The organism is Sphingomonas sp. LaA6.9, from assembly GCF_022601895.1.
GTDB lineage: Bacteria > Pseudomonadota > Alphaproteobacteria > Sphingomonadales > Sphingomonadaceae > Sphingobium_A.
The window spans coordinates 115,344-173,014 of record NZ_JAKVIO010000001.1 but is presented as its reverse complement, the minus strand read 5'-3'; the positions used below and the strand labels follow the sequence as shown (position 1 = coordinate 173,014).

General features: G+C 64.7%; 43 protein-coding genes and 1 tRNA gene (1 of these 44 only partly in view). 24 read left to right on the top strand and 20 right to left on the bottom strand.

Annotation, left to right across the window (positions count from 1 at the left end; all coding sequences use genetic code 11):
* Nucleotides 1–24: 24 nt before the first annotated feature.
* Together MKI88_RS00740 and MKI88_RS00735 are read right to left on the bottom strand one after the other, a co-directional pair.
* Nucleotides 25–1,113, bottom strand: coding sequence for an FAD-binding oxidoreductase (locus MKI88_RS00740; protein WP_241628422.1), 1,089 nt, complete (start codon nt 1,111–1,113; stop codon nt 25–27).
* Nucleotides 1,110–2,063: an alpha/beta fold hydrolase gene (locus MKI88_RS00735; RefSeq protein ID WP_241628421.1), complete on the bottom strand. Its 954-nt coding sequence runs from the start codon at nt 2,061–2,063 to the stop codon at nt 1,110–1,112. The genes MKI88_RS00740 and MKI88_RS00735 overlap by 4 nt, the downstream gene beginning before the upstream one ends.
* A 98-nt stretch (nt 2,064–2,161) precedes the next feature.
* Between MKI88_RS00735 and MKI88_RS00730 the strand changes: the two genes are divergently transcribed.
* The 7 genes from MKI88_RS00730 to MKI88_RS00700 all read left to right on the top strand — a co-directional run bounded on the left by MKI88_RS00730 (nt 2,162) and on the right by MKI88_RS00700 (nt 9,189).
* The gene (locus MKI88_RS00730) at nt 2,162–2,584 is read left to right on the top strand and encodes a prepilin peptidase (RefSeq protein WP_241628419.1); all 423 of its coding nucleotides are present in this window, start codon (nt 2,162–2,164) and stop codon (nt 2,582–2,584) included.
* A 50-nt stretch (nt 2,585–2,634) separates the two neighbouring features.
* Nucleotides 2,635–3,627 carry a Flp pilus assembly protein CpaB gene (cpaB, locus tag MKI88_RS00725; protein WP_241628417.1) on the top strand — a complete coding sequence of 331 codons (993 nt, stop codon included), beginning with the start codon at nt 2,635–2,637 and terminating at the stop codon, nt 3,625–3,627.
* Between the two features lies 1 nt (nt 3,628).
* Entirely contained in the window at nt 3,629–5,185 is a 1,557-nt protein-coding gene (locus MKI88_RS00720; protein WP_241628415.1) for a type II and III secretion system protein family protein, read from the top strand.
* A 14-nt stretch (nt 5,186–5,199) separates the two neighbouring features.
* Nucleotides 5,200–5,853, top strand: coding sequence for a CpaD family pilus assembly protein (locus MKI88_RS00715; protein WP_241628413.1), 654 nt, complete (start codon nt 5,200–5,202; stop codon nt 5,851–5,853).
* A 1-nt stretch (nt 5,854) separates the two neighbouring features.
* Nucleotides 5,855–7,132, top strand: coding sequence for a pilus assembly protein CpaE (locus MKI88_RS00710; protein ID WP_241628411.1), 1,278 nt, complete (start codon nt 5,855–5,857; stop codon nt 7,130–7,132).
* 73 nt (nt 7,133–7,205) lie between these two features.
* A complete protein-coding gene (locus MKI88_RS00705; RefSeq protein ID WP_407073281.1) occupies nt 7,206–8,174 on the top strand; it encodes a type II secretion system F family protein in 969 nt (322 codons plus the stop codon).
* Between the two features lie 13 nt (nt 8,175–8,187).
* The gene (locus MKI88_RS00700; protein WP_241628407.1) at nt 8,188–9,189 is read left to right on the top strand and encodes a type II secretion system F family protein; all 1,002 of its coding nucleotides are present in this window, start codon (nt 8,188–8,190) and stop codon (nt 9,187–9,189) included.
* 57 nt (nt 9,190–9,246) lie between these two features.
* Here MKI88_RS00700 and ppdK read toward each other — a convergent pair whose 3' ends face one another.
* The 4 genes from ppdK to MKI88_RS00680 form a co-directional block, all read right to left on the bottom strand.
* Complete coding sequence (gene ppdK, locus MKI88_RS00695) at nt 9,247–11,910, bottom strand: pyruvate, phosphate dikinase (RefSeq protein ID WP_241628405.1); 2,664 nt, start codon at nt 11,908–11,910, stop codon at nt 9,247–9,249.
* Nucleotides 11,911–11,995: 85 nt separating this feature from the next.
* Nucleotides 11,996–14,311: a glycine--tRNA ligase subunit beta gene (glyS, locus tag MKI88_RS00690; protein WP_241628403.1), complete on the bottom strand. Its 2,316-nt coding sequence runs from the start codon at nt 14,309–14,311 to the stop codon at nt 11,996–11,998.
* Nucleotides 14,308–14,472, bottom strand: coding sequence for a hypothetical protein (locus tag MKI88_RS00685; RefSeq protein ID WP_241628401.1), 165 nt, complete (start codon nt 14,470–14,472; stop codon nt 14,308–14,310). The genes glyS and MKI88_RS00685 overlap by 4 nt, the downstream gene beginning before the upstream one ends.
* The gene (locus MKI88_RS00680) at nt 14,460–15,314 is read right to left on the bottom strand and encodes a glycine--tRNA ligase subunit alpha (RefSeq protein ID WP_241628651.1); all 855 of its coding nucleotides are present in this window, start codon (nt 15,312–15,314) and stop codon (nt 14,460–14,462) included. The genes MKI88_RS00685 and MKI88_RS00680 overlap by 13 nt, the downstream gene beginning before the upstream one ends.
* A 183-nt stretch (nt 15,315–15,497) precedes the next feature.
* Here MKI88_RS00680 and MKI88_RS00675 point away from each other — a divergent pair, with 183 nt between their 5' ends.
* The 4 genes from MKI88_RS00675 to pth all read left to right on the top strand — a co-directional run bounded on the left by MKI88_RS00675 (nt 15,498) and on the right by pth (nt 18,679).
* On the top strand, nt 15,498–16,379 hold the full coding sequence (locus MKI88_RS00675) for a TraB/GumN family protein (protein WP_241628399.1): 882 nt from the start codon (nt 15,498–15,500) through the stop codon (nt 16,377–16,379).
* A 44-nt stretch (nt 16,380–16,423) separates the two neighbouring features.
* Nucleotides 16,424–17,302 carry a TraB/GumN family protein gene (locus MKI88_RS00670; protein WP_241628397.1) on the top strand — a complete coding sequence of 293 codons (879 nt, stop codon included), beginning with the start codon at nt 16,424–16,426 and terminating at the stop codon, nt 17,300–17,302.
* A 111-nt stretch (nt 17,303–17,413) separates the two neighbouring features.
* Entirely contained in the window at nt 17,414–18,055 is a 642-nt protein-coding gene (locus MKI88_RS00665; protein WP_241628395.1) for a 50S ribosomal protein L25/general stress protein Ctc, read from the top strand.
* A 54-nt stretch (nt 18,056–18,109) separates the two neighbouring features.
* A complete protein-coding gene (gene pth, locus MKI88_RS00660) occupies nt 18,110–18,679 on the top strand; it encodes an aminoacyl-tRNA hydrolase (protein WP_241628393.1) in 570 nt (189 codons plus the stop codon).
* Between the two features lie 381 nt (nt 18,680–19,060).
* On the opposite strand, the gene MKI88_RS00655 is transcribed toward pth, so the two are convergent.
* Entirely contained in the window at nt 19,061–20,191 is a 1,131-nt protein-coding gene (locus MKI88_RS00655) for a serine hydrolase (protein ID WP_241628391.1), read from the bottom strand.
* Between the two features lie 85 nt (nt 20,192–20,276).
* Between MKI88_RS00655 and ychF the strand changes: the two genes are divergently transcribed.
* The 3 genes from ychF (at nt 20,277) to MKI88_RS00640 (ending at nt 23,341) form a co-directional block, all read left to right on the top strand.
* Nucleotides 20,277–21,377 carry a redox-regulated ATPase YchF gene (gene ychF, locus MKI88_RS00650; protein ID WP_241628381.1) on the top strand — a complete coding sequence of 367 codons (1,101 nt, stop codon included), beginning with the start codon at nt 20,277–20,279 and terminating at the stop codon, nt 21,375–21,377.
* Between the two features lie 174 nt (nt 21,378–21,551).
* Complete coding sequence (locus MKI88_RS00645; RefSeq protein WP_241628379.1) at nt 21,552–22,829, top strand: ectonucleotide pyrophosphatase/phosphodiesterase; 1,278 nt, start codon at nt 21,552–21,554, stop codon at nt 22,827–22,829.
* A gap of 53 nt (nt 22,830–22,882) precedes the next feature.
* On the top strand, nt 22,883–23,341 hold the full coding sequence (locus MKI88_RS00640) for a MaoC family dehydratase (RefSeq protein WP_241628377.1): 459 nt from the start codon (nt 22,883–22,885) through the stop codon (nt 23,339–23,341).
* 56 nt (nt 23,342–23,397) lie between these two features.
* Here MKI88_RS00640 and MKI88_RS00635 read toward each other — a convergent pair whose 3' ends face one another.
* From MKI88_RS00635 to MKI88_RS00610, 6 genes are all read right to left on the bottom strand, one after another.
* The gene (locus tag MKI88_RS00635; RefSeq protein WP_241628376.1) at nt 23,398–24,858 is read right to left on the bottom strand and encodes an MATE family efflux transporter; all 1,461 of its coding nucleotides are present in this window, start codon (nt 24,856–24,858) and stop codon (nt 23,398–23,400) included.
* Nucleotides 24,859–25,038: 180 nt separating this feature from the next.
* Entirely contained in the window at nt 25,039–27,675 is a 2,637-nt protein-coding gene (locus MKI88_RS00630; protein ID WP_241628374.1) for a valine--tRNA ligase, read from the bottom strand.
* A 160-nt stretch (nt 27,676–27,835) separates the two neighbouring features.
* Nucleotides 27,836–29,887, bottom strand: a complete 2,052-nt coding sequence (locus tag MKI88_RS00625; RefSeq protein ID WP_241628364.1) for a S9 family peptidase — start codon at nt 29,885–29,887, stop codon at nt 27,836–27,838.
* 68 nt (nt 29,888–29,955) lie between these two features.
* Nucleotides 29,956–30,414, bottom strand: coding sequence for a DUF2497 domain-containing protein (locus tag MKI88_RS00620; protein WP_241628362.1), 459 nt, complete (start codon nt 30,412–30,414; stop codon nt 29,956–29,958).
* 14 nt (nt 30,415–30,428) lie between these two features.
* Nucleotides 30,429–31,865 (bottom strand): TolC family outer membrane protein, encoded by a 1,437-nt coding sequence (locus tag MKI88_RS00615; RefSeq protein ID WP_241628649.1) that lies wholly within the window; start codon nt 31,863–31,865, stop codon nt 30,429–30,431.
* A 39-nt stretch (nt 31,866–31,904) separates the two neighbouring features.
* The gene (locus MKI88_RS00610) at nt 31,905–32,558 is read right to left on the bottom strand and encodes a protein-L-isoaspartate O-methyltransferase (protein ID WP_241628360.1); all 654 of its coding nucleotides are present in this window, start codon (nt 32,556–32,558) and stop codon (nt 31,905–31,907) included.
* Between the two features lie 162 nt (nt 32,559–32,720).
* Between MKI88_RS00610 and MKI88_RS00605 the strand changes: the two genes are divergently transcribed.
* Nucleotides 32,721–32,794: transfer RNA gene (locus MKI88_RS00605), tRNA-Cys, on the top strand.
* Nucleotides 32,795–32,990: 196 nt separating this feature from the next.
* Nucleotides 32,991–34,418: an MFS transporter gene (locus MKI88_RS00600; RefSeq protein ID WP_281063690.1), complete on the top strand. Its 1,428-nt coding sequence runs from the start codon at nt 32,991–32,993 to the stop codon at nt 34,416–34,418.
* Here MKI88_RS00600 and MKI88_RS00595 read toward each other — a convergent pair.
* Genes MKI88_RS00595 through MKI88_RS00585 form a run of 3 tightly spaced genes read right to left on the bottom strand, consistent with a single transcriptional unit; the run spans nt 34,385 to nt 39,067 of the window.
* Nucleotides 34,385–35,371 carry a nuclease gene (locus tag MKI88_RS00595; protein WP_241628356.1) on the bottom strand — a complete coding sequence of 329 codons (987 nt, stop codon included), beginning with the start codon at nt 35,369–35,371 and terminating at the stop codon, nt 34,385–34,387. The two genes, MKI88_RS00600 and MKI88_RS00595, sit on opposite strands and share 34 nt — an antisense overlap.
* Before the next feature lie 13 nt (nt 35,372–35,384).
* The gene (locus MKI88_RS00590; RefSeq protein ID WP_241628647.1) at nt 35,385–36,563 is read right to left on the bottom strand and encodes a YdcF family protein; all 1,179 of its coding nucleotides are present in this window, start codon (nt 36,561–36,563) and stop codon (nt 35,385–35,387) included.
* Nucleotides 36,563–39,067 carry a TonB-dependent receptor gene (locus tag MKI88_RS00585; protein WP_241628354.1) on the bottom strand — a complete coding sequence of 835 codons (2,505 nt, stop codon included), beginning with the start codon at nt 39,065–39,067 and terminating at the stop codon, nt 36,563–36,565. Before MKI88_RS00585 ends, MKI88_RS00590 begins: the two co-directional genes overlap by 1 nt.
* Nucleotides 39,068–39,221: 154 nt before the next feature.
* Between MKI88_RS00585 and MKI88_RS00580 the strand changes: the two genes are divergently transcribed.
* Complete coding sequence (locus MKI88_RS00580) at nt 39,222–40,334, top strand: ROK family transcriptional regulator (RefSeq protein WP_241628352.1); 1,113 nt, start codon at nt 39,222–39,224, stop codon at nt 40,332–40,334.
* Nucleotides 40,335–40,447: 113 nt separating this feature from the next.
* Here MKI88_RS00580 and MKI88_RS00575 read toward each other — a convergent pair whose 3' ends face one another.
* Nucleotides 40,448–41,203, bottom strand: a complete 756-nt coding sequence (locus MKI88_RS00575) for an SDR family oxidoreductase (RefSeq protein WP_241628350.1) — start codon at nt 41,201–41,203, stop codon at nt 40,448–40,450.
* 137 nt (nt 41,204–41,340) lie between these two features.
* Between MKI88_RS00575 and MKI88_RS00570 the strand changes: the two genes are divergently transcribed.
* Nucleotides 41,341–42,231 carry an AraC family transcriptional regulator gene (locus tag MKI88_RS00570; protein ID WP_241628348.1) on the top strand — a complete coding sequence of 297 codons (891 nt, stop codon included), beginning with the start codon at nt 41,341–41,343 and terminating at the stop codon, nt 42,229–42,231.
* Nucleotides 42,232–42,362: 131 nt separating this feature from the next.
* Here MKI88_RS00570 and MKI88_RS00565 read toward each other — a convergent pair whose 3' ends face one another.
* The 3 genes from MKI88_RS00565 to MKI88_RS00555 all read right to left on the bottom strand — a co-directional run bounded on the left by MKI88_RS00565 (nt 42,363) and on the right by MKI88_RS00555 (nt 47,536).
* Nucleotides 42,363–44,015 (bottom strand): DUF6065 family protein, encoded by a 1,653-nt coding sequence (locus tag MKI88_RS00565; RefSeq protein ID WP_241628347.1) that lies wholly within the window; start codon nt 44,013–44,015, stop codon nt 42,363–42,365.
* 84 nt (nt 44,016–44,099) lie between these two features.
* Nucleotides 44,100–46,049, bottom strand: coding sequence for an autotransporter outer membrane beta-barrel domain-containing protein (locus MKI88_RS00560; protein WP_241628645.1), 1,950 nt, complete (start codon nt 46,047–46,049; stop codon nt 44,100–44,102).
* Nucleotides 46,050–46,069: 20 nt separating this feature from the next.
* The gene (locus MKI88_RS00555) at nt 46,070–47,536 is read right to left on the bottom strand and encodes a hypothetical protein (protein WP_241628337.1); all 1,467 of its coding nucleotides are present in this window, start codon (nt 47,534–47,536) and stop codon (nt 46,070–46,072) included.
* A 205-nt stretch (nt 47,537–47,741) separates the two neighbouring features.
* Between MKI88_RS00555 and MKI88_RS00550 the strand changes: the two genes are divergently transcribed.
* From MKI88_RS00550 to MKI88_RS00525, 6 genes are all read left to right on the top strand, one after another.
* Entirely contained in the window at nt 47,742–48,284 is a 543-nt protein-coding gene (locus MKI88_RS00550; RefSeq protein WP_241628335.1) for a PepSY domain-containing protein, read from the top strand.
* A 248-nt stretch (nt 48,285–48,532) separates the two neighbouring features.
* Nucleotides 48,533–51,640, top strand: coding sequence for a CHAT domain-containing tetratricopeptide repeat protein (locus tag MKI88_RS00545; RefSeq protein ID WP_241628333.1), 3,108 nt, complete (start codon nt 48,533–48,535; stop codon nt 51,638–51,640).
* A 10-nt stretch (nt 51,641–51,650) separates the two neighbouring features.
* Nucleotides 51,651–53,684: an adenylate/guanylate cyclase domain-containing protein gene (locus MKI88_RS00540; protein ID WP_241628331.1), complete on the top strand. Its 2,034-nt coding sequence runs from the start codon at nt 51,651–51,653 to the stop codon at nt 53,682–53,684.
* Entirely contained in the window at nt 53,671–54,408 is a 738-nt protein-coding gene (locus tag MKI88_RS00535; RefSeq protein ID WP_241628329.1) for a hypothetical protein, read from the top strand. Before MKI88_RS00540 ends, MKI88_RS00535 begins: the two co-directional genes overlap by 14 nt.
* A gap of 328 nt (nt 54,409–54,736) precedes the next feature.
* Entirely contained in the window at nt 54,737–56,461 is a 1,725-nt protein-coding gene (locus tag MKI88_RS00530; RefSeq protein WP_241628327.1) for a ShlB/FhaC/HecB family hemolysin secretion/activation protein, read from the top strand.
* Nucleotides 56,461–57,671 carry the beginning of a hypothetical protein gene (locus MKI88_RS00525; protein WP_241628325.1) on the top strand. 6,364 nt of this gene lie beyond the right edge of the window, so the window shows 1,211 of its 7,575 coding nt (coding positions 1–1,211); its start codon is at nt 56,461–56,463; its stop codon lies off the right edge, out of view. The genes MKI88_RS00530 and MKI88_RS00525 overlap by 1 nt, the downstream gene beginning before the upstream one ends.

Genomic DNA, 57,671 nt, shown 5'->3' with positions numbered 1-57,671 from the left:
CCAGCGCACAATCGTAAAGCAATGTCATCGCAAGAAACGGTCGGGCGCGTAGACCGATGCGTCGATGTGCCGGACGCTCGCTTCGGGCGTAATGCCAAGCAACAGCGCTGCTGCCAGCCGCGCCGCGGCGGGCGCGGTCTGGATGCCGAAGCCCCCCTGCCCCGCGCACCAGAAGAAACCCGGTTCGTGCGGATCGAAGCCATAGACAGGTTGCCGGTCGGGCGCAAAGCTCCGCAGCCCTGCCCATTTGTGCTCGACCGCGGCGACGCGCCAGTCGACGACGCCTTCGAAACGATCGATCGCGACCGCGACGTCGATTTCCTCGGGGGCAGTATCGCAAGGCTCGGTCGGGATCTCGTCGTGCGGGGTGAGCCAGAGCCGGCCGCCCGGCTCGGGCTTGAAATAGAATGTACCGCCAATGTCCGCGACATGCGGCAATCCCTCGGGCGCGAGCGGTTCGGTCCGTATCTGCGCCATGGTCCGACGAAAGGCGGTGATTCCAATCGGCGGCACGCCTGCCATTTCGGCAACATGGTCGGCCCAGGCACCCGCGGCGTCGATGATGATCCCTGCGCGAACCGGACCAGCGGCCGTATCGAGCAGCCAGCCCGCACCTTCACGCTTCGCGCCACGCAAGCCGGCGCGACACAGAAGCTCGACGCCGGAACTGCGCGCAACCGAAAGACACGCGGCATGCAGCCCCGCGACATCGATATAGGAGCAACTCGGCTCGTGCACGCCAAGCATCCACTCCGCCCGAAGGCCGGGTATCAGCGATGCCGGATCAACCTCGATCAGCGCGATGCCCGTGCCCTCGAACTCCGCCAGCAAGGCGTCGATCCTCGGCCGGTCGGCCGCGCGGCCGATGTGCAATGATCCCATCGGCGACAGAAAGCCGCCTTCGTTGAGCGCTGGCCCCGATGCCGAGGTCAGCGGCTGGACGCCGGCACCGCCATAGGTCTCGCTCCAGAACGCCGCCGAACGCCCGGTCGCGTGAAAGCCCGGCCGGTCCTCGGCCTCGAGCATGATGACGCGCGCCTGCGACCCGATCTCGGCCGCAAGGCTGGCGCCGGCAATGCCGGCACCGATAATGGCAATGTCGCAGTGCTTCACCGGGCCGCAGCCCTTTCCTCCAGAAACCGGTCGATCTCGCCAAGCGCGCGCTCGCGCACAGGATCGGCCTCGCGCAGGATTTCATGTGCCGATTCCGCCCCGAAACGGATCAGCCGCGCATCGGGCAATCGCGACGCGGCCTCGATCGTCGCCGGCGGGCTGACCAGCTGGTCATCCTCGGCGCAGAGCAGCAGGATAGGCACGTTCACGCTTTCCAGGCGCCCCGGCGCGAAGCTGTCGAGCGTCGAGCGATAGGCGGCGGCGAGCCATTGCCAGCTTGGCGGCCCCAATATCAGTTCGGGCCTCTGCTCCTTCCACCAGAGCTCGTCGTCATAGCGTTCGATACTGTGCGTCAGGAATTTTTGCCGCGACGCGCCCGGAAGCGCGGGACGTTCGTTCGCCTTCCAGGCGGGACGTTCGGGCCTTCCAATCCGCGTCATCAGGCGTGCGATCCACGCCGCCATGCGCTGCGAAAACGGCGTGCTGCGCAATCCGAGCATCGGCGCGACGAGGACGACCGCATCGGGCGCAATACGGCGCTCGATCAGCGCGCGCAGGACGATATGCCCGCCCATCGAATGCGCGACGACGACGTGCGGCTCCGGCGTTCTTGCCTTGAGCGCAGCGAAACGCTCGGCAAGCTCGTCCACCCACGTCGCGAAATCCTCGACATGCCCGACATGCGGATCCGCAGCGAGACGCCCCGAACCGCCCTGACCGCGCCAGTCGAAACTCGCGATATGCCAGCCCCTGCGATGCCAGTGATCGAACGCCTCGAGATATTTCTCGAAAATGTCGCCGCGACCTCCCTGGAACAACATCGTTCCGCGGGGCACGCCGACCTCCACGGGCCACTCGAATGTTCTGAGCGGCCAGCCGTCGCCGGCGTCCTCCCGCCGGTTGACCGCGCCCGCCGGGATCGCGCGACGGTTAAAGATAATGGTTTCCATACGACTTGGTTACGGTTTCGTAAGGCATAGCGTCTAGCCTCCTTCCTATGACAGGGGGACTATTCTCGCACATTCTGGTGGTTGCGCTGGGCGGCCTGATGCTGCTCGCGGCATTCACCGATGTCAGGCGCCGCCAGATCGACAACTGGCTCAATGGTGCCATAGCCTTGCTCGCCCCCCTGTTCTGGTGGGCGAACGGCTATGCGCTCTGGCCCGACATGGCAATCCAGTTCGGAATCGCCCTCGCGGTCTTTGGCGTCTTTGCCGGCCTGTTTGCGATCGGAGCGATGGGCGGCGGCGACGTGAAAATGCTCGGCGCGCTCGCGCTGTGGCTGCCGCTCGACGAACTTTTCACCATGTTGTTCGTCATGGCGATCGGCGGCGGCGTACTTACCGCAACCATGCTGATTTACCACAAGCTACGCAAATTGCAGACAAATATCGAGGTTCCCTACGGCGTTGCGATTGCAGCGGGAGGGTTTTGGGTAATGACCCAACCTTATCTTAACCATTTTGCTTGATCAAATATGGCGGGCCGATGGGGGGCCCGGCTCAGGAGGCGATTGTCGTCATGGATGTCAAAAAGATCGCATTGCTGGTTGGCGCGCTCGTGATCGCAGCGGTCACCGCCATCATGGCCAAGAACATGTTCAGCGGCGCATCCGCGCCGCAGGCCGTAGCAGCCGCTGCGCCCGAACCAACCGGACCGAAGGTGCTCGTCGCGACGCGCGCGCTGCCCGTCGGTACGATCATCGGGCCTGACAGCTTCCGCTATCAGCCCTGGCCCAAGGATCTCGTTCAGAGCGCCTATTACATCGAGGGTGAAACCGAGATGGGGAACCTGGCCGGAACGGTGGTGCGCTACGCCATAACCGCTGGCCAGCCGATCACGCAGGGCGCGCTCGTCAAGCCCGGCGATCGCGGCTTCCTCGCTGCGGCGCTCGGCCCGGGCATGCGCGCAGTGACGGTTTCGGTGTCTGCCCAGAGCGGCGTCGCCGGCTTCGTCTTCCCGGGTGACCGAATCGACCTGGTGCTCACGCAGAGCGTCAGCGGCGATGGTCCCGAGCTCAAGGCGTCGGAGACGATCATCAGCAACCTGCGCGTGCTTGCGACCGATCAGCGGACCGTGCCGACCAACGAGGAAGGCAAGACCGAGGTCACGACGTTCTCGACGGTGACGCTCGAGACGACGCCGCGCATCGCCGAGAAGATTGCGGTCGCGCAGACGATCGGCCAGCTCTCGCTCTCGCTCCGCTCGATTGCCGACAATGAGGCCGATCTCGAGCGTGCGATTGCCGCGGGCGAGGTCAAGGTGCCCGAGGGCGGCGATCCCAAGGCGGACAAGCAGATGCTGCTCGCTGTCGCATCACGCCCGAATGACGGTGCCACCACCTTCGTCACCGGCGCCGATGTGTCGCGCTTCCAGCGCCGCACGGTGCCCTCGCAAAAGAGCGAGAATTCAGGTGGTTCTTCAGCGGTCTCGGGGAGCGTGACGTTCTCCGGCCCAGTGGTTCGCGTTGCCCGTGGCAACAATGTCACCGAAGTTTCGGTGGGGGGTAAGTGACATGGCTTTCATGACCAAGACCAAGAAGCGTTCGCTGGAATGCGCGCTCGCAGCGGCCCTGACCATGGGCATGGCGATCGCTACCGCGGCTCCGCTGGGTGCCGCTCCGGGTGGGGCCTCGCAGCCCTCCGCCACGGTCAATCTTTCGACGGGCCGGGGCACGCTGGTGAACCTCGCATCGCCGATGTCGGATCTGTTCGTGGCGGACTCGAACATTGCTGACGTCCAGGTGCGCTCGCCCACCCAGCTCTACATCTTCGCCAAGGGCCCGGGCGAGACCACCCTTTATGCCACGTCGCGCGGCGGCAAGGTCGTCTATGCCGCGAATGTCCGCGTCGGCACGAATTTCGGCACCGTCGACTCGATGCTCCAGCTCGCCATGCCCGATGCGGAGATCAGGGCGACGCCGATGAACGGCCTCGTGCTGCTTACCGGCACCGTCGCCAATCCCGATGACGTTGCCGAAGCCGAAAGGCTGGCGCAGGCTTTTGTCGGCGCCAACACGCAGGTCGTCACGCGCCTGCGCACCGCGACGCCGCTTCAGGTCAACCTGCAAGTGCGTATTGCCGAGGTGAGCCGCGATTTCATGAAGTCGGTGGGGGTCAATCTGCTCGCGACCGACGGCAATTTCTTCTTCACGCAGGGTCGCGCCGATGCGATCACCGTCGATCCCAACACCGGCAATGTGACGGTCAAGGGAACGGGCATCGGAAGCACCATGGGCATTATCGACCGTTTCCTGGGAATGGATATCCAGGCCGCGCTCGACCTCGCCGAAACCGATGGCCTCGTCAGTACGCTGGCCAACCCCAATCTGACCGCGCTTTCGGGCGAAACCGCAAGCTTCCTTGCCGGTGGCGAAATCCCGATCCCGATCAGCGAGGGCCTGGGATCGATTTCGATCGAGTACAAGCAATATGGCGTCAGCCTTGCTTTCACGCCAATCGTGCTTGCCGATGGGCGTATCTCGATGCGCGTGCGCCCCGAAGTATCGCAATTGTCGGATGCGGGCTCGGTCAGGCTGGAAGGCTTCACGATACCGGGCATCACCACGCGTCGTGCCGAAACGACGGTCGAACTGGGTTCGGGTCAGAGCTTCATGATCGGCGGATTGCTGAGCAGCAACCACAACAACTCGGTCGACAAGACGCCCTTTCTGGGCGATCTGCCGGTCCTCGGCGCGTTGTTCCGCTCCAAGCGGTTCAAGCGCTCGGAATCTGAACTCATGATCGTCGTCACGCCCTATCTGGTGAAGCCCGTTTCGGCGAACCAGATCGCGTTGCCGACCGACGGCTATCGCGGCACCAACGATGCCGAGACCTTCCTGCTGGGGCAGACATTTGAAGGCACCTCGGGTGCAAAACGTCCGGCGCCCAAATCGGCAGCACCCCGGACGGTCGAGCCGGGCATGACGCCACACGATCCGAGCGCCGCGCTTCCCGCACCGGGCAATCGTGGCCCGGCACCACTGGCGCCCGCGCCGGAACGCGTCGCCGTCGCCCCAGCACAGGGCAAATCCGATGGCGCCGCCGCGGCGCCGGGCTTCAGCTTCGACTGATCGGGAGCATACCGATGAACAGCAAGACCATGAAAAACCTGTCGGGCACCGCGGCAACAGCATTGCTGCTGATGCTCGGAGGCTGCACTGGTGGAACCGTAAATCCCGGAATGGAATCGGTGCACCAGCCGGTCGTCCAGCGCAGCGACTATACGCTCGATCTTCAGGCGGCAGGCGGTGGCATTGCAGCCGACGAAGCTCGGCGGCTCGCCACGTGGTTCGAGTCGCTCGAACTCGGCTATGGCGACCGCGTTTCGATCGACGATCCATCGGGCTATGGCAATGAAGGTGCGCGAAGCGCCGTCGCTGCGGCCGCCGCACGCTACGGCCTGCTTCTCGAGCAAGGCGCCCCTGTCACCACCGGCCAGATTGCCCCGGGCGCTGTCCGGGTAGTGGTCAGCAGGACGACGGCCTCGGTGCCGGAATGCCCGGACTGGAGCCGTCCGTCGCAGCCCGAATACGAAGCGTCGACCATGTCGAACTATGGCTGCGCGTCGGCCAAGAACCTCGCAGCCATGATCGCCAATCCCGAGGATCTCATCCACGGACGCAACGGCCAGGGCGGCTCCGATAGTCATACCGCGACCAAGGCCGTCAAGGCTTTCCGCGATCGCATTCTCACCGGTGTTAGCGACGTGAAGCAGGAATCGTCGAAGGGGGCACAGTAACATGAACGCACCATGGACTCCCGGTCGCGGCGCGACGCTGCGTGAACCGTTCAACGCCTATGTCTGTGACGATGCAGCGGTCGAGGTCATCCGTGCGGTGGCCGTCGAACTCGGCTGGTCGCCCGAAAAGGTCAACAAGGGCGGCCTTCGCAACGCCGTGCAGTCGCTGTCTGTCTCGGCCAGCCCGAGCATATTGTTCGTCGACCTGTCGGAATCGGGCGATCCGCTCAACGACATCAACGCGCTCGCCGAGGTCTGCGAGCCGGGCACCGTCGTGATTGCAGCGGGCCAGGTCAACGACGTCCGGCTGTATCGCGACCTCGTCGCGAGCGGCATTCAGGACTATCTGCTGAAGCCTTTCAGCCCGGATCAGCTTCGCGACGCCTTTGCGCAGGCACAGGCGGTATTCAATGCTCCGAAGCATCTCGATCCGTCGGCCGAACGTCCGCACCTGATGACCGCGGTCATCGGCGCGCGCGGCGGCGTCGGCGCCTCGACCATCGCGACCTCGCTGGCCTGGCTGTTCGGGGAGAAGGCCGGGCGATCGACCGCGATGCTCGATCTGGACGTCCATTTCGGCACCGGCGCGCTCGCGCTCGATCTGGAACCTGGCCGTGGGCTTACCGACGCCATCGAAAATCCGAGCCGTATCGACGGGCTCTTCATCGAGCGCGCGATGGTGAAGGCCAACGAGAAGCTTTCGATCCTGTCGGCTGAGGCTCCGCTCAATCAGGCGATGCTGACCGATGGTTCGGCCTTCTTCCAGCTTCAGGAAGAAATGCGTTCAGCGTTCGAATGCACGGTGATCGATTTGCCGCGCGCGATGCTCGTGCAGCACCCGCACCTGCTCCATGAGGCGCACGCGGCCGTGGTGGTGACCGAACTGACGCTGGCCGCTGCACGCGACGTGATCCGCATCCTTTCATGGCTCAAGAGCAATGCGCCGCAGGCACGTGTGATGGTGATCGCCAACCGCGTTCCGGCGGGCGGCGCACCCGAAGTGAGCCGCAAGGATTTCGAGACCTCGATCGAGCGCAAGGTCGATCTGGTGGTCCCGCTCGACCAGAAGGTGGCGGCGCAGGCCGCCAAGCTCGGTAAGCCGATTGCCGAGGCGGGCAAAGGTTCGAAGCTGAGCACCAGCCTGCTCGATCTTTCGAACCGTCTGCTGAGCTGTGTCGAGGATGGTGGCGATGACGCCGAAGCCGCGAAGGGCAAGTCGCTGCTTGGCAAGCTGGGTGACCTCAAGGGTCTGATGCCCAAGAAGGTGGCGAAGGCCTGAACATGGTGGGTGACGCGCGCCCGATCCGGTCGCGCGCACTCCCTGATTTGGTTTGGCAGGGGGAATGACTGCGATGATGCCCATTCTAACCGTCGCGGCCGGGCTGCTTGGCGTTCTGGTGCTGCTGTTCGCTGCCTTTTCCGGCCCCTCGCTGGCCAAGGCCCAGTCGCGCCGCCTGTCCTCGATCAAGGACCGACATGCCGCCACGGCCAATGCGACGATCGAGGCGCAGATGCGCCGGGTCATTTCCAACCGGCAATCGCGCGTCGACGGCCTGGCTGCGCAGCTGATACCCAATCCGGCGCTGCTCAAGCAGCGCATCTCGCGGACCGGCAAGAGCTGGACGCTGGCGCAGTACGGGGCGACTTCTGCAGGCCTCGCTATCGCCGTGGCCGCAATTGGCCTCATCATGGGCGCGCCGATCTTTCTCTCGCTCCTGGTCGGCATCGCGGTCGGCCTCGCCATACCGCATGTCGTCGTCGGCTCGCTGATCAAACGGCGCGTGGCCCAATTCACGGTGCGTTTTCCCGACGCGATCGAATTGCTCGTTCGCGGCCTGCGCGCAGGTCTGCCCATCTCTGAAACACTGAACGTGGTGGCGAATGAACTCCCCGGCGCGGTGGGTGAGGAATTCAGTATGGTGAGCGACAAGATCAAGATCGGTCGCACCATGGATCAGGCGCTGCAGGAAGCCGCTGACCGGCTGGGCACGCCCGAATTCCAGTTCTTCTGCATCACGCTCGCCATCCAGCGCGAAACCGGCGGCAACCTCGCGGAAACGCTCTCCAACCTTGCCGACGTGCTGCGCAAGCGAGCGCAGATGAAGCTGAAGATCAAGGCGATGTCGTCCGAATCCAAGGCGTCGGCCTATATCGTCGGCTCGCTCCCCTTCATCGTGTTCACGCTGATCTACTTCGTGAACGCTGAATATATGTCCGGATTCTTCGTCGACCAGCGCCTTATGATCGCTGGCGGTGGCGGCCTTGTCTGGATGAGTATCGGCGCATTCATGATGGCCAAGATGGTCAGCTTCGAGATCTGAGGGCGACAGGGACATGACCGAAACAGCCGCACCGACCATCATGGGGATCGACGTCATCTGGGCGGCGACGCTGCTGGCCGCGATCGCGACCTTCGCGACGCTGACCGCGATCTACGCCGCGACGACCGTGCGCGATCCCATGGCCAAGCGCGTCAAGGCGCTCAACGAGCGCCGCGAACAGCTCAAGGCGGGTATCGTCGCGTCAACATCGAAGCGCCGCGCCAAGCTGGTCCACCAGAGCGAGACCACCGACCGCATCCGCTCCTTCCTCAAATCGTTGAAGGTGCTTCAGGACGGGCAGGTCAAGGCGGCGCAAATCAAGCTGGCGCAGGCAGGCATCCGTTCGAAGGACGTCGCCGTCGTCGTCATCTTCAGCCGCCTGATCCTGCCGATCGTCTTCGGCGGCACGATGGTTGTCGGTATCTATCTCCTCGGATGGTTCGCCGACTGGGGACCGCTCAAGCAGCTCGGGCTCGCTGCGGGTTCGCTGATCGGCAGCTACAAGGCGCCTGACCTGTTCGTGCAGAACAAGATCACCAAGCGCAGCGACGCCATCCGCAAGGGGCTTCCCGACGCGCTCGATCTGCTCGTCATCTGCGCCGAGGCGGGCCTCACCGTCGATGCGGCCTTCCACCGCGTCGCGCGCGAGCTTGGGCGTGGCTATCCCGAGCTGGGCGACGAGTTCGCGCTGACCGCGATCGAGCTGGGCTTCCTGACCGAACGCCGCATGGCCTTTGAGAACCTGGCGCAGCGCGTCAGCCTTGATGCGGTGCGCGGCGTCGTGACCACCATGATCCAGACCGAAAAATACGGCACGCCGCTCGCCTCGGCGCTCCGCGTGCTGTCGGCCGAGTTCCGCAACGAACGCATGATGCGCGCGGAGGAAAAGGCCGCGCGCCTGCCCGCGATCATGACCGTGCCGCTGATCCTGTTCATTCTGCCCGTGCTGTTCATCGTGATCCTTGGCCCCGCGGCCTGCTCGATCACCGACAGCTTCATCAACGGCGGGCTCTGACGAAAAAGGGCGGCGGGATCAGATCCCGCCGCCCTATTCTTTTACGCGATCAGGTAATCAGCGCGCCTTGAGCGCCGCCTGTGCCGCGGCGAGGCGAGCGATCGGCACGCGATAGGGCGAGGCCGAAACATAATCGAGGCCCGTCGCTTCACAGAATTCGATCGACGCGGGATCGCCGCCATGCTCGCCGCAGATGCCGAGCTTGATCTCGGGCCGCGTCGCCCTGCCCCGCTCAGCCGCGAGCTGGATAAGCTGGCCGACACCTTCGATGTCGAGGCTGACGAACGGATCGCGCCCGAAAATGCCCTTGTCGACATAGGTGGTGAGGAAGCGGCCCGCATCGTCGCGCGAAACGCCGAGCGTGGTCTGCGTCAGGTCGTTGGTGCCGAAGCTGAAGAACGCGCCGACCTCGGCGATCTCGCCCGCCATCAGCGCGGCGCGCGGCAGCTCGATCATCGTGCCGACGAGATATTCGATCGTCCGTCCCTTCTCGGCGAACACCGCTTGCGCGGTCTGGTCGATCACGTCCTTCATCAGCTCGAGCTCGCGCCTCGTGGCGACGAGCGGGACCATGACCTCGGGGATCGGCGCCTCGCCCGACTTCGCGGCGACGTCGCACGCCGCCTCGAAGATCGCGCGCGCCTGCATCTCGTAGATCTCGGGATAGGTCACGCCGAGACGGCAACCGCGATGGCCGAGCATCGGGTTGAATTCGTGGAGTTCGGAGGCGCGGCGCTTGAGCGTGTCGACGCTGACATCGGCCGCCGCAGCGACTTCAGCGAACTCGGCCTCCTCATGCGGCAGGAACTCGTGGAGCGGCGGATCGAGCAGTCGGATCGTCACGGGCAGCCCCGCCATCACCTCGAAGATCTCGGTGAAGTCGGCGCGCTGCTCGGGAAGCAGCTTTTCGAGCGCGGCGCGGCGACCCTTCTCGGTGTCCGCGAGGATCATCTGGCGGACCGCGGTGATCCGCGCAGCGTCGAAGAACATGTGCTCGGTGCGACACAGCCCGATACCCTCGGCGCCGAAATCGCGCGCGACGCGGCAATCGAGCGGGGTCTCGGCATTGGTGCGGACCTTGAGGCGACGCACCTTGTCCGCCCAGACCATCAGCGTGCCGAAATCGCCCGCGAGCTCGGGCTGGACGGTCGCGACCGCGCCGAACATGACCTCGCCCGAGGCGCCGTCGATCGTGACGATATCGCCTTCCTTCACCTCGCGGCTGCCGACGCGCATCAGCCTGGCCTTGGCGTCGATCGAGAGCGTGCCGACGCCCGAGACGCAGGGACGACCCATGCCGCGCGCGACCACCGCCGCGTGGCTGGTCATGCCACCGCGCGCGGTGAGAATGCCCTTGGCCGCGTGCATACCGTGAATGTCCTCAGGGGACGTCTCGGTGCGGATCAGGATCACGTCCTCGCCCAGCTCGGCCCATTTCTCGGCGGTATCGCTGTCGAACACCGCCTTGCCCGAGGCCGCGCCCGGCGAGGCGGGAAGCCCCTTCGCCAGCACGTCGCGCGGCGCCTTGGGATCGAGTGTGGGGTGAAGGAGCTGGTCGAGCGCCGACGGATCGACACGCGCGATCGCTTCCTCTTCGGTGATCAGACTTTCATTGGCCATATCGACCGCGATCTTGAGCGCGGCCTTGGCGGTGCGCTTGCCCGAACGCGTCTGGAGCATCCAGAGCTTGCCGCGTTCGACGGTAAACTCGATGTCCTGCATGTCGCGGTAATGCGTTTCGAGCAGATCGAAGACACGCGCGAGCTCGCCATAGGTCTCGGGCATCGCCTCTTCCATCGAAAGCGGCTTGGCCCCGGCGCGCTCGCGCGCCTGAAGTGTCAGATATTGCGGCGTGCGGATGCCCGCGACGACGTCTTCACCCTGCGCGTTGATCAGGAACTCGCCATAATAAGCGCGCTCGCCCGTCGCCGGATCGCGGGTGAACGCCACGCCCGTCGCCGAAGTGTCGCCCATATTGCCGAACACCATCGCCTGGACGTTGACCGCAGTGCCCCAGTCGCCGGGAATGTGATTGAGGCGGCGATAGACCTTGGCGCGCTCAGACTGCCACGATCCGAACACCGCGCCGACCGCACCCCATAGCTGGTCGTTCACATCCTGCGGGAAGGGCTTGCCCCACTGTTCCTCGACGAGCTTCTTGTAGGTCGCGACAAGCGCCTGCCAGTCTTCAGCACCCATCTCGGTATCGAGATTGAACCCCTTGTCTTCCTTGGCGATTTCGAGCGCCTCCTCGAACGATCCGTGATCGAGTTCGAGGACGACGTCCGAATACATCTGGATGAAGCGGCGATAGCTGTCCCACGCGAAGCGCGGATCGCCCGAGGTCTCGGCGAGGCCCTTCACGGTCTCGTCATTGAGGCCGAGGTTGAGGACGGTGTCCATCATGCCCGGCATTGAGACGCGCGCGCCCGAACGGACCGAGACGAGCAGCGGATCGGACGCGTCACCGAACTTCTTGCCCGTCACGCCCTCGATATGCGCGATGCCGCCCGCGACTTCGGCGCGAACGCTGTCGGGGAAGACCTCGCCATCGTCATAATAGCGCGTGCACATCTCGGTCGTGATCGTGAAGCCCGGAGGCACCGGCAGGCCGATCGATGCCATGCCGTCGAGGTTCGCGCCCTTGCCGCCGAGCAGGTTCTTGTCGCCCTTGCCGCCGTCCGAAACACCACCACCGAAACGATACACATATTTCGTCATCAATCGTCCGTCCCTGTTTCGCCCAAGGGCTTAGCTTCACTTAACTTCGCAGTTTTCTCACAAAACGCATGTTTGATTCGGGCGCTCAGCCCTCGATCCGCGCGAAGTCGGCGACCCGATGCACAGCGTCGCGCACGCGCGCCAGCGTGGCGAGGCGAGCCGAGCGCTTTGCCGGATCACTGTCATTCACGGTCACCTTGTCAAAGAACGCGTCGATCGGCGCGCGCAGCGACGCGAGCGCGGCCATCGCCCCCTCGAAGTCCTCCGCGGCAATCGCGGCTTCGGCCTTGGGCTCGGCCGCGTCGAGCGCCGCGAGCAGGTCAGCCTCTTCCTTTTCGGGCGTGTAGGACAGCCCGAAATTGTCCGATGCTGCGTCATCCTGACGAAAGTCAGGATCCATGAACACCGTCGCGGACGTGCTTGCACCGTCCGTGTTCATGGATGCTGAATCAAGTTCAGCATGACGGGTGGAGGTTTCGGTATAGCCTTCCTTCTTCAGAATGTTCGCGGCGCGGCGATAGCCGACGAGAAGATTGGCGCCATCGTCGGTCTGGACGAAGGACTGCAGCGCCTTCACCCGTGCGAGCAGGCGGACCAGATCGTCCTCGCCCCCGAGCGCGAACACCGCGTCGATCAGATCGTGACGGACACCCGCCTCGCGCTGCTGGACCTTGAGGCGGTCGGCGAAGAATGCCACCAAACCTACCGTTGCACCGTGGATGGGCATTAGTTGGTCGGCAATGCTCTCTCGATTGAAAGAGCGGCCGCCAGCAATTTTTTCCACGAGGAATTTCTCAATCGACTTATCGCCAAGTATCCTGTCAGCAACCTCTTTGATCTCAGATCTCAAACCTTCAAGCTTGCTGACGATAACATCGGCAGCAACGTACGCAGCATCATAGTGAAGACCTTTGAGCAGAGGCAGCCTCAGCCCGTTCTCGGTAATGAGGCGGATCGAGCCGAGCGCGGCTCGCCTTAACGCGTACGGATCTTTGGAACCGGTAGGCTGCTCTCCAGCATAAAACAGCGAAACCAAGGTATCTAGCTTGTCCGCCAGCGACACTGCCACCGTCACCGGCGCAGTGGGAACCTCATCGCCCTGCCCGACCGGCTTGTAGTGGTCGCGGACCGCATCGGCCACGGCATCGGAATGACCCTGCGCCCGGGCATAATAACCGCCCATCACGCCCTGCAATTCGGGGAACTCACCGACCATGCCGGTGACGAGATCGGCCTTGGCGAGGCGCGCGGCCTGCTCGGCTTCGTCGGGGCTGGCGTCCTTGACGATCCCCTCTTCCACGAGCCAGCGCGCGAGCTTGGCGACGCGCTCGACCTTGTCGGCGACGGTACCGAGCTTTTCGTGGAAGACGATCTGGCCGAGCTTCTTCGCCTGCTCCTCGAGCGGCACCTTGAGATCGTGTTCCCAGAAGAATTGGGCGTCCGAAAGCCGCGCTGCCAGCACCTTGTGGTTGCCGTCGACGATCTGCGCGCCGCCATCGCTCGCGGTGATGTTCGCGGTGCAGATGAAGTTGGGCGCGAGATTGCCGTTCGCGTCGTTGAGCGCAAAATATTTCTGGTTGGTGCGCATGGTGAGCTGGATCACCTCGCGCGGCACTTCCAGGAACGCACGATCGAAGGTGCCCAGCAGCGGAACGGGCCATTCGGTGAGGCCCGCATTCTCCGCGACGAGGCCGGGATCCTCAACCAGCGTCAGCCCGGCGGCAGCCGCGGCGGAATGCGCACCCTCCTCGATCATCTTCCGGCGCTCGGCAGGATCGACGATCACATGGCAGGCGCGCAGCTTCGCGGCATAGTCACCCGCATTGCCAATGGTGATGCAGCCCGGATGATGGAAGCGGTGGCCGACGGTTTCGGCGCCGCTCGCGATGCCGTCGATCGAACAGGGCACGACGTCATCGCCCAGCAGCGCGACGATCCCCTGAAGCGGGCGAACCCAGCGCAGGCTTTCGGTCGACAGCGAGGACGCGCCCCAGCGCATCGACTTGGGCCAGGGAAAGGCGCGGATGACCGCGGGGATGGCTTCGCCAATCACTTCAGCGGTCGCACGGCCCGGCTTTGCGATCACCGCGAACAGCACGCCGTCGCGCTCGACAAGCTGTTCGCGCGTGAGGCCCGTCGAGCGGAGAAAGCCGGCGAGCGCCTGTTCGGGCGCGTTGGCGCGCGGGCCCTTGCGTTCCTCGCTCACCGCCTCGGTCTGGAGCGGCAGACCGCGTGCGATCAGCGCGAGGCGGCGCGGGGTGGCGAAGGTTTCGATGCTCTCGGCCTTGAGGCCCGATTTGGCGATCTCTTCGGCGAAAAGGCGCGCGAGATCGGCGGACGCCTTTTCCTGCATCCGCGCGGGGATTTCTTCGGAACGGAGTTCAAGGAGGAAGTCGGTCATTGGCCTTTTCCCCCGCACCAAATGCGGTTCGGGCTGAGCTTGTCGAAGCCCTGCCCTTCCTTGGCGCTTGCACAAGAGAAGAAGGAAAGCCCTTCGACAGGCTCAGGGCGAACGGTGGGGGTGGCGATATTGCGCATGCTCGTCATCATCACGCCGTCCACCCGTTCTTTTCCATCCACGCCGCACAACTGCCCTTCGCCAGGTCGCGGACGCGGCCGATATAGGCCTGACGCTCGGCGACCGAGATGACGCCACGCGCCTGAAGCAGGTTGAAGACATGGCTCGCCTTGATCGCCTGTTCATAGGCGGGGATCGGCAGCTTGTTTTCGAGGCAGAGTTCGCACTCGGCGGTCGCCTTGCGGAACGCGTCGAACAGCCGTTCGGTATCGGCGACCTCGAAGTTCCAGGTGCTCATCTGCACCTCGTTCTCGTGGTAGATGTCGCCGTACGTCACGCCGCGATCGTTGAAGGCGAGATCGTAGACGCTGTCGACGCCCTGAATGTACATGGCGAGGCGTTCGAGCCCATAGGTGAGTTCGCCTGCGACGGGCTTGCAGTCGAAACCGCCCATCTGCTGAAAATAGGTGAACTGCGTCACCTCCATGCCGTCGCACCAGACTTCCCAGCCAAGCCCCCAGGCGCCCAAAGTCGGGCTTTCCCAGTCATCCTCGACGAAGCGGATGTCGTGCTTGGTGAAATCGATGCCGATCGCCGCGAGCGAGCCCAGATAGAGTTCCTGCAGATTGGGCGGGCTCGGCTTCAGCACCACCTGATACTGATAGTAATGCTGCAGGCGGTTGGGGTTTTCGCCGTAGCGGCCGTCGGTCGGACGGCGGCTGGGCTGGACGAAGGCCGCGTTCCACGGATCGGGGCCGAGCGCGCGCAGCGTCGTCGCGGGGTGAAAGGTCCCCGCGCCCATTTCCATGTCATAGGGTTGCAGGATCACGCAGCCCTGATCGCTCCAATAGTCATGGAGCGTCAGGATCAGCCGCTGGAAGCTCATTCCACGGGCCTTGGCGGGCTTCGAATCGGTCAATTTGGAGCCTTCGCAGATGCAAAAAATTACCCGCGCGCCCTTTGGCGGATGCGCGCGAAAGGGTCAAGCGACGCGCCATTCTCCCTTTGACCTTTGCCACGCGAGTCGCGATGCAGGGACGGGAATCCAATTGTTTGAAAGCGAGACCGCATGAAGAAGATCGCCGCTGCAATTTCCTGCCTGTTGCTCGGTACTGTGCCGCTCCACGCGCAGACGCCCGCAACCGACGTGGACCCGGCGCTCTGGGTCGTGAAGGACGCGGATACGACGATCTATCTGTTCGGCACCATCCATGTGCTGAAGCCCGGCCTCGGCTGGTTCGACGAGGGCGTGAAATCGGCGTTCGACGCGTCGAGCGAGCTGGTCATCGAGATGATCGAGCCCGAGCCCGCGGCGATGCAGCAGCTCGTGATGAGCAAGGCGATCGACCAGTCGGGCAAGACGCTGAGTGCGAAGCTCGATGAGGGCTTGCGCGCGCGCTACGCCAGCGCGCTGGCCGATGCCGGACTGCCCGCGCAGGCACTTGATCCGTTCGAGCCCTGGTTCGCGACGGTGACATTGTCGGTCCTGCCGCTGAGCAAGCTCGGCTATGACTCCGCAAGCGGCGTCGAAAAGGTGCTGGCGGCGGCCGCCAGACAGGCGGGCAAGAAGATCGAGGGGCTTGAGACCGCCGAACAGCAGCTCGGCTATTTCGACGCATTGCCCGAGCCGCTGCAGCTTCGCTATCTGGAGGCCGTCATCGACGATCTTCCCGAATATCAGCCGAAACTCGAAGCGACGATCGCGAGCTGGGCCAAGGGCGACCCCGATGCGCTGGCGAAAGAGATGAACGAGGGCATGGAAAAGACCCCCGAACTCGCCGCGATCCTGCTCGAACAGCGCAATGCGCGATGGGCGGACTGGATCAAGGCGCGGCTGGACGCGCCGGGCACGGTCTTTCTCGCCGTGGGCGCGGGCCATCTCGCGGGCGAGGCGAGCGTCCAGGAAAAGCTGAAGGCGCTGAAGGTCGACAGCGTGCGCGTCAATTATTGATCCGGTTGTTGCCGGTTCATGTTGGAGCGGGAATAAGGGGCGCCATGTTGCGCCCCATCTCCCTGCTCATCTCCGCCCTGCTCGCTGCCTGCGCCTCGTCCGGCGAGGCGAACGCCCCGATCAAGCCGGGGCTGTGGAAGGTCGCGGACGAAGACACCACCATCTATCTGTTCGGCACGATCCACATGCTGCCGCCCGATTATGACTGGCGGACCAAGGCGTTCGACAAGGCGCTGGGCAAGGCCGACCAGCTCGTGCTCGAGGTCGTGCTCGACAAGGATCCCAAAAAGACCGCGGAGATCGTGACCCGGCTTGGGCGGTCCCCGGGGTTGCCGCCGCTGCTCGAGCGAGTCCCTGCCGACAAGCGCGAAGCGCTCGCCCGGCTGATCGAGACCTCCAAGATCCCCATGGACAAGCTTGACGGCATGGAGACCTGGTCGGCGGCGACCACGCTCGCCACGCTGGCGCTGCGCAAGGCCAATATCACCGCCGCCGAGGGCGTCGAGCGCCAGCTATCCGCGAGCTTCGAAGGCGCGGGCAAGCCGATCGGAGGGCTCGAGACGACCGAACAGCAGCTCGGCTATTTCGACACATTGCCCGAAACGGTGCAGCGCCAGTTCCTCGTCAGCGTGATCGAGAGCAACAGCGACGCCGATGCCGAATTCAGGAAGATGATGACCGCATGGTCGAGCGGCGACACCAACAGGATCGCGACGACCTTTGATGAGGAACTGAAGCTCATCCCCGAGCTTGGCGACGTGCTGCTGAGGCAGCGCAACGCCAACTGGACCGACTGGGTGAAGAAGCGACTGGATCAGCCCGGCACCGTGTTCGTCGCGGTCGGCGCAGGGCATCTGGCGGGCAAGGATTCGGTGCAGGCGATGCTCTCGAAACAGGGTGTGAAGGTCACGCGCGTCCAGTAACGCCCGGCGCTTGCCTTTCCGCGCCCCTGCCCCTATAGGCGCACGCTTCCGTCATGGTCATCCCTGGAGGCGTGGCGGAAAGACGAAACCTAGCAATTTGGAGACATGCACATGAGCGATCAGCTTACGCTGTCGGCCGAGGCGCGCGATCGGGCTGGCAAGGGAGCCTCCCGTGCCCACCGCCGCGAGGGCCGCGTACCTGCCGTCATCTATGGGAACAACGAAGAACCGACCTCGATCCATATCGAGGAAAAGGGGCTGATGAAGCAGCTCCACACCGGCCACTTCATGAATTCGGTCGTCATGATCGAGCTCGGCGGCAAGAAAGTCCGCACGCTCCCCAAGGACGTCCAGTTCCATCCCGTCAGCGATCGCCCGCTGCACGTCGATTTCCTGCGCATCAGCGAGCACGCCGAAGTCACCGTCCAGGTGCCCGTGGTGTTCGTCGATGAAGACCAGGCCCCCGGCATCAAGCGCGGTGGTGTGCTCAACGTCGTTGCGCACGACCTCAGCCTCGTCTGCGACGCCGCAGAGATCCCCGACCAGATCGAGATCTCGCTTGCGGGCCTCGACGTGGGCAGCTCGATCCACCTCGGCGACATCAAGCTGCCCAAGGGCAGCAAGGCCGCGGGCGCGGACAGCGACCTGACGATCGCGACCATCGTTGCGCCGTCGGCACTGAAGTCGGAAGAGGCCGAGGAAGCCGCTGCGGCTGACGAGGTCCCCTCCGCGCAGAAGAGCGACGCGGAATAAGGCGTATTCGCCGGCGGTGGCACGCGCCATCGCCGGCACGCCCCTCCCCATTCCATGCAGATCTGGGTCGGCCTCGGCAATCCGGGCGCGCTTTATGCGATGCACCGGCACAATGTCGGCTTCATGGCGGTCGACGCCATCGCCGAGGTGCATGGCTTTTCGCCTGTAAAAAAGGCGTTCCAGGGCTGGACGCAGGAAGGCCGCATCGGCGGCGAAAAGATCCTGCTGCTGAAGCCCGCCACCTTCATGAACGAAAGCGGCCGCGCGGTCGGCGAGGCGATGCGCTTCTACAAGCTCGCGCCCGAGGACGTCACGACGTTCCACGACGAGCTCGACCTGGCCCCCTTCAAGGTCAAGGTGAAGACCGGCGGCGGCACCGCGGGGCATAACGGCCTTCGCTCGACCGAAGCGCATATCGGCAACAATTTCCGCCGCGTCCGGCTCGGCATCGGTCATCCCGGCCACAAGGACCGCGTGACCGGCCATGTGCTCGGCAATTATGCCAAGAGCGAGATCGAGCCCCTGAGCGACATGCTCGGCGCGCTCGCAGCCGAGGCCGACTGGCTCGCCAGGGGCGACGACGTGCGCTTCATGAACGACGTCGCGCTGAGGTTGCAGGATTAGAGCTAAACTCTCGGCCGGTTTTGGCCGCTTTGCCCAATTGCTGACGTTGCACACGCCTCAAAGTTTCTTATGCTTGAGGTGTGAAACGCTTTCGATTCAAACGACTTGCGATAGCACTGGCATCTGCCGGCTGGATTGCGCCGCTATGCCTTTCGTTTTGGTGGAGCAGCAGCTTTCTCTGGAAAGCCTATGGGATAGCAGTCGGCACCGCATGGCCCGATCCGTGGCATCCATTCGAGTTGGCGGCACCAGCATTCTACATTGCGATGCTATGGCTCTTCATAGCGATCATGGCTTGGGTCATGCATCTGACCAAAGATCGTTAATCCCCCAGAAGCCCATCGCCGAGATCGCCGGCTCATTTTGCTCGTTTAGCCTTCTTCACCAGCTTTTGAGCCGGGGATATTCCCAGCGATAGGGCACCCCCGTTTCACCCAGCAGCGCACGCACCAGCGCCGGGAAGGCCGCCTCCGCCCGCACGTCGTTGGAGAGGATCAGCACGCATCGCTGCCGCTTCTCGACGCAGACCAGCGTGTTGCCCGTATTGTCGTTGTGCCCGCCCTTGAAGAAGCCGGGGCCCTGCGCGCCCTGAAAGGCGACGACACCCAGTCCCGCCGCCAGACCGGGCAGCCGTTCGGCGGGCGGCAGTTCGGGGGCAAGCGTCGGGAACTGCGCGGCGGTGGTGATCGGCAGGATCGGGCGTGCCAGTTCACTGCGCGATGCCTTCGTCAACAGATCGCCGCGCACCAGCGCCGCTGCAAACCTGGCGAGATCGGCGATGGTCGTGTCCATCGAGCCTGCGGCGCGCACGCGGCTGCGCTCGTCATGCGGCTCGACTTTGCCGTCGATCGTCCAGCCATCGGCGAGGTTGCTCGCGAAATCGGCGCGCCATTTGAGGCTTGTCGTCTTCATACCCAGTGGATCGAACAGGCGACCGTGCAGTTCCTGCCCCAGATCGAGCCCCAGCCCCTTCTCGATCGCGAACTGGAGCAGGATGATCCCTTCGCCCGAATAGCTGTAGCGGCTGCCCGGATCGAAATGGATGCGCAGCTTTCCGTCGGGCTCGTCGAACGCGAAATTGGCGAAACCCGTGCTGTGGGTGAGGACATTGCGCGGCGTGATGCGCCGCCAGCGCTCGTCGCCCGCAAGATCCGCCCAGTTACCGTATGCGTCGAGATTGCCGTAATCGGGCAGCGGACGCGGCAGCATCGTGGCAATGGGCTTGTCGAGATCGACGAGCCCGTCATCCACCAGTTGCATCACGAGATGCGCGAAAACGGTCTTGGTGATCGATGCGCCATACATGACGGTGTCGGTGGTAAGCGGATCGCCTTTCGCGTTACGGACACCGAAGGCCTGAACCGATGCGACCCTGCCCTTGTCGATCAGCGCGATCGCGAGCCCCTTCGCGCCCGTCTGTTCCAGCGCACGCTCTGCCTCCGCGGCGACCGCGGCCTTGTTCGGAATCGGCTTGCCAAGAACCGGCGTGCCCGTCATGAGCATCCCGATCATCGCCATTAAATGACAGCACCGCATAGCGCCCCCCTTCCGGGCCGGGAGCCTAGTGCGATGCAATGGAAATTACGAGGGTATTTCAATGGGTTTTCGTTGCGGCATCGTCGGTCTTCCCAATGTCGGCAAGTCGACGCTTTTCAACGCGCTGACCCAAACCGCGGCGGCGCAGGCGGCGAATTACCCCTTCTGCACGATCGAACCCAATGTCGGGAACGTCGCGGTGCCCGACGACCGGCTCCAGCAGCTGGCGGCGATCGCGGGCTCGGCCAAGATCATCGAGACGCAGCTCGGCTTCGTCGATATCGCAGGGCTAGTGCGCGGCGCGAGCAAGGGCGAAGGTCTGGGCAACCAGTTCCTCGGCAATATCCGCGAGGTGGACGCGATCGTCCATGTGCTGCGCTGCTTCGAGAATGACGACATCCAGCATGTCGACAACAAGGTCGACCCGATCGCCGACGCCGAGACCGTCGAGACCGAGCTGATGCTCGCCGACCTCGAAAGCCTCGAAAAGCGCGTCCCCAATTATGTGAAAAAGGGCCAGCAGGGCGACAAGGAATCGAAGATCGCCGCGAGCGTGCTCGGCCAGGCGCTCGAGCTGCTGCGCGAGGGCAAGCCCGCACGGCTGACTGTGCCCAAGGACGAGGAAGAGCGCCGCGTCTTCGATCAGGCGCAGCTCCTCACCTCGAAGCCCATCCTTTATGTCTGCAATGTCGAGGAAGAAAGCGCGGCCAATGGCAATGCGTTCTCTGCCAAGGTGTTCGAAAAGGCCGCTGCCGAAGGCGCGCAGGCCGTGGTGGTCTCGGCCGCGATCGAGGCCGAGATCGCGACGATGGAACCCGCCGACCGCGCCGAGTTCCTGTCGGACCTGGGGCTCGTCGAAACGGGCCTCGCACGCGTGATCCGCGCGGGCTACGAGCTGCTCCACCTCATCACCTTCTTCACCGTGGGGCCCAAGGAGGCACGCGCCTGGACCGTGGAGAAGGGTTCGAAGGCACCGCAGGCCGCGGGCGAGATCCACAGCGACTTCGAGCGCGGCTTCATCCGTGCCGAGACGATCGCGTTCGACGACTATATCACCTGCAAGGGCGAAGCCGGCGCGCGCGACGCGGGCAAGCTGCGTCAGGAAGGCAAGGAATATGTCGTCGTCGACGGCGACGTGATGCTGTTCCGCTTCAACGTGTGAACGTCACCGAATTGTAGCCTATTCGCGCCAAAGAATCCGCTCATCCTGAGGAGGGGTTGAGCGAAGGCGAAGACCCGTCTCGAAGGACCGATTTCGAAAATCCTTCGAGACGCCGTTTCGTCAGGCTCAACGGCTCCTCAGGATGAGCGGACAGTTTTGGCATTCGGGGGTTCAATGACACAGATTCGCGCACTTACTGCAGCCCTCGCACTCACCGCGCTGACCGCCTGTGCGCAGATCCCCCGACCCGCCCCTGCTGCCAGCGCGCAACAGGAAGTGCGCGCGCCCGTCACCATCCTGATCTCGATCGACGGCTTCCGCCCCGACTATCTCGATCGCGGGGGGACGCCGGCGCTGTCGAAGCTGGCGGCCGAGGGCGTACGCGGCGCGATGCGCCCCTCCTTCCCGTCCAAGACCTTTCCCAACCACTATACGCTGGTCACAGGCAAGCGCCCCGACACCAACGGCATCGTCGCCAACAAGATGGAGGATCCGCGCCGCCCAGGCGAGGTCTTCACCATGGCGAGCGACGATCCCTTCTGGTGGAACGAGGCGACGCCGATCTGGGTCGATGCCGAAAAGGCGGGCGTGCGGACCGCGACGATGTTCTGGCCGGGCTCCAACGTCGCGATCGGCGGCGAGCGTGCGCAAAAATGGCCGCACACGATCAGCGGCGGCACACGCCCGTCCGACTGGCAGCAGTTCAATCAGGAAATCAGCAACACCCAGCGCGTCAACGCGGTGATCGACTGGATGCGCCGTCCCGCCGCCATCCGCCCGCGCCTCGCGACGCTCTATTTCGACACCGTGGATACCGCAGGCCACACATATGGCCCGAATGATCCGAGGACGCTGGAGGCGGTGGCCGAGGTTGACCGGCACGTCGGCGCGCTCGTCGCCGGGCTGGCCGCGCTTGGCCAGCCCGCCAATCTCGTCTTCGTCTCCGACCACGGCATGGCCGAAACCTCTTCGGCGCGCTCGATCGCGCTCGACGCGCTGCTGACCACGGGCGATTATCGCATCGTCGAGACCGGCCCCTATGCCGCGCTGGCCGCCATGCCCGGCCGCGAGGCCGCGCTCGAGGCGAAGCTGCTTGCACGTCATCCGCACATGCAATGCTGGCGCAAGGCGGAAATCCCCGCACGCTTCCATTATGGCCGTAACGCGCGCGTCCCCGCCTATCTCTGCCTTGCAGAGACGGGCTGGCAGATCGTCGAACGCGCGGTATCGGGCGACTTTGTGGGCGGCAACCATGGCTATGACCATGAAGCGCCGGACATGGCGGCGCTGTTCGTTGCCAACGGCCCCGCATTTCGCACGGGCGCCACGGTGCCTGCGTTCGACAATGTCGACATCCAGCCGCTGCTGGCGCGCCTGATCGGCGTGACAGCCAGCGCGGGGGACGGATCGATGACGGTGTTCGAGCCGGTGATGGTGCCAGCACGTAATTGACGTTTCCGTAATCGTCATGTTGAGTCACCGGGAATCAATGCCCGGAGAATGTGATGCAGTATTTCGAGGATCTGGAAGTCGGCGCGAAGACCCGTTTCGGGCGTTACGAGGTCACGCGTGACGACGTGATCGCATTTGCGCAGAAGTTCGATCCCCAGCCCTTCCACCTCTCCGACGAAGCCGCTGCAAAGACGCATTTCGGACGGATCGCCGCAAGCGGCTGGCACACTTGCTCCATGGTCATGTCGATGATCGTCGAGAATCTGGCGAAGCACAAGCAGGCCGGGCTCGGCGGCATCGGAATCGACGAGTTGCGCTGGCTGAAGCCCGTCTATCCGGGCGATGTGCTGAGCGTCGAGACCGAGTTGCTTGAAAAGAAGCGCTCACGCAGCAAACCACATATGGGCTCGTTCAAGTCGCGCCTGACCGCGTTCAACCAGAAGGGCGAGCCCGTGATGAGCTACGTCAACACCGCGCTGATCGCCACGCGCGATCCCGAGGGAAGCGAATAGAGAACGAATTTGGCGGCTGCCCAACGGAGGACGGCCGGCGCCAGCGCTAAGCCATTTTATCCCGTTGGCGTGAAGCGCCCGGCCGGCTCGCTTTCGGCGTTGATCGATTCGCGGCATTCCTCGGTATCGGGCGGCGCGATCATCCTTGCCTTGCGCCAGTCGCCGTTTCGGTAAGCCCAGCTTGCCATCGCGAGCGCCACCATCGAGCCCAGCGGGAAGCTGAGCCAGAGCGCATCGCTGCCGAGCGCGGGATAGGCGAAGTGCACGAAACCGAGCCGCACCGGGTACATTGCGACAAACAGGATCACGAGCGGTGCCACGACCGCACCGTTGGCGCGCATCGTCCCGAACAGCACAAAGGTGGCGCCGAAGAAGATGAAGCTCCACCCGCCGAGCAGATGTATGCGCGCGGCCAGCGGGATCGCAGGGCTGTCAGCGCCGATGAAGAGCGCAAGTGCGGGACGATCGACGATCGTCAGCAGCGCGACGAGCGCCCCCGTCATCGCGACATTGTACCACAAGCCCGTGATCGTGATCTGCGACACCCGATCCCAGCGCCCGGCGCCGATATTCTGCGCCGCCATCGCGCTGACGGCCGCGCCGATCGCCATCGCGGGCATCTGCACATAGGTCCAGAGCTGCTGGGTGACCCCGTAAGCGGCGGCGGTCAGAATGCCTTCGCGGTTGACGAGCCCGACCATCGCGAGTGCGGCCGTGGAAATCACGACCATCTGGAGGCCCATCGGGAAGCCCTTGGTCACGATCGGGCGGAGCAAGGCCGGATCGGGCTTCAGATAGGCGAGTTCGTGGCCCCGCAGTCTCAGCGGCAGATCGCGCGCATAGATATAGGCGATCATCGCGGCGAGGCTGACATAGCCCGCAATCGCGGTCGCAACCGCCGACCCGGCGATACCCAGTGCGGGTGCCGGCCCCAGGCCGAGGATGAAAACCGGATTGAGCGCGATATCGAGCGCGACGCTCAGCGCCATGAACCACATCGGCGTCATCGAATCGCCCGCGCCCCTCAGGCCCATCATCAGCAGCACCGTCATGAAGGACGACGGCATGGCGATGAAGATGATGCGCAGATAGTCCTCGGCCAGCGTAAAGGCCTCGCGCGGGGTCGCGAGCAGCCGCAATATCTGCTCGGACAGGCTCCACCCGACTACCGCGACGACGATCGAGAGCAGCAGGAACAGGCCGAGCGCGCTGCCGAACACGCGTCGCGCGCCGTCAATGTCGCGCCGGCCGAAATTCTGCCCGACGAGGATCGTCGCGGCCATGCCGAAGCCGAAGACCGCCGCGAACATCAGGAACATGATGATGTTGGCGTTGGCGGTCGCCGCGATCGCGTTTTCGCCGAGGAAATGGCCAATCCAGATCGCGTTGACCGAGCCGTTGAGCGACTGGATGACGTTCGACCCGAGCGTCGGCAGCGCAAAAAGCAGCAGCGCCCTGCTGATCGAACCCGTCAGCAGGTCTTGAGTGCCGGCAGTCCGGGTCGATGCGTCAGCCATCGTGATCTCAACCCCTCGCCATCAAAACATCGATCGACATCACCAACCCCGTTCATCCTGAGGAGGGACTGAGCCTGGCGAAGTCCCGTCTCGAAGGACTGCCTGCGTGTCCTTCGAGATGCCGTTTCGGCAGGCTCAACGGCTCCTCAGGATGAGCGGTTCTGGCTCACCCAAAGCAAGTTAGCCGAGCCGCGCCAGCGCCGCCTGAAGCCGCTCCGCCTCGGCCGATTTCTCGGCATGGTCGGCGCGCGCCTTTTCCACCGCCTCGGGCTTGGCGCGTTCGACGAAGCTCGGATTGCCCAGCCGCCCGGCGAGCGAATCGCGCTCCTTCGCGGCCGCTTCGATCCCCTTGGTCAGACGCGCGCGCTCGGCGGCGAGATCGATCACGCCTTCGAGCGGGAGCACATAGGTGGCTTCGTCGACAACGACCTGCGCCGCGCCGCCCTCGGGTGCGGCATCAAGGCTGATGCCTTCGACACGCGCGAGACGGCCGAGCGCAGTCGCCTGACGCTCGAGGCGTTCGGCGGTGAGCGACGATGCATCTCGGACGTGAAGCGCGAGCTTGGCGCCCGGCGGCACGTTGAGTTCGGCGCGCGCGGCGCGGATTTCGGAAACGAGGCGGATCAGCCAGTCGATCTCCGCCGCGGCGCCGGTGTCGAGGACGTGCGTGTCGGCATGCGGCCATTGCGCGACGATGATGTCGTGTTCGCGCGGGTGGGCGGGATCGGCAAGCGCATGCCACAGCTCTTCGGTGATGAAGGGCATGAAGGGATGGAGCATGACGAGAATCTGGTCGAGCACCCAACCCGCGACGGCTTTGGTTTCCTCGTCGATCTGGCCCTTGATGAGCTCCAGATACCAGTCGCAGAAACGGCTCCAGGTGAACTGGTAGATCGTGTTCGCGGCCTCGTCGTAACGCAGGTCGGCAAAGGCGAGGTCAAGCTTCTGCACGGTCTCGATCGTCTCGGCGACGATCCAGCGATTGACCGCGAGCGTGGTGTCGGGCGCGCGCAGCGTCTTCGACGCGCCGATGCCGTTGGCCTGACAGAAGCGCGAGGCGTTCCACAGCTTGGTCGCGAAGTTGCGATAGCCCTCGACGCGCTTCTCATCCATCTTGATGTCGCGGCCCTGGCTCTCCATCGCGGACAGCGTGAAGCGCAGCGCGTCGGCGCCGTACTTGTCGATCAGACCCAGCGGATCGACGGTGTTGCCCTTGGACTTGGACATTTTCGAGCCGTCCGCGGCACGGACAAGACCGTGGAGATACAGGGTCTTGAACGGCACTTCTTCCATGAAGTGCAAGCCCTGCATGATCATCCGCGCATCCCAGAAGAACAGGATGTCGAAGCCCGAGATCAGCACGTCATTGGGATAATGGCGCTGCAGGTTGGTGGTGCTCTCGGGCCAGCCGAGCGTGCCAAAAGGCCAGAGCGCGGAGGAGAACCAGGTGTCGAGCACGTCGCTGTCGCGCGTCAGCTTCTTGTTGCCGGCGAGCGCCTGCGCAGCGCCTTCGTCTTCGGCGACATAGCAATTGCCATCCTCATCATACCAGGCGGGGATCTGGTGTCCCCACCAGAGCTGACGCGAAACGCACCAGGGCTGGATGTTCTCGAGCCAGTTGTAATAGGTCTTTTTCCACGTCTCGGGCACGACCTTGATCGCGCCCGAGCGGACCGCCTCAAGCGCGGGCTTGGCGAGCGTCTCGGCATCGACATACCATTGGTCGGTGAGCCAGGGTTCGATCACCGCGCCCGAACGATCACCATAGGGCGTCTGGATGACGCGGTCCTCGACCTTTTCGAGCACGCCCTGCTCTTCAAGCATCGCGACGACGCGCTTGCGCGCCTCGAAGCGTTCGAGACCGAGCAGCTCGGCGGGGATGAGCCCATCGGCGGTCTGGACGACATTGGCCTCGGCATCGAGCATGTTGAGCATGTCGGCGGGCTTTAGCCCCGCGCGCTTGCCGACCTCGAAATCGTTGAAGTCATGGCCCGGCGTGATCTTGACCGCGCCCGAACCGAGCTCGGGGTCGGCATGCTCATCGGCGACGATGGGCACGAGGCGGCCGGTGATCGGGAGTTTGACGTTCTTCCCGATCAGCGCCTTGTAGCGCTCATCCTCGGGATTCACCGCGACAGCCATGTCGGCGAGCATCGTCTCGGGGCGCGTCGTCGCGACCGAGATCGTGCCCGAACCGTCCTCGAGCGGGTAGCTGAGGTGCCAGAATTTTCCGTTGATTTCCTTGGTCTCGACCTCGAGGTCGGAGATCGCGGTCTTGAGGCCCGGATCCCAGTTCACCAGCCGCTTGTCGCGGTAGAGCAGCTTCTGGTTGTAGAGATCGACGAACACCTTGAGCACGGCCTTCGAAAAGCCCTCGTCCATCGTGAAGCGCTCATTGGCCCAGTCGCACGACGCGCCGAGGCGGCGGAGCTGGCCGGTGATGGTGCCGCCGCTCTCGGCCTTCCAGTCCCAGACCTTCTCCACGAACTGTTCGCGCGTGTAATCGGTGCGCTTCTCGCCACGCGCATTCATCTGGCGCTCGACCACCATCTGCGTCGCGATGCCCGCATGGTCGGTGCCGACGACCCAGAGCGCGTCCTTGCCCTGAAGCCGCGCGTGGCGGATCAGGATATCCTGCAGCGTGTTGTCGAGCGCATGGCCGATATGCAGGCTGCCCGTCACATTGGGCGGCGGGATCACGATCGTGAAGGGCTCTGCTTCACCGCGTTCGGGGCGGAACAGGCCCTTGTCTTCCCAATGGGCATACCAGCGCGCCTCGATGGCTGCGGGGTCGAAGGTCTTTGCGAGTTCGGTCATGGTGCCCGGCCTGTAGCCGAGTTTTGCCGGGCTTGGGAACAGGCTTGATTCTTAGTCGCGTCATTCCCGCGAAAGCTGGAATCCAGGAACACCGACGCCCGGGTTAATGGCCGATTTCCGTGTTCATGGATTCCAGCTTTTGCTGGAATGACGAAGAGGGTTAGTTACCATGCCCCTTGGTCCATTTGTCGAGCCAGCCATGGACCTCGCGGTACCACTGGATCGAGTTCTGGGGCTTCAGGATCCAGTGATTCTCGTCGGGGAAGACGACGAGACGCGACGGGATATCCTGAAGCTGGAGCGCGGTGAAGACGCCCAGCGACTGGCTGTAGGGGATGCGGAAATCCTTTTCGCCGTGGATGACGAGCGTCGGCGTCTTCCATTTGGTGACGTGGTTCACCGGGTTCCACTTTTCGGCGTCGGTGCGCTTCCACCACGGGCCGCCATGATCCCATTCGTCGAACCAGATTTCCTCGGTCTCGAACGCCATGGCGCGCATGTCGAAGACGCTGGCATGGGTGATGAGGCACTTGAAGCCGTCATTCCACTGGCCCGCGATCCAGTTCATCATGTAACCGCCATAGGAGCCGCCCGCCGCGCAGGCATTGGCGGTGTCGATCCCGGCATCCTTCGCGCCTGCTGCGGCGAGGCCGAGCTTCAGATCCTGGAACGGCTTGCCGCCCCAATCCTTGTTGATGCTGTCGGTGAAGGCCTGACCATAGCCCATGGACCCGTGGAAATCGATCGTGACCGCGGCATAGCCGGGCGCCGCGAAGGTCTTGGGGTTCCAGCGATACGACCAGCTATCGCCGAACGAGCTTTGCGGCCCGCCATGGACCAGCAGGACGACGGGCAGCTTGCCCTTGGCGCCCTGCGGCTTCACGATCTGGCCCCAGACGGTGTCGCCATTGGCGCCGGGATAGCTGAAGCGCTCGACGCTGACCGGGTCGATCTGGGCGAGCTTGTCGCCGTTGACGTCGGTCAGCTTCTGCGGCTTGCCACCCTTCAGACGATAGAGGTCGTCGGGCTGCTGGATCGAATTGAGCGTGTAGAGCATGCCGCCATCGGCGAGCGGGATCGCGTTGCCGGCATTGCCCGGCCCCGTCAGGCGCGTGACCTTTGCGGTCGCGACGTCGATGCGGAAGACGGGATTGTCGAGCAGGTCGCCTGCGGTGACGATCACGCTCTTGCCGTCCTGCGCCCAGGCGACCGAGCCCGCCGAGCGATCCCAATTGGCCGAAAGGTCGCGCGTCTCGCCGGTTTCGAGGTTGCGGAGCATCACCGAGAGCTTGTCGGCCTCATAGGTGGGCCTCTTCATCGCGGTATAGGCGAGCCACTTGCCGTCGGGCGAGACCGCGGGGGTGGTGTCCATCGCCTCGTTTGCAGCGGTCAGGTTCTCGGGCTCGCCGCTTCCGTCCGCGGAGGCGCGGTAGATGTCGAGATTGGTCGAGCGCGGCTCGCCCTTGTCGCCCTTGCGCAGTGTGAAGAAGAGCTGGCGGCCGTCAGCGCTCCACGCGATCTCCTCGGCGCCGCCAAAGGGCTTGGTGGGTGCGTCGCCCACCAGCGAACCCATCACCGAAGCGCCGCTGCCCGTCGCCTTGCCGTTTTCGAGCGGCAGGACAAAGATGCGCGAGCGTTCGGTCGGCACTTCCCATTCGTCCCAGTGACGGACGAACATCTCGTCATAGACGCGGCCGCTGCCCTGTGCCTTGGCGATGCGGACGTTGGAACATTCGAAATCCTGGCAGCCAAGGTTGCGATCGGCCCAGATCGCGACGCGGCTATCGTCGGGGGAGAGCGAGAACCCCGCGATGTCGGGCCCGAGCGTCGTTACCTGCTCGGGCGTGCCCGAGGGGAGCGCGACGCGCCAGATCTGGTCGCTGCCCGAGGCGTTGCTGAGATAATAGAGATGCCTGCCGTCGGCGGAGAATTTGGGGTCATGCTCGTTCTTGTCGGGGGCCGAGGCGATCTTGACCGGCGTCGCCCCCTTCTTCGTCAGATCGAGCAGCCAGAGGTCCATCCGCCCCTTGTTCGCGGCCAGATCGGTCTCGCGAAGCTGATAAGCGACCCATTTGCCGTCGGGCGACACGGTCGGCGCGGCGATCCGGCGCATCGTCGCCAGATCTTCGGCGGTCATGGGACGGGCAAGGACGGCGGCGGGTGTCTGGGCGATGGCGAGCGCACCCAGGCTCGCGAGCAGAAGCTTTTTCATGGAACGCACGGCTAGCACGCCGATGGACGCACGAAAAGAAGCTATTGGCGCAATATTCTAGCGAGCAATCAAAGCCCGCGATCAATGATTCGCGCGACTTCCTTGGCAACGACTCGCTCGACCAGCTCGGGGAGATTGGAGTCGAGCCATTCCTTGAGCATCGGCCGGAGCATCTCGCGCACCAGCCCTTCGAGCGTATTGTCTCCCGCCTCGGGCTTCACGATCAGTGCGGAGAGCGAAGCGAGCTTCTCGCGGCTGGCGAGAGCGGCATTCTCGGAGACGAGCGCCGATGCCCTGACGGGCGTTTCGGCCGGGATTTCGGGAGCTTTGGCAACGGGGTCGGGCTCGATGACCGTCTCTGTCAGCTCGAGCACTTCCTCCTCGGGCTCGGGATCGGGCAGCGCCTTCGTCTTGCGCGCAGCGGTGCGGGTGCGCGCGGTGACCGCGCCCTCACCTTCCTCGGCGATGATCCGTTTGATCGAGGACAGGATCTCCTCCATCGACGGTTCGTTGGCGATATCGCCCATATGCGCAGTCCTGCTCAGTTCGGTACAGCTATAACTGACGGACTCTGCGCGGGCGTGTCAACGGTGCGTGTTGCGACGGGCTGCGGATCGGGATCCTTGTCCCAGTCGCCGATATGGTTGCGCACGCGCTTATAGTTGACCATCGGATCGTAAAGCGGGCCGCCATCGAGCCCGAGGTCGCGTGCCTCGGCCTGCCCCATCGCCGCGAGCAGCGTGAAGCCCGCGACATAGGCGGTGCGCCGCGCGGTCACGAGCAGCACCTGCGAATTGAGCAGCTCCTGCTCGGCATTGAGGATATCGAGGATGGTGCGCGTTCCGACGCTGTTTTCCGCGCGCACGCCCTCGAGCGAAAGCGTGTTGGCGGCCACCGCCTGTTGCGAGCTGTTGATCACGTCATTGGCCGCACGCCATGCGGCATAGGCCGCACGCGTCTGCGCGATGATGCCGCGTTCGACCTCGATCTGCTGCTCGATCGTCTGGCTTTCGCGCGCCTGCGCCTGGCGGACCTGCGCCGAGGGCGCGCCACCCTGATAGAGCGGGATCGACGCGCTGACGCCGACGCTCGCCTGCTTGCTGGTCTGCGAGATCACGCTGCCCGGAATGTCGCTGCCGAGTGTCCCCAGATAGTTGGTATAGCTGCCGTTCGACACGGCTGAGACGCTGGGCATGCGCGATGCGCCAGCGACGCGGACGTCGAAAGCGGCCGCCTCACGCTGCTTGGCGGCGGCGAGCAGATCGGGATTGTTGACGAGCGCAATGTCCACCGCTGCATCCGGGCTCTCGGGGAGATTGGGCAGCGGCGGCGGCAGCTCCAGATTTTCGGGCGGCGCCCCGACAAAGCGGATATAGCGCTCCTTGCTTGCCACAAGCTGCGCCTCGGCAGTCTGCAGATCGCTGCGCGCGATCGCAAGCCGCGCATCGGACTGCGCGATATCGGTGCGCGTCAGGTCGCCGACCTCGAAACGGTCCTTGGTCGCCTGCAGGTTGACCTCGAGCACGCCGACATTGGCGCGGTTGAGCGAGACGATCGCCGAATCGGCCAGCACGTCCATATAGGCGGCGACGACATTGCTGAAGATGGTCGATTCGGTGCCGCGCAGGTTCGCCTGCCCCGCCTCGACGCGCCTGTCGGCGGCGCGGATCGCATTCTTCACACCGCCGCCACGATAGAGCGGAACTTCAAGCTGTGCGCGCGTATCGACGCTGCGATCGGGCGCGTTGAAGCTGTTGGCGGGCTTCACCAGCACTTCGGTGTAATTGGCGGTGGCACCCAGGCTCGGCAGACCCGGCGCGCGCGCCAGCGGGACATTCTCGTCCTCGGCGCGCTGCCCGGCGCGCGCGCCGGTCATCGTCGGGTTGGTGCGATAGGCTTTTGCAAGAGCCTCGCGCAGCGTCTCCGCCGAAGCCGGGCCTGACAGCAGGGCCAGCGCGATCGTCGCACCGGCAAGCATTCGGGATTTGATGCTACGCAATCTCGTCACCTTCTCGAACTAGAATACAAAGCTCTTGGGGATGGCGAAGCCCGGCAGGATCGCGGTTTCCGCATCCACGAAATCGGCCAGCGCCAGGACTTCGCCCGCCTTGCGCCCCGAAGCCAGCCGCGTCACGCCGCGCTCGACGATGCCCGTGGCGATCCGGCCGCCATCCTTGAGCTGCGCGCTGATCGCATCGGGGACGTGCTCGACCGCGCCGTCGATCAGGATCGCGTCATAAGGCGCGTCCTTGGCCCAACCCTCGGCGAGCGGGCCGTTTACGATCGAGACCTGTGCATGCCCCGCCAGCGCGCTGGCGGCCGCATCGGCGAGCGCCCTGTTCTCCTCGAGCGCGACCACCCGGGCGCCCAGCTCGCCAAGCAGCGCGGCGGCATAACCCGTGGCGGCGCCGACCAGCAGCACCTTCTCGCCCGCGCGCACGCCAAGCGCCGCAAGCAGGCGCCCCGTCGCAGCGGATGTGTTGAGGCTCCGTCCCTCGGCGATCGGCATCAGCGCGTCGACATAGGCCAGCGCCGCACGATCGGCGGGCACGAAGGTCTCGCGCGCGACCGCGCCCATCGCGGATATGACCTGCGGATCATTCACAGCCCAGGTGCGGAGCTGATTGGAGACCATGGCGCGGCGCAGCGATTCAAAATTCGGTTCGGTCATAACGGTTTCCAGATCGCACAACTGTTTTAGTCATGCAATACACTAAATGGGGTGACAGGCGCTTCTATCCGCTGGCGCGCGCCTCGCCAAGCGCCGTTCGGTAACAAAATGTAGCAGCCCCGGTTGACAGCGTCGCCGGCTCCGCGCAGAGCAGCGCGCCTCGGCCCGATGGCGGAGTGGTTACGCAGAGGACTGCAAATCCTTGCACGCCGGTTCGATTCCGGCTCGGGCCTCCACCTATTCGAAATTACGCAATATTTTCCGAGGCTTCGGCCTCGGAAAAGGCTGACTCTGCGCCGATTTTAGCCATTTCCCAGCGCGCCAAATCCTTGATTGCCGCCTCCGTCGGACACTGCTTTCGCATCAGGGCGAGCACCCATTTGGCACGTCCTCGTCGCAAAAGTGCAAGAATGGCCGGCTAGGCGCTGGCAGATGCAGCCGAGTGAAGATCGCGGGTCCCTTTTCCGGGGTGGCCGCATTGCCGCGGTGGCGAGAGAGAGTCGCCTTTTCGCTTATTCATCGGGAAATTTCGGCAAGGGGCTCGTCTTCGCGGGCGCCGATCTCACGATCATGTTCCTGCTGACCGATCTGTTGAAGCTGTCCGCTACGGCTGCGGGCACGCTGATGCTGATGGCACTTGCCGGAGATCTGGTCTTCGACCTTCTGGCGGCGGTGCTCGTCATTCGCCTTCGTCGTTCGGGAAGAGGGTATCGCTGGATGGTCGTCGCCGGCGCCATTCCGTGCGGCGCGGCCTTCGCGCTCCTCTACGCCATGCCCGCGCTCGGAGCGCATCAGGGCTGGATGCTGGCCTGCGCGCTGCTGGTGTTTCGCGGAGCCTATGCCGTCATCGATGTGCCGCACAACGCATTGATGGCCCAGATCACCAGCGACAGCCGCACGCGCGGCCGGGTTTCCGGTTACCGGTTGCTCTTCAGCACCGGGAGCGCGCTCGTCGTCGCCCTGGCGCTCACGCCACTGGTGCAGCAGGCCGCGCTGGACCGGGCGTTCGACACGCTGACAATGACGGGGATCATTGCGGGCGCCGTGTTCGCGTTCACCATGAGCGTGTGCGCGCTGACGTCTGGCGGCGGTGCATATTTGCGGCCGGCGCAGGGCTCGACGGGCGACGGTGTCGCCGTACCGCTGGGCAATCGCCTGGTGCTGGGGATGGCCGCGATCGCGGTGATCACCGGGCTCGCCGTCCCAACCTTCGGCCGGATGCTCCTTTATATCGGCACTTATGTGGTTGACCGTCCCGATCTGGTCGGTTCGCTTCTTCTCGCGCTGACGCTTGGCCAGTTCATCGGCGTCCTTGGGTGGACCTCGCTGACCGGGCGCTTCAACAAGAGCCGGCTCCTCGCCCTCGGCCACGGCGTCGGGGCGGCGGGCCTGATCCTCTTCGCGCTGTGCCTGCGCAGGCCCGATATCCTGCCCGGCTGTGCGGTCCTGATCGGAATGGGCCTTGCCAGCGTGTACATGCTGCCCTGGGGCCTTCTGGCGGACGCCGTGGATTTCGTCGCGTGGCGGCATCACCGGCGGTTCGAAACCGGGCTGTTCGCCTTCTACCTCGTCGTCGTCAAGGCGAGCGGCGCTGCCTCGACCGCACTGATCGGCTGGTCTCTGGGATGGCTCGGCTATGTCCCCGGCGAGATCCAGGCGATGCCGGTTCGCGCCGGGATGCTGGGTCTCGGCCTTGGCCTGCCGATCGCCGGCTGTCTTTCCGCAATTGTGCTCCTGCGCTTCTTCGACATCGGGCACGCCCGTCACGCGGGGGTGCTTGCCGCGCTTGCCCGCAGGAGCCGCGCCTGCCCACCCAAAGGACCGACTCAGTCGGGGGCTGAACCGGTCTCCGGATTATAGGCCGGGTTGGCGGGATCGAGCGGAGACGGATCGACCGTGGCGGGCGGGCTCGCGCTTTCCGCCCAGGCGCGGCAGATCATGTCGCGCAGCATCGCCGCGCCCTTCGCGGTCTGCGCATAGACCATCTCGCGTACATCCTTGTCGGCATGGTTCGCGAAGCCGTCGCGCTTCTCGAGCTCATAGACGGTCTCCATCCTGTCCCCCGCATCGTCGAGAAAGCCGAGAACCGCATCGAACATGTCGCCGCTCAGGTGCGCCGGCGCGCCGATGCGCGGTGCGATGTCCTTCACCGTCAGGCCGATCGCGTCGACGAAACCGCTCTCGAAGCGGCCATGGATGCTCCGGTCGCGCGTGTAGCCCTTCGGATTGTCGCCGCGCCATCCGTCACTGTGGATCGAATCGTGAAGTGGCTGCGAGCCGTCGCCGATATAGTGGCCGAGCCGGATCGTCTGGAACGCGCAATGCTGTTCGGGGACCGAGGCGTCGCGACCCTCGGCCTGTGCCTTGCGCACATAGCGCATGCACACGACCAGCCGGTCATAGGCCTCGATCGCGGCATAGGGGAGCGTGCCGGTCCAGCGGACATTGGTGCGCTGAGCGGTCTCGGGGTCGCTGTCCCTGATCTTCTCGTAATGCTTGTAGAGTGCGAGCACGAATTCATAGCGCGAGCGCGGGATCGGCGTCACGAACGTGAACTGCTCCCTGAACCAGCCATGGTTGGGATCCTCATCAATCTTGGAGAAATTCTCCGACGCTCCGCGCCAGCTGTCGGGCAAGGAGGCCGAGGCCGCGACATAGTCGGCATATTTGCGCAGGAAGACCGGGCCGTCATCGGGAATCGCCTCGATCGCGGCGCGGTCTATCACCGCATGGGCAGTCCCGCCCCAGGCGTGCGCGGTGGCAGGAGCGAGCGCGGAAATTGTGGCGAGCGCGGCAAGCAGGAAAGGACGCATCGGAAACTCCAGATCAGGGGTCGAGTGGATCGCGGGGGTCGACACGCGCCGACCGGGCAGAAGGCCGAAACACCAGCTCGGTTGGCGAAAGACGCGCACCTGCCTGCCCGGGCTGGTAGCCAAGCTCGGCCTCGTTGCGCTGCGTGAAGACGGTGCTCTCGATATAGGCGCTCTGCGTCGGGTTGCAGACGATCAGCGCGTCGCGGTCGAGCGGAGCACCCATCATCATGAGCAGGCGCGAGGCGTTGCGCAGGTTGGTCGTGGTGTGCCGGGCATAGGGTTCGATCACGATGGCGTGGGCGGGCACCCCGTAGCGCTCGATCAGCGCGCGGCGCATTTCCTCTGCCTCTGCAAAGCGCGTAGCACGCGGATGCGCGCGGCCGCCGGTGACGATGATGAAGGGAATGTCGCCCGCCGCAAAGCGATTGGCGGCAAGCCGGAGATGATATTTGCCCATCGGGCTGAGCGGCATGTCGGGGGTTTCGGGGCCGACGCCCGTGACGATCATCGCGGTGTAGCGCCAGCGTTTCCAGTCGATTCGCCTGGCCCTTTCAAATGCGGGCGCGTTCCGTCCGCCCGTCAGCGGTTCGAAGCCCGTCGCGTCGGTCCGGTCGTGCGTGTCGAGCAGCGCCAGCGCGAACTCGATGCTGGGATCGAGCGCCTGCGCAGAACCGGCGCGCGGCGTCTGCGCGAGCGCGAGCGCACCCTGAAGGCGCGCCTTTGCTTCCTGCGGATCGAGCATGCCCGCGCCATCGATCTGCGCGTAACGGGGCACCGCGCCCAGCGCATAGCTGCTGACGATCGCATTGATACCCTGCACTTCCCGCGTGAACCCCGCAACCGCACCATCATCGGGCGCCGCGCCACGCGCGAGCGGCTCGATTGCGGCGGCGAGCGTGGCGGCTTCGGCGTCGGACCACATCATCGCCATGGCGGTGCAGCCAAGGTCCTGCCCGCAAGCGGCCCGGCGTGCCTGTCTATCACCGAGCACGCGTGCCGCATCGGGCTGCGTTTTCAGGGTATTGAGCTCGGAAGTGTCGCCGCTCAGCCTGTCCAGCAGCGGGAACAGCCGCTGCGAAAGCGCCTCTGCCGCCGTGTCCCGAGCCGCCCCGGCAAAAGCCGGGGCGGTGGAAAGCGACAGGGCGATTGCCACGGCAAGCGGCGTGGCAATCCGCTCCATCCGGATCATCATCACCAGGACTTGCTGATGACGAGGCGGAAGTTCCGGCCGAAGATCGGGCGGCCATAGATTGCGGTGCTGCTGCCCTGACCGTCGAGTATGTCGGTACGCGTATTGCCTTCGGTCAGGCCGTGCGCGTTGAACAGGTTGTCGCCGACGACCTGCAACGCCCAACTGTCACGACGCAGCGAGATGCCCGCACCGACCGTGCCATAGGAGGGTAGCGCGGTGTTGTTGTAGAGATCGACGTAGCGCTTGCCCATATAGGTGTAGCGCCCATAGATCGAGACATCGGTCCCCGCGGTCGTGAAGTCGAAGCTCGGGCGGATGTTTCCATACACCTTGGGCTGGCGCACGATCTGGTTGCCCTCAACCTGTTCGGGGTCGGCGCCCGTCGAGCTCTTGAAGTTCTTGTACTTGGGATCGCTGACGGTCAGCGCACCGTTCAGGCTGAACCAGGGCGTCACCTGCCACGCGCCGTCGAACTCGATGCCCTTGACCTGCGCTTCCCCGATAAAGGGGACGGGCACGTCGTTGCGCCCGGTGAGCGGGTTATACGCCAGGAACGACGCGTTGAGCGGGTCGAAATTGGTATAGAAGCCTGTGACGTAGAGGTAGGAACGACCCGATGCGAACTTCAGGCCTGCCTCGAACTGGTCGGCCTTGGTCGTCAGGATCGTCGGGTTGACGGTCATCGAGGTCTGGACGTTGGGCGGCGTCTCGAGGTGCGAGGCGCGGCCGTAGATTCCGATACTGCTGCTGAAATCGTAGTTGGCGCCCACCGTCCAGTTGGTGATGCTGGGCGAAAGCTCGCGGTTGACGATGACACCGGTGAAGCCGCGCGTGGTGTCGTCGGCAAGCGTGGTGCCGTCGCCGAGATTCACCTGCTCGGTCAGCGCCGCCCAGCCCTTGTAGCTGTAGCGTTCGTGGCGGACGCCCGCGTCGATGCGCAGGCCCGGCACCACTTCCCAGGTGTCGTTGGCGTAGAGCGCGAACATCGTCGCGTCCGAATCGCCCTTGTTGAGCGTCGCCGCATAGTTGAGCACGCCATTGTCGGTCACGCGACCCAGCTCAATGCCGCCGGCCCCATAGGCGACCAGGTCGAGCGTCCGCGGTTTGCCCGCCACCTCGATCAGATAGTTCTGGTAGATGGTGTTGCTGTCCTCGCCATAGGCGCTGGCATAGAGGCCCAGCTTGATATCATGGCTGCCGATGGCGGTGTCGAAGCGCCTGGCGACCGACAGATCGCCCTGCGCCGAATAGAATTTCGAATGGATGTCGCGGTACTGGCCCTGCATGACGAGGCCCGAGGCGGCATAGGGGTCATAGGCGGTGTTGGTCCCCGACAGCACATAGCCGAAGGACGCCACATTGCCGAAGGCCGCGGTCGAACGCGCAAGATAGCCATTGGCGAAGGTCGTGGCATCGGCGGGATTGGTCGTCGAATAGAACGCCGTGAAATCGAGCTTGCCCTGCGTGTAGCCCGCCCTTGCAGTCACCAGCCAGCCGTCGAAGTCGCCGTCATATTGCGCGCCGAAATTGACCATCTGCATGTGGCGGCCGTCGGACAGGTCGCTGGTGCGGCTCTGGATCTGGCCGGCCCCGTCGCGCCACTTGAGGTTGACGTTGCGCAGCGCGGGCGAGTTCATCGTGCCCGTGAAATAATCGATATAGGGATCGAGCGAGACGCTGGGGTCGGTCGGGTCGGAGATCGGGATCGGCAGATAGAAGACGTTGTGATCGTTGACGTAGTTGAGATTCAGCCGGATCGAGCCATTGTCGAAGTCGTGCTTGATGTTGGCGCGGATCTGGCCGCCCTTGTCGTTGGGAAAGCCATTGTCGCGATAGCCGTCATGATAACGCAGGAAGCCGCCCACGGCATAATAGGTGTCCTTGCCGAGCGGGCCCGCCTGCATGGCGTCTAGACGGTACAGGCCCGTATCGCCGAGCGTCAGCTGCGCCTTGCCGCGCGGCGTTTCGTCGCCCGTCACGGTGATCGCGTTGATGATCGCGCCCGAATAGCTGGCATAGACCGGCGCAGGGCCACCACGCACGACCTCGACGCGCTCGGTCATCAGGTCCTGCTTGAGGATGGCGTCGCCGCGGAAGAAAACGCCGTCATTCTCATGGAACAGCGGCAGGCCGTTCTGCTGGAAGCTGACGAAGCCGCCGTCATTGGGCAGGCCACGGATGCGGTAGATGTTCTGCACCTCGCCGCCCGTGATCTCGGTCTGGAAGCCGGGAAGCTGGCCGATCAGGTCCGCGAAGTTGACGGGCGCGATCTTCTCTACATCGGTCGGGGTGATCGTGTTGATCGCGTAGGACACGTCAAAGCGGCGCTCGGCGCGCGTCGAGCCCGTGACGATGATTTCGCCGGCGGGCGCATCCGCCTCGGCGGCTTCCGTGGCCTCAGCGGGAGTCGTAGCGTCCGCCGCCTGCGCATGGGCGGGCGCGACGACGAACACGGAGCAGATGGCGGCACACGCGGTGCCGGTGGCGAGAACGGTTTTGAGCATGAGGCCCCTCACAAAATTACAGGGCCGCCAGGAAGGCGACGCGCCGCCCCTGGCCTCGCAATGTGACAAATTTAATTATTTTTCCTAAAATAATTAAATTTCGCTATGTCCCGGTGTGCTGTCGGATCGCCGACACGGAATCGGAGAACTCGCTGTGCACGTTCCGATGCTCGACAAGGACCAGCGGCGCCTCATTCAGGAGCTGCGCAAGGCGGGTCCGTGCTCTCGTTCCTCGCTTGCGGCGCGACTCGAGGTCAGCGGCGCTGCGCTTACCAAATTGTCGCGCGACCTGCTGGCGCTGGGCATTGTCGAGGAAGTTCCGGAGAGCGAGGTACATGGCCGGGGCCGTCCGGCAATTCCGTTGCGGATCGCCTCCAGGGGCGGGTACGCAGTGGGCGCCACGGTTCACAAGGGCATGCTGGACATCGCGCTGGTCGATTTTGCGGGATCGGTGATCGCGACGCATCGCGAGACGATCGAGCCGATCAAACCCGACGAGTTCGCGCAAATGGTGCGCCAGATCACGCATAGCCTGGTGGATCTCCACCACCTGCTGGGGCAACGCATGCTCGGCATCGGCGTGGCGGTGCCCGGCCCCTCCCTTTCGCCCGAGGGTGATCGGTGGAGCGTGGTCGAGGGCATGCCCAACTGGCGTGGAACGCCGCTGCGAGAGATCATGACGGCCGAGCTGGGATGGCCGCTTTGGATCGAGAATGATGCCAATTCCGCGGCTATCGCCGAATTCTATCTCGGCGGCCTCGTGCAGAAATTCTCGACCGTGGTCGTCCTGCTGCTGGGCTATGGTATCGGCGCCGGCGTCATCGTCGACGGCCGTGTCGTGCGCGGGCAGTTTGGCGTAGCCGGAGAAATCGGCTGCCTGTTTCCCGGGGACCGTCCGCGGCCCAGTCCGCTCGATCTCCTGTCCACGCTTCGCGCGAACGGCTGCAGTATCTCCTCAGTCGCGGAGATCGATACTGCCGCCGACAATCAGCGCGCGTCAATCGAACTATGGATCGAGCGTGCCGCGCAGCAACTGGAAGTTGTCTGCAATACTGCCTTCGCCTGGCTGGATCCGGGCGCGATCGTGATTGCGGGCACGCTGCCTGTCGAGATCCTGCAGCGCCTGTCAGACCGGATTCTCCGTGCCGATCTGGTCACGACGATCTGCGATCGCCGTCCCCCTGTGCAGGTGTCGAGCCTGGGTGGCTCCCCGGTAACGCTCGGCGCTGCCCTGCTGCCTATCCATGCGGTCTCAGCCGAAGGCTGACGATCTCGCGAGACCGCGGATTCGGATTCGCGGGGACAGGCATGAAAGGCTGTCGGCTGTGGGGGCTGGCGGAACCGATGTCCGCCAGCCCCTGTTCTCGTCAACGGCCCGGTCTAGATGCCTTGACCGCCGGACACTTCGATACGCTGCGCATTGACCCAGCGATTGTCTTCGGTGACGAGGCTGGCGATCATGGGTCCGATATCGTCGGGAAGGCCGACCCGACCGAGCGCGGTGAGCTCGGCAAACTGCTCGTTGAGCTCGGGATTGTCACGCACAACGCCCCCGCCGAAATCCGTCTCGATCGCGCCCGGCGCCACCGCATTCACCGCGATGCCGCGCGCGCCGAGTTCCTTCGCCATGTAGCGGGTCAGTACCTCGACCGCGCCCTTCACCGCCGCATAGGCGGCGTAGCCGGGATAGGTGATCCGGGTAAGTCCGGTGGACAGGTTAACGATCCGGCCGCCATCCGCGATCAGCGGCAACAACGCCTGGGTCAGAAAGAACACGCCCTTGAAGTGGACATCGACCAGCCGGTCGAACTGCGCCTCGCTTGTCTCGGCGATCAGCGCATAGTCGCCATGTCCGGCATTGTTGACGAGGTGGTCGAAGCTGTCGCGTTGCCAGGTCTCGGCCAGCGCCCCGCGCAACCGATCGGCGAAGGCGCCGAAACCTGCGACATCGCCGGTGTCGAGCTGGAGCGCGACGGCCCTGCGGCCCATTGCCTGAATCTCCGCGACGACCGCATCGGCCTCGTCGGAACGGCTGTGATAGGTGATGACGACGTCGCCGCCGCGGCGCGCGATGCTGAGCGCGGTGTTACGGCCGAGGCCGCGGCTGGCACCTGTAACGAGAGCAATCTTTGTCATGGGGGGACTCCTGCTGCTTGTGTGGCTGCCGATATATGCCGCGCGGGGCTCGTCGGTTGTTGCCGGGTCCTCTCGGTTTTTTGCCCGATCCTCCGAATGACTCGGCGCGACGCGATAATGGGAGTAGCATCCATGCAATGACCAGCCTGCTCACCGCCGTCAGCCGCTACGCCGACGCCCATGCCGATGCGAACGGCATTGCGCGGACGCCGATTCCGGGCCTTTCGGCCGTGCGCGCGACGGCGCCCAGCGGGCTTCTCCACGACGTTTCCCGTCCCATGGTCTGTATCGTGGCGCAAGGCGGCAAGCATGTGACAATGGGAACGCAGGATTTCGCCTTTTCCGCTGGCGATACGCTGCTGATCGCGGCCGATGTGCCTATCGTGAGCCAGATAACGCGCGCGAGCGTGGCAGCCCCATATTATTCGCTGGTACTCGAACTCGACCTCGCCGTGCTCGCGGAGCTTGCGGCGGAAATGGAGGCCGGGCTGGTGGCTGACCACGCGCCGGTCCGCGTCGATCCAACCGATGTCGAGGTCGCCGATGCCGCGCTGCGCCTGATGCGGCTGCTCGATCGCCCTGCGTCGATCCCGGTGCTGCAGTCGCAACTCGTGCGCGAGATGCATTACTGGCTGCTGGCGGGACGGTTGGGCACGGCGATACGTCATCTGGGCTGGCTGGAAGGCCATGTGCGGCGAGTGGCGCGGGCAGTTGCCCTGTTGCGAACCGAATTCGCGCAGCCGCTTCCGGTCGAGCGGCTCGCGACGGTGGCGGGAATGAGTCCGTCCTCCTTCCACCAGCACTTCCGCGCGGTCACGTCATTATCGCCTCTGCAGTTTCAGAAGCATCTGCGGCTGATAGAGGCACGACGGCTGATGTTGTCGGAAGGGAAAAGCGCCAGCGGCGCAGCCTTCGAGGTCGGCTATGAAAGCGTGTCGCAATTCACGCGTGAATATGGTCGGATGTTCGGACTGCCGCCCGTCAAGGACACCAAGGCGGCGCGCATGAAGGCGCTCGACGCAGCGTGAATTGTCACTCACACAGCCCCTTGAGCAAACTTGCATATTTGAAATGTCTTCAGCAATCCGGTCGCTATCGAGGCCCGGAATAGCGCTAAATTGCCGATTGGCTCGCCCTTTGCGTTTTCGAGCCGATTTCGTCACCGGGGCGCGGGATCGGACGGATAGTTTCCGTGAAAGTCGTTGGCCCAGCGGAAATTGGTGTGGGTGATCGTCACGCTGAAGTCGAGCGAGGTCACCTGGTGCCACCAGCCCAGCGGGACGAACAGCGCATCGCCGGGCATGAGGTCGACCTGATGCACCTTCACCCCTTCGAGGAGCGGAAAGCGCGCGAGAAGCTCGGGTTCGGCAAGATCACGGATCTCGCTATAGACATGATGGTCATTGTAGATGCGGGGCGTCGCAAGCGGGCTGGCAAGCAGCACGCGCTTGCTTCCGACCAGCTGGAGCAGCAGATTGTTGGTCAGATCGTGGTGAAGCGGGGTAAATGTGCCGAGCGGCCCGATCCACATCATACCATGCGGCTGGTCACATTCGCGCGAAAGCAGCTTGTCGACAAAGCCCAGATCGGCATGCAGCGGCGCGAGTGCGCGGCTGTTTGCCGCCGAATTATAGGCGGTCAGATAGGTTGCGTTGCCTGCGCCGGGGGCACTGATCCGGTCGATGAAGGCGTCGAAGGCCATGACCGTGCTGTGTGCGGCCATATGCCGCTCGAAATCGGCATCGGCCACGCGATCGGCCTGGACCTCGACCATCGCGGAGCCCACCAGCCGCTTCAGATATTCGGGCGTCCAGCGTTCGAGCGCGGGCCAGCCCCGCATCTCGCCGCACAGCAGCGCGGGCCAGTTGGCGGCATAGTGGTTGTCGAGGAAACTGTCCTCGTCGATGGCTGAATAGCGGGGTATCTGGCGGCGGGCGGACAGCGCATCGAGGCGTTGCAGCGACTGCATGATCCAGTCGAGCTTTGCAGCAGGCGCCGCCGGCGGCGCCTTGGCTGCAGGGTGCGTGGGGGCATGGGGGCACTGCGCTCGCGGCGGCGCCTCGCGGTGATAGGCATCGGCGCCCTTGAACTCGGCGAGCCTGAGCTTCGACTGATGATCGGCTGGCCCGGGCACGCCCGATGCATCGGTGCCGCGAAAATAGAACTTCTGCCATTTCGCCGACGGCGCGGCAGCCGGGCTGTTCGCCATTTCGGCGTGGAAGGCGTCGCGCGACTTGCTCCAGTCCTCGAATTGCAGCCGGAACTCAGGGTTTTCGTCGATCGGCCGGATCTCCGGCTCGACCTGCTCGACGCTCCCACGCGCGACGGGAAACAGGAAGCAGAAGGGCTCATTCTCCTCGAAGCGGATCACTTGGTTGGGCCGCGTGAAGCGCCAGTTCATCGTGAAGCTATAGGGTGACCAGTCGGTTTCGATGATGCCCGAGAGCGCGGCAATCCCGTCCTTGGCGCTGTTGGGCGATCCGCCGACCCACAGATTGACGCCTGGCTCGGTACGGAACAGCCCTTCGACATGAAAGGTGAGCACGCCCTGGCCGAAAAGCGCCACGGGCAACTGGTGGTCGGGCGATCCGGGATCGGGGCGGATGACGACATCGCCGGGCGCACTGCCGCCATTCCATTCGGCCTCGAACCCGACGGGGCTCAGCAGCTCCCAGCCATGCGCATTGGCGATATCGAGTGGCAGGCAGCGATAGGCGAAGCGCTCGGGCGTGGCATCCATCCATTCGCGACCTTGCGGCGCGGCGCGGATGCGCGGCTGCCAGCCCGAATAGACATAGCATGTCAGCTTCATCGTGCGCGGCATCCTCCAGGCGCGTTCACCGGCATTATCGTAGCGTCAGCCGGCGTGAACGGAAGGGGGCGTGTGATCCGACGGTCACCACGTGATGCGTAGGCCGACATTGGCGCCGATCGTGTCATAGCTGCTGCCGTTGAGATTGGTGCCCCAGTCGACCCCGGCATGAAGACTGATCCCCGGGCTGAGGATTGCGGTATAGCCTCCGCCGACCTTCAGCGTGGTTGCGCCGCTATTGGTTTTGAGTGCTGCATCGTTGAAGAAAATTTCGGTCGTGCCCGCAAAGGTGTGCCAGATGTCGACGTTTACGAAGGGCTGAAAGATCGTTGACTCGATTTCGGCCTGCCCCTCGATCCGCGCGCCGATCCGACCGGTATAGGTCGTCACATCGTCGAAGCGTATCTCGCTAAAAAGATCGCTGCTCGGGTCGATCGAGACATTCTGGATGACGAACTGCGCTTGAGGCTCGACCGTCCAGCTATCCGCGATCGCGATCGGATAGCCGCCCTCTGCCGAGAAGAGGAAGGACTCACCCTCGAAATCCGCGCTGATGCCGCGGTACGATGAGCCGCGGCCCGACAGCCATGAGTACATCGCCACAAGATCGGCATACCAGCGCCCGGCCCCGATATAGGTGGCGTAGACACCCCCGCTGTCCGCATTCAATCTGGTCAGACCCGCCGCGTCGTTGATCCTCGCGAGCACGTTGCCGCGCGTCGCACCCGATGCCTCGCTATGCGTGTAGAACAGGCCGAAGCGGTTCTGTCGGCCGTCGCCATATTCGCGCGCATAGAGATCGACGCCGGCCTGGATACCCCAGATATCGCCGTCGAACCTGGGCGCCAGCTGGAAGTCTGTGCCGGCCACGATCTGGTCCCCACGCTGCTCGCGCTTGTCGCCGAACGTCCGCGCCCATGCGGCTGCGAAGGCGCCGTCACCGGCGAGCAGCGACTGATCACCCTGACGCTCATGAAAGGTGCCGAGCGCCGACAGCCCCATTTCCTGCGCAATGGTGGGGACGAGCGAATAGCTCGGCACCTCCGGGCGGATGATCGGTATTTCGCAGTCGGGGTCGAGGCAACTCGGCGTCGGCGTGGGAGTCGGAGGCGTAGGTGCCGGCGTTGGCGTGGGCGTCGGCGGTGTAGGTGTAGGTGTCGGCGTAGGGGGTGGTGTCGGCGTTGGCGTGGGTGTCGGCGTGGGCGTGGGTGTCGGCGTGGGCGTGGGTGTCGGCACCGGGGGTGGCGTCGGCGTGGGCGTCGGCACTGGTGGAGGTGTCGGAGTGGGCGTGGGAGTAGGCACCGGCGGTGGTGTCGGAGTGGGGGTGGGCGTCGGCGTCGGCGTCGGTGTTGGTGTTGGCGTTGGCGTCGGCGTGGGTGTTGGCGTCGGCGTGGGTGTCGGCGTGGGTGTTGGCGTCGGCGTGGGTGTCGGCGTTGGCGTCGGCGTGGGTGTTGGCGTCGGCGTGGGTGTCGGCGTTGGCGTCGGCGTTGGCGTCGGCGTGGGTGTCGGCGTGGGTGTCGGCGTCGGTGTCGGCGTGGGTGTCGGCGTCGGTGTCGGCGTGGGTGTCGGTGTCGGTGTCGGCGTGGGTGTCGGCGTTGGCGTTGGCGTTGGCGTCGGCGTGGGTGTTGGTGTTGGCGTCGGCGTGGGGGTCGGGACGATTTCATGCGATCGCAGGAACCAGCTTTGTTCGGTTCCTGCGCTGACACCGCCACGGTACAGAAGATATTCGAACATCCCCGCGGCGACGGTTCCGGCCAGCGAGAATGCGTCGGCGGTGGTTAGCGCGCCATTGGCGGCATCGACAACGCGGATGCCGTCAAGCGTGGTCAAGGCGCCAAGGCCGCCGAGATTGATGATGCTGATGGCAGTGTTGCCATAGCCTTGCGCGCCGCCACCGCTGATCACCAACTGGTCTGACGGCGAATTGTCGCTGCCGAGCACGGTCTGCAGCGCCAGCCGTCCGTTGGTGCCGTAATAATTGCCGCGTACGACGAACCGGTCGAAGGCGGTCGCCTGGCTGTTGGTGAGATCGATCAGGCCGAGATTGGAGACGGTTACCAGCTGGCCGGCGGTAAGGGCGCAACGGTGTGCGTGCCATTGCCCGCGAACACCGTGCTCGTCTCGTCGATATAGAGTTCGCCGGTGCCCGTCCCCGAATCCCCCAGGGTCAGCGTCGAGAAATTGGAGAATGTCAGTGTCGAGCCATTGTCGAGTTCGAACAGCTCCCAGTTGGTGAAGCGCGAGACATCCTCGCCGCGTGTCGCGCCAAAGTAGAGCCGATCGTCGCCGAGACCGCCATTGATCGGCATGAAATTGGCCATGTTGGATGGTGCGAGCTGCGAGAAGAGTGCGACATCGTCGTCGATCCCCATGTCGAGCGCGCCAATCTGTCCCCCGTTCCAGAAGAACAGGTCGGCGCCCGATTGCATCTGGACGGCCTGTGAAATGAGGCCGCCCGACACCGTGGCGAAATCGGCGTCGCTGCCCATCAGCACCTGACCGTTGATGACTCCATCCAGCATCCGCAGGACATCCATGCCCTCTCCGGTTTCGATAGCGCCCTGGATGCCGGGGCCTGACAACGGCGCCAGCAGGTTCACGACGCCCGAGCGGTTGACGACGAAATCGTCCCCGCCATGGAGCAGTATGGAATTGTTGATCGTCCCGGTGTTGTCGATGAAATCCTGGGCGCTTCCCGTGTCCTCGATATTGCCGCTGATCGTTCCCGTATTGGCGACGAACACCTCGCCATTGCTCACGATTGCGATGCCGTTGTTGATCGTTCCATCGTTGAAGATCGAATTCTGGCCATCGCCGGTGACACGAAATGTGCCGCTGAGCTGCGCTCCGGCACGATTCACGATCAGATTGTTCGCGGTAGCAACTAACGTCAGGCCATTGTTGAAGAAGCCCGCATTGTCGATCGCATTGTCGCTGCCCGTGATGTTGACGGGTCCGGATATGCCGCGACTGGCGAACAGGTAGAGATCGTTGACGCCGTTGCCGGTGATGGTGACGCCTGCATTGAAATTGCCATTTTGCTGTATGACGATCCGGCCATCGCCGCTGCCCAGGAAATTGCCGTTCAGACTGCCGCCGGTGTGGTTCTCGAAAACCTTGGTGAAGCCGGCGACGCCGTCGATCCGGACGGCGGTGCCCGAACTGCCCTGGATCGCGCCCGAATTGTCGATATTGACGTCGCCCGACCCCGCGATGCTCAGGCCGGTGCCCGCAATGGTCGCGCCCTGGAGGATCTCGACGGTGATCGGTGCATTGCTGGCGGAATAGCCGTCATTATCGAAGCCGGTGCAGGTCACGGTCGCGCCGGCTGGCGGATTGTCGGGGACGCATTGTGCCTGCGCGTCGGCGAGGACAAGATACAGGAATGTCGTGGTCGCGGCGGCGCCGAGAAGCGCTCGACGAAAGGCTCGTACTCCGATTGCGCTCAGTTCTGCAGGGACTGGACGCCCATACCCCGCGCCATGATTGCTGCCCGCTGCACCAACGAACGACGCCGCCATAACGCGGTCCCCTCTTCTGGCGGCCCATCGAGATCAACGCACTGTAACGCAATGAGTTCCGCTGGAGGGCAGCCAGCGACCCGCGGTCCCAGGCCTCCTCTCGCGTTACTGACGCGCGACGCGCGCTCAACCTGTTTGCGGTCGCGAAGACATTGACATAGCCTTGCTCTTCGCAACCCGCCCGGTCCGGGCTTGAGAGGTGCCGATGCTTCGTCTTGCAAAGCTATCCATATTGGGTCTGCTCTCGGCCTGTGCGCCCGAAAATGTGGTGCCGCCCGAAAATCGCGAAGCGGAAACGCCAGCCACAACAGCGTCGGACGATGTCGTCACCGAGTTGTCGGCAGCAGCGATCCCCGCAGAAATACGCGAGCTGGCCGAAAAAACCGTCGAAGGCATCCGGATATCGGGCGCAGAGCGAAAGGAACGCGAGGGACGCATCTATTACGATGTTGAAGGTGCCCGGCCTGACGGAAGCGAGGTCGAACTCGATATCCTTCGGGAGAATGGCGTGTTCCGCGTCGTCGAGATCCAGCGCGACATCGCGTGGGCGGATGTACCCGCCAATGCGAAAGCGGCCGCGGCGAAGTCGCCGACCCCCTTTGTTCCCGTGCGCGTCATCGAGAGCCGCGAAACCGACGGCAGCATCGTTTTCGAACTGTTTTCAAAGGATCGCGCCGACAAGCCGACGCTGGAGGTGCGCGTGGTCGACGGCAAGGCGGAACTGCTGGCCACGGCCTGGCCGCACTGAATTGGCGGCCAGCCGACGCGCGAGGCTCCGGGCAGATTGACGACGACGAGACGGCGAAGCGGCGTTGGTGGATCAGCGTCGCAATTTTCTGTGCGCCCGCGCACAAGCTGTTGATGCGGAACGGCTTAGACTTTGCACATGGCTGTTGTATCGTGCCTGCGATTCGATAATCGAGCTGTCGCAGTTCGAGGGTTGCCGGCGAAACAGGCGCATGGGGGCGCCTGCCGGGCAGCTGGATGGAGGGTCAATTGCGCGCCGAGTTTTTCTTCGCTTCCACGCTGTCGCTCGCGCTCGTGCTCGCGCCGACCACGGGTGCAGCGCAATCGGCGCGGCCCAGCCTGCAGGACAGTTTCCGGCTGGGCAGTGGCGGCGGCGTTCTGTGCCGCGCGCAGAACAACGGCGCCGACAAGGCGCTTGCCGGCATGTTCGATCGCGCATGGACGATCGTGTGCCGCGATGCCGCGCGCGCGATAGGCCAGCTCTACGGCTTTCGCGACGGAGCCCAGGCGGCAGCACGGATCGCGGCGACGCGTGGCGAGCAACTGACATGCGGCGCCGAATCGTCGGGCATGATCGAGGGGCTCGGCGCGGTCGCGATCACGGAATGCTCGGTTGCTGCCAGCAATGTCGGTTACCGCATCTATCGGTACAGCGATGGAAAGGTCACCTGGTTCGCGCAGGGGTTGTCGGGCTATGACAGCGCGCTGAGGCTCGGCTTGCGGACAGTCGTCGAGGATCGCGTCGTCCCCGGCGAGATAGCGGTTGCGACGACGGGCATCACCGACCCGGCGGCCTTCGCACGCGTCCAGGCGGGGACGCTCGATCCCGCACAGACACTGGCCGAAGGCTATCGCCGCAACAATTCGGGCGATTATGCCGAGGCGGCCGAGTTCTTCGACACGCTCCAGCAGCGGCTGGCGGCCGAGGATTCGGTGATCGAGGCAAGCGACACGGCGAACCGCGAGGAACGCCTCAACGAATATCTCGCCAACCGTGCGCTGCAACGCTCCAACCTCGGCGAGTTCGCCGAGGCCGACGCGCTGTTCGCCCAGGCCGAACGCATCGTGACGCTCGATCCCGTCCAGACCCGGCTGCGCCGCAACTTCGAAGCGCTGCATCTGATCAACCAGCGCAAGCTCGCCGATGCAAAGGCCGTGCTCGCCCGTCCCGTCGTGACGACGGGCGACATCGTGCAGTCGGACGGCGGCACGGTGGAACTGGGCGAGCAGATCGCAGCGGAGATCAACAGCGGCCTGCGCAACAGTCGCAACCTCGGCGTGACGCAGAGCACCAGGCTCACCCCCGAGGAGCGCGCGGCAATCCTCGATGCGCAGGCGCTCCACCTGCAAGGCACGATCCTGCGCATGGAAGGCAAGCCCGCCGAGGGCCGCGCCCAGCTCGAGCGCGGCCTGGCCGAAGCGATCGCCATTCGCGACGGGCGCGTCACCTCAATCACGCGGCTTCGCGCGCAGATCATGGCCGAAATCGCGCTGAGCCATGAGGATCAGGGCAATTACGGCCAGGCCGAAGCCGTGCTGCGCGACGCGCTGACACTGCTTTCGACGAGCTATCCCGAGACCCAGGCGATGAATGGCGCGCGCGCGCGGATGGCCGCTTTCCTCGCGCGCCGCGGCAAGCGCGACGAGGCGCTGGCGCTTTATCGCGAGGTGGTGAAGAGCACGACCGACAATCGCGAAGCGACGACGGGGCTCACCAACCAGCTCGCCCCCTATTTCGCGCTGCTCGCGGAGCTGGCGCCGAGCCGGCCCGAACTGGTCGAGGACATGTTCCTGGCGAGCCAGACGCTGGTCAGGCCCGGCGTTGCCGACACCCAGGCGATCCTTGCGCGCGAGCTGCGCGACAGCGGCAGTGAATCGTCGCGGCTATTTCGCCAGTCGATCACGCTGTCACGCGATATCGAGCGCGCGCGCATGGAGCTGGCGCGGCTCCAGCGCGTCGACAGCCCCGACGCATCGGTTCGCGCGCTGATCGCGGCACAGGAGTCTGAGGTTGCCACACTGACCACCCAACAGGCGGCGACGCAGGCGCAGCTTTCGACCTATCCACAATATCGCGCGCTTTCCACCGACGCGATGACGCTCTCCGAACTGCGCAGCGCACTGAAAGCGGGCGAAGGCTATTACAAGCTCGTCGTCGTCGGACGGCAGGTTTACGGTATCTATGCCGATGCCGAGGGTGCGACCGGCTTTCGCCTGCCGATCTCGGCGACGACGCTCGAAGCCAAGGTCGCGGGGCTGCGCGACACCATCTCGATCGAGGAAGGCGGCCAGCGCGTCACCTACCCCTTCGACGTCAGGCTCGCGCACTCGCTTTATGCTGATCTCTTCGCGCCCGTGGCCACGCGGCTCGCGAGCGCGCAGCACCTGATCTTCGAGCCCGATGGCGCGATGCTGCAGCTTCCCGTCAACCTGCTCGTTGCCGACGCGGCGGGGGTCGATGCCTATCTGAAGCGCGTCGAGGATCCGCAAGCAGACACCTTCGACTTTCGCGGGATAGAATGGCTCGGGCGGCGGCACGCGGTCAGCACCGCCGTCACCGCGCGCAATTTCCGCGATGCGCGGCAGACCCCGGCGTCGCGCGCGGCGCGGCAATATCTTGGCTTCGGCCAGAACAATCCGATTCCGGGCGCGGTGCTGCAGGCTTCGGCCGCGCGCGGCCCCGGAGGGCCCGGCGGGCTCGACTGCAACTGGCCGCTCAGCGAATGGAACAAGCCCATCGCCGCGACCGAGTTGCGCACCGCGGCCTCGCAGATCGGTGGAGGAAGCGCCGACATCGTGACCGGATCGGCCTTCACCGATACCGCGATCCAGTCGCGCAGCGACCTCGCCGATTTCCGCATCCTCCATTTCGCGACGCACGGCCTTGTCACCGCGCCGCGCCCCGAATGCCCCGCGCGCCCTGCGCTGCTCACCTCCTTTGGCGAGAAGGGCTCGGACGGGCTGCTCAGTTTTCGCGAGATCTACGATCTCAAGCTCGATGCCGATCTCGTCATCCTTTCCGCATGCGACACCGCGGGACAGGCGAGCCGTGCGGCGACGCGCGAGGCGGGGCTGACCACGGGTGGCGGCTCGGCGCTCGACGGCCTCGTGCGTGCCTTTATCGGCGCGGGCGGGCGGTCGGTGATCGCAAGCCACTGGCCCGCGCCCGACGATTTCGACGCGACGGAACGATTGATCGCGGGCCTGTTCCAGTCGAGCGCCACCGACAGCGTCGCCGAAGCGATGCGCAAGGCGGAGCTTCGCCTGATGGACGAGGCAACGACGTCGCACCCCTATTACTGGTCGGGATTCGCGATCGTGGGCGACGGCGCGCAGCAACTGCTCGTCACACGCTAGGCCAGGCGCGATGGGGGAAGACATCGTCATCGACAGCGGCGGGCGCAAACCCAAGGGGGTGCAGCGCAAGCTGATCCGGCTGTTCAGGCAGCTGGGTCCCGGCCGGCTGGCAGCGACGATCCTGTTCCTCATCGCCGCGCTGCTGATCGCACGCTTCAGCTGGCACCTGCCGCTGGCGGCGCAGGCGGAACGCGCGCTCTACGATCTTCGACTGTCGTTCTCTGCCGAGAAGGTCGATCCCGATCCCAGGATCGTGATGGTCGTCTACAATGACGACACGCTGATCGAGACGCGCAAGCGTTCACCGCTCGATCGCGCGACGCTTTCGCGTGCGCTCGCCAATCTCGACAAAATGGGCGCCAGGGCGATCGGCATCGATATCCTGATCGACCAGCCGCAGGACGAGGACGAGCAGCTGCTCGCGACCTTCCGTGCGATGAAGACGCCGACCTATCTCGCCTATGCGTCGGCAGCGAGCAATGTCGAGGACATCCAGTTCAACCAGCAGGCGTTTCTGGAGGCGTTTCAAAAGCAGCTTGCCGGAACCCGGGTGAAGCCTTCGAGCATCCGCTTCCAGGTCGACAGCGACAATGTCGTGCGCAGCTGGCCGCAACGCGTTTCGGAACTCCCTCCCTTGCTCTCGGTGGCCATGACCGGTGGCGCCTCGCGCTTCGCGGACTATGATCGTTCGATCCGGTTCCGTATCCCCGCCGAGGTCGATCGCAGCGTCTTCGATGCCTTTCCCATCCAGCTTTTCGCCGATGACGCCACCGCCGCGGCCTTTGCCGGACAGGTGCGCGGCAAATATGTGCTGCTCGGCGGCACGATCATCGACGTCGACGAATTCGAAACGCCGCTGCGTCCCTATACTGGCACGACAGAGCGCACGCCGATGTGGGGGCTCGAGGTCCATGCGCATATGCTTGCGCAGCTGCTCGACGATGCCTGGCTCGAGGCACTGCCACGCTGGGGAAGCTGGGGGATCGCGATCACGGTCGTCTTCGCGGGCGCGGCGTCCAGCCTGCTTGGCGGCGCATGGTGGCGCGTCAGCTTCTTCCTGGCGATCCAGCTCGGCTTCTTTGTCGGCTATCCGATCTGGCTGCAGGCCGGCGGCACCGATACGCAATATCTCCCCGCCTTTGGCTGGATGGTCGGCTGGGTGATCGCCTTTGCCGCGATCGGCACCGCAGCGCGTGCGGTGGGATCCGAACAGCGGCGCTTCGCACAATCGGCGCTGGGCAAATATCTGCCGCGCGACATCGCCAATCAGATCCTCGCCGATCCCGACCGGCTCGCGCTCCACGGCGAAAAGCGCGAGATATTCGTCGTCTTCACCGACCTCGAGGGCTTCACCAAGCTGAGCCATGCGATCGCACCGGAAATGGTCGCAAAGCTGCTCAACCGCTATCTCGACATGATGAGCGACGTCGTCCTCGAATATGGCGGGACGATCGACAAGTTCGTCGGCGATGCGGTCGTCGCCTTCTGGGGCGCGCCGATCGCACGGCCCGACGATGGCGAGCGTGCCGCGCGCGCGGCCTATGCGATGTGGCAGGCGGGCGAGGAATTCCGGGCGAGCGTGCCCGAGGGCGTGCCGCCGATCGGCCAGACGCGCGTCGGCCTGCATTTCGGCGAGGCGATCGTCGGCAATTTCGGCGGCGAGGGCCGCATCCAGTACACCGCGCTGGGCGATAGCATGAACACCGCATCACGGCTGGAGGCAGCCAACAAGCAGCTTGGATCAGGCGTGATGGCGAGCCGCGAGGCCGTCGAGCGATCGGGGCTCGACTGGTGGCGACCGATGGGCCGCGTCGTGCTGCGCGGGCGGTCGACGCCGGTCGAAATCTTCGAGCCCGTGCCGGATCTTGAAGCCAGTGACCGCGATCACTTCCGCGCGGTCATGAATCGTATAGCAGATGGTGACAATATGGCGGTGCAGGAACTGGAAAGCCTCGCAAATGCAAAGGGTGGCGATGCGGCGCTGGCCAATCTGGTGTATCGTTTGAAACAAGTGGAAGCTGGAGGAAGCTATGTTCTCGACTGACCGGATCCTGATGCGCGGCGCGATCGCGATCGCCTGCCTCACCGGGCTTGGCGGTGTCGCGCTTGCCGATACGCTGGTCGTGCGTGCGGGCGGCCCCTCGGCACGCAACTTCCCTGCGGGCAAGACGCTGGCACCCAATGCGAAGATCACGCTGGTCGCGGGCGATTCACTCACCGTACTCGACAGCAAGGGCACGCGAACACTGCGCGGCCCCGGCACCTACAGCGCCGAGGCGTCGGCGGGTGCACAAACCAACACCAGCTTCAGTCGTCTCGTTTCGACGCAGAACAAGCGCCGCGCGCGCACCGGGGCGGTACGCGGCACCGACCAGACCGCACGCCCCAGCAATCTGTGGGACGTCGACAGCGGCCGCAGCACGACCATGTGCGTCGCCGACGCCAAGGGCCTCAGGCTCTGGCGCTCGGACAAGGAAGGCAGCGCCGTGCTGACGCTTCTCAACGAAGCCAGCGGCAAATCGGCGAAGGTCACCTTCCCCAGCGGCACGCAGGAGGCAGGCTGGCCCGCCGACATGCCGGTCGCCGAGGGTGCACGCTACACGCTGAGCCGCGCCGGCCAAGCAACACCCGTGAAGATCACCTTCGCGCGCTTCGCGGGCAATGTGCAGGACCCCGCGAACACCGCATCGGCGCTGCTCGCCAAGGGCTGCAACGCACAATATGATCTGCTGGTCGCGGCACTCGAACAGCAGGCCGGCACCCTCTGAGAAATGCACACAGGATGGTGAGAATAAAGGCGAAAATGCCATCCTGAACACTCGCTCAGCCTTGCCACTCAAGCGGTTCGCGGCTAACCCCGGGGACGATCTACGACCTGCCATGCAATGCGGGCCAATCACGCCTCGAGGGTCGCCGGGGCTTTGGGTGGGGCACCGGCCTGACGGGCCATGGCCTCCCCTTGCGTAAACGTTCCGCAACGGAGCGGGTGACACATTTTCGGAGGGCGCCGCGTCACGACGCGGTGATTGGGGATTTGCCATGCGGCATGCGCGTTCGGGTAAGGCTTTTTCGATTCTGCTTCTCGCAAGCGCCGCCTTGCCTGCAACCGTCCAGGCGCAGATTGCGCCGACCCGCGAGGAGATCCAGCGCGAGCGTGTGCTGACGCCCGAAGCGCGCACCGGCGCGCGCCTGAACGTCGAAGGCGGGATCGAACGCGCGCCCTGCCCGCTCGCTGATCCGCGCTTCGCCGATATCCGCGTCACCATCTCCGATGTCCGCTTCAACAACCTGACCGCGGTTTCCGCCGAGGCGCTGCGCGGCGCATGGGCGCGGCACCAGGACCAGTCGGTGCCGATCGCCACTGTCTGCGAGATCCGCGACGAGGCCGCGACGATGCTGCGCCGCATGGGCTATCTGGCCGCGGTCCAGGTGCCGCCGCAGAAGATCGAGAACGGCGTCGTCCAGTTCGACGTGCTGATGGCGAAGCTGGTCGGCATCCAGGTGCGCGGCGACGCGGGCCGTTCGGAACGCCAGATCGCAGGCTATCTCGACAGGATTCGCGCGCAGGAAGTGTTCAACATCCATGACGCCGAGCGCCATCTGCTGCTCGCGCGCGACCTGCCCGGCTTTGACGTGCGGCTGACGCTGCGCCCGGCGGGCACCGTTCCCGGCGAAGTGATCGGCGAAGTCGCGGTGCTGCGCACGCCGGTCGAACTCGATGCCAATATCCAGAATTACGGGTCGAAGGATGTCGGCCGTTTCGGTGGCGTCGCGCGCGTCCAGTTCAACGGACTGACCGGGCTTGGCGACCGCACGACCTTCAGCGTCTTCTCGACCGCCGATTTCGAGGAGCAACTGGTACTTCAGGCAGGCCACGCCCTTCGTATCGGCAGCGACGGGCTGACGCTGGCGGGGGACTTCACCTATGCATGGACGCGGCCCGACATTGGCGGCGGGCTCGATCTGCGGTCCGAGACGCTCGTTGGCAATCTGGCGCTCAGCTACCCGATCATTCGCGGGCAGAGCGCCAACCTCTTCGTCGCGGGCGGGCTCGATTTTGTCGATCAGCAGGTGGAGTTCCGGACGGATCCTCCGACGCCGATCAGCGAGGACAAGCTGCGCGTCGCCTTCCTTCGCCTCGACTATGATGCAATCGATCCCGCGAGCCTCGCGAGCACGCGCGGCTATTCAGCGGCCGAGCCGCGTTGGCGCACGGGCGCCTCGCTCGAGCTTCGCCAGGGGCTAGACATATTCGGTGCAGGCAAGCCCTGCGGCCCGAATTTCGTCAATTGCGCCTTTCCCAATACGCCGCTGAGCCGGATCGACGCCGATCCGACCGCATTTGTCGTGCGTGCTTCGGGCTATGCCGAGTTCCGCCCTTCCCCGCTATTCGCGATCAGCCTTTCGCCCCGCGCGCAATGGGCGCCCGATCCGCTGCTCAGCTACGAGGAGTTTTCGGGCGGTAACTATACCGTCGGGCGCGGCTATGATCCGGGCTCGATCATCGGCGACAGCGGCATCGGCGTGCAGGCCGAGTTGCGCTATGGCAGCATCCTGCCGCGCAGCGCGACCGACATCGCGCTCCAGCCCTATCTCTTCTTCGATGCCGCCAAGATCTGGAATGAGGATTTCACGCTGCCCGTGATCGGTCGCACCAGGCTCTATTCGGCGGGCGGCGGCCTGCGCGCGGCCTGGGGCGATCATGCGCGTCTCGACGCGACGCTTGGCGTTCCGCTCAGGCGGACAGGTCTTCAGCTTGAAAAGCCCGATCCACGCTTCCTGATCTCGCTTACCGTCAAATTCCTGCCGTGGAACCGCTGATGCGCACCGCGACCACCCCGGAGGGCAACGCCATGCTCCAGCTCCAACCTGTCGTACCGCCCCGTTCGCGCCGCCTCGAACGCCCGCTGCTGGCAAGCTGCGCGATCGGTCTTGCGCTCGTCGCCGCGGCACGCGCCCCCGAAGCCCGAGCGCAGGGCTTCCAGGGCACCGGAGTTGTCGCGGGCGGGTCGGCAACGATCACTACACCGACCGCAACCCAGACCGACATCGCGATCAATTCGGACCGCGCGGTCATCAACTGGACGCCGACCGATACCGCAATTGGCGGACCAGCGATCGACTTTCTGCCCGCGGGAAGCACCGCATCTTTTTCGCGCGTCGGTCAGGACTTCACTGTCCTCAATCGAATTGTACCGACAGACGTAACGCGCGGCATTGCCCTCAACGGGGCGGTGCTGAGTTCAACCAGCGGCTCGGTGCCCAACAGCGTGGGGAATGTCTGGTTCTACAGCCCGGGCGGAATCGCGATCGGCGCCAGCGCCACCTTCGATGTCGGCAGCCTGCTGCTTTCGACACTTGATGTCGCCGACGCCGATTTCCTCGACACCAGCGACAGCAGCTACAATTTCGGTTTCAATCCCGCCACGGTCATCGCGACATCGGCTATCACGATCGCCCCGGGCGCAACGATCAACACACCCAACGAAAACAGTTATGTCGCGATGATCGCGCCACGCGTCGTGCAGGGCGGACGTGTCGACGTCAACGGCACTGCGACCTATGTCGCGGCCGAGCAGACAACGATCAACATGTCGAGCGGCCTGTTCGCCATCGACATCACCGCCGGCACGACCGACGCCAACGGCATCGTACATAGCGGGAATACGACGGGACCCGCTTCGACCGGGGCTGGCGATGTTCACGCAATCCGGATGGTCGCGGTTCCCAGGAACAGCGCGATCACCATGCTCGTGGGCGGCAACCTTGGCTACGCCGCAGCCGGTGCGGGCGTCGTCAACGGCGTCATCGAGCTCTATGCGGGCTATGACCTTCCCGACGGCACCACGCCCACCGCGGACAATGGCGGTTTCGCCGCCGATATCATCGTCAGCAGGCCTGTCAGCGGATTCGTAAGCGTATCGTCCGACCTGCTGGCGCGCGCATCGCGCGACGTTAGTCTGATTTCCGACGGTCTCGGAGGATTCTTCTCGGGCGCCAACGTGTCATTGATCGCTGATCGCGACGCGAT

Coding starts and splice junctions, on each gene's coding strand:
- MKI88_RS00735 (WP_241628421.1), bottom strand. CDS start 2,063: ATGGAAACCATTATCTTTAACCGTCGCGCGATCCCGGCGGGCGCGGTC.
- MKI88_RS00730 (WP_241628419.1), top strand. CDS start 2,162: ATGCTGCTCGCGGCATTCACCGATGTCAGGCGCCGCCAGATCGACAAC.
- cpaB (WP_241628417.1), top strand. CDS start 2,635: ATGGATGTCAAAAAGATCGCATTGCTGGTTGGCGCGCTCGTGATCGCA.
- MKI88_RS00720 (WP_241628415.1), top strand. CDS start 3,629: ATGGCTTTCATGACCAAGACCAAGAAGCGTTCGCTGGAATGCGCGCTC.
- MKI88_RS00715 (WP_241628413.1), top strand. CDS start 5,200: ATGAACAGCAAGACCATGAAAAACCTGTCGGGCACCGCGGCAACAGCA.
- MKI88_RS00710 (WP_241628411.1), top strand. CDS start 5,855: ATGAACGCACCATGGACTCCCGGTCGCGGCGCGACGCTGCGTGAACCG.
- MKI88_RS00705 (WP_407073281.1), top strand. CDS start 7,206: ATGATGCCCATTCTAACCGTCGCGGCCGGGCTGCTTGGCGTTCTGGTG.
- MKI88_RS00700 (WP_241628407.1), top strand. CDS start 8,188: ATGACCGAAACAGCCGCACCGACCATCATGGGGATCGACGTCATCTGG.
- ppdK (WP_241628405.1), bottom strand. CDS start 11,910: ATGACGAAATATGTGTATCGTTTCGGTGGTGGTGTTTCGGACGGCGGC.
- glyS (WP_241628403.1), bottom strand. CDS start 14,311: ATGACCGACTTCCTCCTTGAACTCCGTTCCGAAGAAATCCCCGCGCGG.
- MKI88_RS00680 (WP_241628651.1), bottom strand. CDS start 15,314: ATGAGCTTCCAGCGGCTGATCCTGACGCTCCATGACTATTGGAGCGAT.
- MKI88_RS00675 (WP_241628399.1), top strand. CDS start 15,498: ATGAAGAAGATCGCCGCTGCAATTTCCTGCCTGTTGCTCGGTACTGTG.
- MKI88_RS00670 (WP_241628397.1), top strand. CDS start 16,424: ATGTTGCGCCCCATCTCCCTGCTCATCTCCGCCCTGCTCGCTGCCTGC.
- MKI88_RS00665 (WP_241628395.1), top strand. CDS start 17,414: ATGAGCGATCAGCTTACGCTGTCGGCCGAGGCGCGCGATCGGGCTGGC.
- pth (WP_241628393.1), top strand. CDS start 18,110: ATGCAGATCTGGGTCGGCCTCGGCAATCCGGGCGCGCTTTATGCGATG.
- MKI88_RS00655 (WP_241628391.1), bottom strand. CDS start 20,191: ATGATCGGGATGCTCATGACGGGCACGCCGGTTCTTGGCAAGCCGATT.
- ychF (WP_241628381.1), top strand. CDS start 20,277: ATGGGTTTTCGTTGCGGCATCGTCGGTCTTCCCAATGTCGGCAAGTCG.
- MKI88_RS00645 (WP_241628379.1), top strand. CDS start 21,552: ATGACACAGATTCGCGCACTTACTGCAGCCCTCGCACTCACCGCGCTG.
- MKI88_RS00640 (WP_241628377.1), top strand. CDS start 22,883: ATGCAGTATTTCGAGGATCTGGAAGTCGGCGCGAAGACCCGTTTCGGG.
- MKI88_RS00635 (WP_241628376.1), bottom strand. CDS start 24,858: ATGGCTGACGCATCGACCCGGACTGCCGGCACTCAAGACCTGCTGACG.
- MKI88_RS00630 (WP_241628374.1), bottom strand. CDS start 27,675: ATGACCGAACTCGCAAAGACCTTCGACCCCGCAGCCATCGAGGCGCGC.
- MKI88_RS00625 (WP_241628364.1), bottom strand. CDS start 29,887: ATGAAAAAGCTTCTGCTCGCGAGCCTGGGTGCGCTCGCCATCGCCCAG.
- MKI88_RS00620 (WP_241628362.1), bottom strand. CDS start 30,414: ATGGGCGATATCGCCAACGAACCGTCGATGGAGGAGATCCTGTCCTCG.
- MKI88_RS00615 (WP_241628649.1), bottom strand. CDS start 31,865: ATGCTTGCCGGTGCGACGATCGCGCTGGCCCTGCTGTCAGGCCCGGCT.
- MKI88_RS00610 (WP_241628360.1), bottom strand. CDS start 32,558: ATGACCGAACCGAATTTTGAATCGCTGCGCCGCGCCATGGTCTCCAAT.
- MKI88_RS00600 (WP_281063690.1), top strand. CDS start 32,991: ATGCAGCCGAGTGAAGATCGCGGGTCCCTTTTCCGGGGTGGCCGCATT.
- MKI88_RS00595 (WP_241628356.1), bottom strand. CDS start 35,371: ATGCGTCCTTTCCTGCTTGCCGCGCTCGCCACAATTTCCGCGCTCGCT.
- MKI88_RS00590 (WP_241628647.1), bottom strand. CDS start 36,563: ATGATGATCCGGATGGAGCGGATTGCCACGCCGCTTGCCGTGGCAATC.
- MKI88_RS00585 (WP_241628354.1), bottom strand. CDS start 39,067: ATGCTCAAAACCGTTCTCGCCACCGGCACCGCGTGTGCCGCCATCTGC.
- MKI88_RS00575 (WP_241628350.1), bottom strand. CDS start 41,203: ATGACAAAGATTGCTCTCGTTACAGGTGCCAGCCGCGGCCTCGGCCGT.
- MKI88_RS00570 (WP_241628348.1), top strand. CDS start 41,341: ATGACCAGCCTGCTCACCGCCGTCAGCCGCTACGCCGACGCCCATGCC.
- MKI88_RS00565 (WP_241628347.1), bottom strand. CDS start 44,015: ATGAAGCTGACATGCTATGTCTATTCGGGCTGGCAGCCGCGCATCCGC.
- MKI88_RS00555 (WP_241628337.1), bottom strand. CDS start 47,536: ATGGCGGCGTCGTTCGTTGGTGCAGCGGGCAGCAATCATGGCGCGGGG.
- MKI88_RS00550 (WP_241628335.1), top strand. CDS start 47,742: ATGCTTCGTCTTGCAAAGCTATCCATATTGGGTCTGCTCTCGGCCTGT.
- MKI88_RS00540 (WP_241628331.1), top strand. CDS start 51,651: ATGGGGGAAGACATCGTCATCGACAGCGGCGGGCGCAAACCCAAGGGG.
- MKI88_RS00535 (WP_241628329.1), top strand. CDS start 53,671: ATGTTCTCGACTGACCGGATCCTGATGCGCGGCGCGATCGCGATCGCC.